The organism is Streptomyces sp. NPDC033178, assembly GCF_055577685.1.
On sequence record NZ_JBVIPT010000008.1, the window covers coordinates 338426 to 396096 of the forward strand.

Sequence of the window (57671 nt, forward strand, 5' to 3'; positions counted from 1 at the left end):
GTCCGGATCGTCCCGGGCTCCGGCAAGTGGAAGATCAACGGTCGCACCCTTGAGGACTACTTCCCCAACAAGGTGCACCAGCAGGAAGTCAACGAGCCCTTCAAGGTGCTCGAGCTCGACGACCGCTACGACGTTGTCGCCCGCATCTCGGGTGGCGGCGTCTCCGGTCAGGCCGGTGCCCTGCGCCTCGGCGTGGCCCGCGCGCTGAACGAGGCGGACGTGGACAACAACCGCGGCGCCCTGAAGAAGGCCGGATTCCTCAAGCGTGACGACCGTGCGGTCGAGCGCAAGAAGGCCGGTCTCAAGAAGGCCCGTAAGGCCCCGCAGTACAGCAAGCGCTAAATATCGCTCAGCTGTTTTGCACGAAACGCCCCGGCGGCACGTTCTGTGCCGCCGGGGCGTTCGTTTACCACAACCTTGGGACAGGTCCGGAAGTCTGCCTTGAGACAGGCCTGCAAGGCGGCAGCCTTGCGACGCACCTGGGAGATATACAGGTCCGGGGGATATACCTGACAGGGGTCGTAGCCGGACCCTGACAAGGGCCGCAGCCGGACCCCTGGCCTGAGCCGCACGTTTCTGAGTAAGCCTGAGCAAGTTCGGAGGACACCAGTGGGACGACTCTTCGGGACGGACGGCGTACGCGGTGTCGCCAACGCGGATCTGACGGCCGAGCTCACGCTCGGCCTCTCCGTGGCGGCGGCGCACGTACTGGCCGAAGCGGGAACCTTCGAAGGCCACCGGCCGACGGCGGTGGTCGGACGGGACCCGCGCGCGTCCGGGGAGTTCCTGGAGGCCGCCGTGGTCGCGGGCCTCGCCAGCGCGGGCGTGGACGTCCTGCGCGTCGGTGTCCTGCCGACCCCCGCGGTGGCGTATCTCACCGGTGCGCTCGGCGCCGACCTCGGTGTGATGCTCTCCGCCAGCCACAACGCCATGCCGGACAACGGCATCAAGTTCTTCGCCCGCGGCGGACACAAGCTCGCCGACGAGCTGGAGGACCGGATCGAGGCCGTCTACGAGGAGCACCGCACCGGCGCTCCCTGGGACCGGCCCACCGGCTCGGGCGTCGGCCGCGTCCGCTCGTACGAGGAGGGTTTCGACCAGTACGTCGCCCATCTCCTCACGGCCGTTCCGAACCGTCTGGACGGTCTGAAGGTCGTCCTGGACGAGGCGCACGGCGCGGCCGCCCGGGTCTCGCCCGAGGCCTTCACCCGCGCGGGCGCCGAGATCGTCACGATCGGTGCCGACCCGGACGGGCTGAACATCAACGACGGGTGCGGTTCCACGCACCTCGGTCTGCTGAAGGCCGCCGTCATCGAGCACGGGGCCGCTCTCGGCATCGCGCACGACGGTGACGCCGACCGGTGTCTCGCCGTGGACCACACCGGCGCCGAGGTCGACGGCGACCAGATCCTCGCCGTGCTCGCGCTCGCGATGCGGGAGCGTTCCGAGCTGCGGTCGGACACCGTGGTCGCCACGGTCATGTCGAACCTCGGGTTCAAGCTGGCCATGGAGCGGGAGGGGCTGTCCCTCGTGCAGACCGGGGTCGGGGACCGGTATGTGCTGGAGGAGATGAAGGAGCACGGGTTCGCGCTCGGCGGCGAGCAGTCCGGGCACGTGATCATCCTTGACCACGCGACCACGGGCGACGGGACGTTGACCGGGCTGTTGCTCGCGGCGCGGGTCGCTCAGACCGGTCGTACGCTTCGGGAACTCGCGTCCGTGATGGAACGGTTGCCGCAGGTTCTCATCAACGTGCCGGATGTCGACCGGTCCCGGGTGGGGACGTCCGCGGAACTGGCCTCGGCCGTTGCCGAGGCCGAGCGGGAACTTGGAGCCACCGGGCGGGTGTTGTTGCGGCCTTCCGGCACCGAGCCGTTGGTTCGGGTGATGGTCGAGGCGGCGGACATTGATCAGGCTCGGTCTGTGGCCGGGCGGCTTGCCGATGCGGTGAAGTCTGCGCTTGGGTGAGTTCGGGGCCGGGTCGGGGGCGGGGGCGGGGGCTGCTGAGGCTGGTTGCGCAGTTCCCCGCGCCCCTCAAGGGCGCCTTGACCACAGCCACTTCTGGGTCAACAGGGTCAGTGTTCCTGCGAGGACGATGCCCAGGAGGTTCAGCAGGAGCTGGTTCGTTGAGCCGAGGGTTTGGGTGGTGTCTCCGTAGCTGAGGGCCACGGCCGCGTTGGCGGCGGCCGGGACCGTGGTGACGGAGATGGCGACGCCGACCAGGAGGCCCGACTTGGCCGAGGTCAGGGAGAGGGTGCCGGCGATGCCCGCGAGGACCGCCACGACGAACGAGAACGCGTCGGGGGCGTAGACGAAGGCCGTGTTGGGGCGGTCGCCCTCCAACTGGGCCTCGCTGAACAGGCCGAGGCTGTCCATGAAGAGGCTGAAGCCGACCGTCACCGCCATCGCCACGGCGAAGCCCACCAGCAGCGCGATGAGTGAGCGCAGGGCCAGGCGCGGGTGACGCCGGACCAGGGCCGTGCTGAAGCCGGCCAGCGGGCCGAACTCCGGGCCCACCGCCATCGCGCCCACGATCAGGATCGCGTTGTCGAGGACCACACCGCACGCCGCGATCATCGTGGCGAGCGTGATGAAGGCGATGTACGTGACCGAGAGTGTCGACTCCTCGTGCGTCGCGTCCGCCAGGTGCTCCCACAGGACCGCGTCCGCACCCTCGCCGGGCGCGTCCTCCGCAGCCTTGTCGGCGCGCTCCGACAGCGACAGGTCGATGTTCTCGACGGCGATCGAGCCGTGCGTGTCGATCTCCAACTCGCGCAGCCCGCCGATGAGTTCGTCGCCCGCCTCGCGCGCCACGTCGACCATCACGACGTCGCCCGCGGGGTTGCGGGCGGCACCCGGCACGACACACAGGTGCGTGGTGCCGACCGTCTTCTCGATCAGGCGGACCACGGCGTCGGTCCTGTCGGCCGGGGTGATCAGGCGGAGATGCAGCATGCCCCGCAGAGTAGCCGCGGGGGGTGACGGACGGGTCACCGGCCTCGCAGCCCCGTCCAGCGCCCCTCAGCGCCCCTCAGCTCCTCTACAGCTTGCGCAGGCTCAGTTTCTGCACCTTGTGGTCCGGGCCCTTGCGGACGACGAGGGTGGCGCGGCCGCGGGTCGGGGCCACGTTCTCCAGGAGGTTTACCTTGTTGATGGTCCGCCAGGTCGTCCGGGCGTAGTCGAGGGCCTCGTCCTCGGAGACCTGCGTGTACTTGCGGAAGTACGAGGACGGGTTCTGGAAGGCGGTGGCGCGCAGCTTGCGGAAGCGGTTGAGGTACCAGGCCTCGATGTCCTCGGCCCGGGCGTCCACGTACACGCTGAAGTCGAAGTAGTCGGCGAGGCCGACGCGGGTGCGGCCGTCCTTGCCGGGCAGGGCGGGCTGCAGGACGTTCAGGCCCTCGACGATCAGGATGTCCGGGCGGCGGACGGTGAGCCGCCTGCCGGGGACGATGTCGTAGATGAGGTGCGAGTAGACGGGGGCCGTCACCTCGTCCTTGCCCGCCTTGATGTCCGCGACGAAACGGGTCAGCGCCCGGCGGTCGTACGACTCCGGGAAGCCCTTCCTCGACATCAGGCCGCGGGCCTGGAGCTCCTTGGTCGGCAGCAGGAAGCCGTCCGTGGTGACCAGCTCCACGCGCGGGTGCTCCGGCCAGCGGGACAACAGGGCCTGCAGGAGGCGCGCGACGGTGGACTTGCCGACGGCGACCGAGCCCGCGACGCCTATCACGAACGGCGTACCGGACTGGGAGCCCTTCTCGCCGAGGAACGTGTTCAGGGCGCCGCGCAGGCCGTCGGTCGCGCCCACGTAGAGGTTGAGGAGCCGGGAGAGCGGGAGGTAGATGTCCCGCACCTCGTCGAGGTCGATGACATCGCCCAGGCCGCGCAGCTTCTCCACCTCCTCGGCGGTCAGCGGCAGCGGCGTCTTCTCACGCAGCGCGCTCCACTCCGAGCGGGTGAGGTCGAGGTAGGGAGTCGCCTCCGGCCTGGGCCGGTGGGCGCTCCGCGGCAACGAGGAGACCGGTGAGATCACAGTTCATTGTTACGGGAGTTTGAACAGGGTGGCGGGTGGAGTCCGTCACGTCGGTGCGTTCTACACGCGTCCGGAGGCGTCCCGAAGTCTGGACCGCCGGGTCGTACGGGGATAGCGTCCGGCCATCCGGGAGCGAGCCGCCTTCCGGTGTTCTGGGGGGTTTGGGGTGGTCGTCATGGCCGTGCGTTTCCGTGTGCGTGGATTCGGCAGACGCAGACCGGGGCCGACGGCCGGGGTCCCGTCGCCGGAGCACGAGGGCCGGGTGTGCAGCGAGCTGGCCGTCGACCTGCCGGACGAGGACCTGGGGGAGTACCTCTACGACTGCATCGACCTGTACGAGATGGGCAGCAAGCCGCGCTGCGAGGAGGTCGAGTACCTGGGGATGGTCCAGGAGGCGATCGACCGGATCGAGCGCGGGGAGTAGGGAACAAGGGAGCAGGGACAGCGGAGGAGGGGCTCCGGGCGCCAATTTCCGATATCGGGCACGCGGTGCCGGGGCGGGGCGGGCGTCGGCATCTAGGCTGCCGCCATGTGCGGAATCGTGGGATACGTGGGGTCGCAGTCGGCGCTCGATGTGGTGGTGGCCGGACTGAAGCGGCTGGAGTACCGGGGTTACGACTCGGCGGGCGTCGCGGTGCTCGCGGACGGCGGGATGGCCGCCGCGAAGAAGGCCGGGAAGCTCGCCAACCTGGAGAAGGAGCTGGTCGAGCGGCCGTTGCCGACCGGGTCCACGGGCATCGGGCACACGCGGTGGGCCACCCATGGAGGGCCGACCGACGCGAACGCCCATCCTCATCTCGACAACGCGGGGCGGGTCGCCGTCGTCCACAACGGCATCATCGAGAACTTCGCCGCCCTGCGCGCCGAGCTGGCGGAGCGGGGGCACGAGCTGACCTCCGAGACCGACACCGAGGTCGTCGCGCATCTGCTCGCCGAGGAGTTCTCCGCGTGCGCCGATCTCGCCGAGGCCATGCGGCTGGTGTGCCGACGGCTGGAGGGCGCCTTCACGCTGGTCGCCGCGCACGCCGACGAGCCGGACGTGGTCGTCGGGGCGCGGCGCAACTCCCCTCTCGTCGTCGGGGTCGGGGAGGGCGAGGCCTTTCTCGCCTCCGATGTCGCGGCGTTCATCGCGCACACCCGGTCCGCCATCGAGCTCGGGCAGGACCAGGTGGTCGAGCTGCGGCGGGACGGGGTGAGCGTCACCGGGTTCGACGGGCGGCCCGCCGAGGTCCGGTCGTTCCACGTCGACTGGGACGCCTCCGCCGCCGAGAAGGGCGGCTACGACTACTTCATGCTCAAGGAGATCGCCGAGCAGCCGAAGGCCGTCGCCGACACGTTGCTCGGGCGCATCGACGCGAGCGGGTCGCTCTCCCTCGACGAGGTCCGGATCTCTCCGAGCGAGCTGCGGGAGGTCGACAAGGTCGTGGTGGTGGCGTGCGGGACCGCCTTCCACGCCGGGCTGATCGCCAAGTACGCCATCGAGCACTGGACGCGGATCCCGTGCGAGGTGGAACTCGCGAGCGAGTTCCGGTACCGGGATCCGATCCTGGACGCGCGGACGCTGGTGATCGCCATCTCACAGTCCGGGGAGACCATGGACACGCTGATGGCGCTGCGGCACGCGCGGGAGCAGGGGGCCAGGGTGCTGGCCGTCTGCAACACGAACGGGTCGACGATTCCGCGGGAGTCCGACGCGGTGCTCTACACGCACGCGGGTCCTGAGGTCGCGGTCGCCTCGACCAAGGCGTTCCTGACGCAGCTCGTGGCCTGCTATCTGGTGGCCCTGTACCTGGGGCAGGTGCGCGGGACCAAGTGGGGCGACGAGATCCAGGCCGTGGTGCGTGACCTGTCCCGGATCTCGTGCGAGGTCGAGCGGGTGCTGGAGACGATGGAGCCGGTGCGGGCGCTTGCGCGGTCGCTCGCCTCGAAGAACACCGTGCTGTTCCTGGGTCGGCATGTGGGGTATCCGGTCGCCCTGGAGGGCGCGCTCAAGCTCAAGGAACTCGCGTACATGCACGCCGAGGGCTTCGCGGCGGGGGAGCTGAAGCACGGGCCGATCGCTCTGATCGAGGAGGATCTCCCTGTGGTTGTTGTCGTGCCGTCGCCTCGGGGGCGGTCCGTCCTTCACGACAAGATCGTGTCGAACATCCAGGAGATCCGGGCTCGGGGGGCGCGGACGATTGTGATCGCGGAGGAGGGGGACGAGGCGGTGGTTCCTTACGCGGATCATCTGATTCGGATTCCTGCCACTCCCACGTTGCTCCAGCCGCTGGTGGCGACCGTGCCGTTGCAGGTCTTCGCCTGCGAGCTGGCCACGGCTCGGGGCAACGAGGTGGATCAGCCGCGGAACCTTGCGAAGTCCGTGACGGTGGAATGAGCGCGTGATCGGTGGAGTGAGTTCGTGATTATTGGGGTGGGGATCGATGTCGCCGAGATCGAGCGGTTTCGGGCGTCCTTGGAGAGGACGCCCGGGATGGCCGAACGGCTGTTTCTCGAACGGGAGTTGATGCTGCCGAGCGGGGAACGGCGGGGGGTCGCCTCGTTGGCGGCCCGGTTTGCGGCGAAGGAGGCCGTTGCCAAGGCGTTGGGGGCGCCGGGGGGGTTGCGGTGGACCGATGCGGAGGTCTTCGTCGAGGGGTCCGGACAGCCTCGGCTGCGGGTCACCGGGACGGTTGCCGCGCGGGCGGCCGAGCTGGGGGTTCGGTCGTGGCATGTGTCGTTGAGCCACGACGCGGGGGTGGCTTCGGCGGTGGTGGTGGCGGAGGGGTAGGGGCGGGTCCGTCCTTGTCTGCGGGTGCGTTGTGGCTGGTCGCGCAGTTCCCCGCGCCCCTGAAGGGGCGCGGGGAACTGCGCGGACAAGCCGCAGCAGGCCCGCACCATGTCACCGCCAACCCCCGGAGGGCCCCGTGGGGGAGACTTGGGGTATGCGGAGTGCGTACAGGGTTGAGACGGTCAGGGCGGCTGAGCGGGAGTTGATGGGGCGGCTCCCGGAGGGGGCCCTGATGCAGCGGGCGGCGGCCGGCCTGGCCGCGGCCTGTGCCGAGTTGCTGGGCCGCGTCTACGGCAGCCGGGTCGTGCTGCTCGTGGGGAGTGGCGACAACGGCGGCGATGCCCTGTACGCCGGGGCTCGGCTGAGCAGGCGCGGCGCGGGCGTCACGGCCGTGCTGCTTGCCCCCGAGCGCACCCACGCCGGCGGGCTCGACGCCCTGCGACGGGCGGGCGGCACGATCGTGCGAGGCGCGGACGCGGACGCGGCGGCCGAGCCGATCCGTCGCGCCGACCTCGTCGTCGACGGGATCGTGGGCATCGGCGGGAAGGGCGGCCTGCGGCCCGACGCCGCCCCCCTCGCGGACCTGGCCCGCGAGTCCCGCGCCGCCGTCGTGGCCGTCGATCTGCCCAGCGGCGTCGAGGCCGACACCGGGGAAGTACGGGGCACCGCCGTGCGGGCCGATCTGACCGTGACCTTCGGGACGCACAAGCCCGGGCTGCTCGTGGACCCCGCGAAGGAGTACGCCGGGTCCGTGCGGCTCGTCGACATCGGGCTCTCGTTGCCCGACGAGGCGGACATCGAGGCGTTGCAGCACGCCGACGTGGCCGCGCTGCTGCCCGTGCCGGGGGCCGAGAGCGACAAGTACCGGCGCGGGGTCGTGGGGATCGCCGCCGGTTCCGCCCGGTATCCCGGTGCGGCCGTGCTGGCCGTCGCCGGGGCCCTGCGGGGCGGGGCCGGGGCCGTACGGTACGTCGGGCCCGCGGGGGACGCGGTGATCGCGCGGTTCCCGGAGACGCTGGTGTCGGCCGGTTCGCCCGAGCGGGCCGGGCGGGTGCAGGCCTGGGTGGTCGGGCCCGGGGCCGGCGACGACGGCGACGCCGTGGCGGCCGTGCTGAAGAGCGATGTGCCGGTTCTTGTGGACGCCGACGGGCTGCGGCTCGCCGACCGGGACGTCGTACGGGCTCGCACCGCGCCCACGCTGCTGACGCCGCACGCCGGTGAGGCCGCCGCGCTGCTCGGTGTCTCGCGGGACGAGGTCGAGGGGGCCCGGCTGGCCTCCGTACGGGAACTCGCGGCGGCGTACGGGGCGACCGTGCTGCTCAAGGGGTCCACCACCCTCGTGGCCGACAGCGGGGGTGGGCCGGTGCGCGTGAATTCCACCGGCACCGCCTGGCTCGCCACCGCCGGGAGCGGGGACGTGCTGTCGGGGCTGACCGGGTCGCTGCTCGCCGCCGGGCTCGGGGCGCGGGACGCCGGCAGCGTGGGGGCGTATCTCCACGGGCTGGCGGGGCGCTTCGCGGCGGCCGGGGCGCCCGTGGGGGCGTACGACGTGGCCGACGCGGTACGGGAGGCCTGGCGGGATGTCATGGAGGGCTGAGCCGCTCCCGCGTGTCCGTCGCGGCTCGCCGGGTACGTGTTCCGCCCCGCCGGGTACGTGTTCCGCCCCGCCGGGTGCGTGGCCCACCTCGCCGCGTACCCCTTCCGCGTGCGCACAACGGGCGACCCTTCCGCGCGGCTGAACCCCGTACGCCGCCTCGGGGGTTTCGCTGGGGGCATGGTCCGTCAGAGAACCGTTGCCGTGTTGGTCGCCGTCATCACGGCGCTGTCCGTGCCGGGGGCCGTCGCGGAGCCTCCGCCCGCCCCCGGCGCTTCCGGGGTCCCCGCGCCGCTGAGCGAGCTGGTGCCCGGGGTGCCCCCCGGTCCGTCCCAGCCCTGGCAGTTGGACACCCCCGACCAGGCGCTGGCCCCGAAGGTCTACACACCGAGCGCCGACGAGGACGCCGTCGAACCGCCCGACGCCGCCGCGGAGAGCGACGAGCTGATCGAGTACGTACCGCTGAGTGACGCAGTGGAGCGGCAGTCGGGGGTCGTGGCGTGCAGCAAGCAGACCGGGCCGTACCAGCGGCAGGTCGAGGGGTGGCTGCGGCTCAGGGTGGACGGGAGGCAGTCGGCGAACGACTGCCGGGTCATCCGGGCCTTTCAGATCAGATACGGGATCCGGCCCGACAGCGGCTTCGCCGGGCCCGTGACCTGGGCGAAGATGCAGCTCCTGTCGGCCGCGAGGAACCCGAACGCCGCCGGGCGATGTCCCGTACGGGCCTACCGGGTCGCCTGTGTCGACCTCACCCGGCAGCTGACCTGGGTGCAGAAGGGCACGAAGGTCCTGTTCGGGCCGGTGCCGATCCGCAGCGGGAAGGCCGGGTACCGGACCAGGTCCGGCTGGCACCGCGTCTACTGGAAGCACAAGAACCACTGGTCGACGCTCTACAACACCCCCATGCCGTACAGCCAGTTCTTCAGCGGCGGCCAGGCCTTCCACGGCATCTACGGCAGCGTCTACAACCCGCCCGGCTCGATGGGCTGCGTGAACATGCGGATCGCCGACGCCCGCACGCTGTGGGGCGTGCTCTACAAGGGCGACAGCGTGTACGTGTGGGGCCGTAGGCCCGGTACCTGAGGGCTGTGTCCGACCCCTCTGAGACACTGGGCGCGATGACTGAAACTGCACCCGCGCGGGCCCGCGCCGAGATCGACCTGGCCGCACTGCAGGCCAACGTGCGGGCTCTGCGTGCCCAGGCGCCGACCGCCGCCCTCATGGCGGTGGTCAAGTCCGACGCGTACGGACACGGGGCGCTCCCGTGCGCCCGCGCGGCCCTGGACGCGGGCGCGACCTGGCTGGGCACGGCCACGCCCGAGGAGGCCCTGGCCCTGCGCGCGGCCGGACTGCCGGGCCGGATCATGTGCTGGCTGTGGACTCCGGGCGGGCCCTGGCGGGCGGCCGTCGAGGCCGATCTGGACCTGGGGATCAGCGGGTTGTGGTCGCTGCGGGAGGCCGTGGAGGCCGCGCGGGCGTCCGGTCGCGCGGCCCGCGTCCAGCTCAAGGCCGACACCGGGCTCGGGCGGAACGGCTGCCAGCCCGCCGACTGGCCCGAGCTCGTGGCCGAGGCCCTGCGCGCCGAGGCCGAGGGGCTCGTCCGGGTCACCGGTCTGTGGTCCCACTTCGCCTGCGCCGACGAGCCCGGTCATCCTTCCATCCAGGCCCAGCTCGGCAGCTTCCGCGAGATGCTGGCGTACGCGGAGGGGCAGGGCGTCCGCCCCGAGGTCCGGCACATCGCCAACTCGCCCGCCACGCTCACGCTCCCCGAGAGCCACTTCGACCTCGTGCGGACCGGGATCGCGGTGTACGGCGTCTCGCCCGGCCCTGAGCTGGGCACCCCGGCCGACCTGGGGCTGCGCCCGGTGATGACCCTGTCGGCGTCGCTGGCGCTGGTGAAGCACGTACCGGCTGGGCACGGCGTCAGTTACGGACACCACTACGTCACGGCGGGCGACACGACCCTCGGCCTGGTGCCCGTCGGGTACGCGGACGGCATCCCGCGCCATGCCTCCGGCACCGGGCCCGTCCTGGTCGCCGGCAAGTGGCGCACGGTCGCGGGACGGGTCGCGATGGACCAGTTCGCGGTCGACCTCGGCGGGGACGAGCCACCGGTCGGTGAGAGGGTCGTCCTCTTCGGACCCGGCGACCACGGCGAGCCGACCGCCGAGGACTGGGCCAAGGCCGCGGGCACGATCGCGTACGAAATCGTCACCCGGATCGGAACCCGGGTGCCGCGCGTTTACGTGAATACCGAACAAGCGGGGTAACCGCATAGATGCCGGGCACGGCATCGCGGGAACCGGCAGCCCGACCGGCACCGAGCACGACTGGTACCGAGCACGACTGGCACCAAGAGCGACACCCAAGAGCGACACCGACAACGGACGACATGGACAGCACCCCGGCGAAGAGGAGCGGTACGTGAGCGAGAGCAGTGCGGAGGCCGCCGTGGAAGCGGCCACGGCCGCAGCCTCGGCCGTCTCCGCAGCGGGGGGCGCGACCTGGCGCAGGGCCGGGATCGCCGGCGCCGCGATAGGCGTGGTCGCGGCGGGCGCCGCCGCCGGAGTCGCCATAGAGCGGCTCACGGTCGGCCGGGGCATGCGCAGGAAGGCCCGGCTCGCCCTCGACTCGGCCGGTCCGTACGGGGCGTTGCGCGGCATGCCCGGCAAGGCCGTCGCGGACGACGGCACGGAGCTGTACTACGAGGTCGACGAGGTGGAGCCCGACTCCACCCTCGCCCCGCGCCGCCGCCGGCTCTTCGGCCGCAAGGCCCCCGCCCCCGTCACCGTCGTCTTCAGCCACGGCTACTGCCTCAGCCAGGACTCCTGGCACTTCCAGCGGGCCGCGCTGCGCGGTGTCGTGCGGACCGTCCACTGGGACCAGCGCAGCCACGGACGCTCCGCGCGGGGCGTGGCCCAGGTCGAGGACGACATGCCGGTCACCATCGACCAGCTCGGCCGCGACCTGAAGGCCGTCATCGACGCGGCCGCGCCCGAGGGACCGATCGTCCTCGTCGGCCACTCGATGGGCGGCATGACGGTCATGGCCCTGGCCGACCAGTACCCCTCCCTGATCCGCGAACGGGTCGTCGGCGTCGCCTTCGTCGGTACGTCGTCGGGGAAGCTCGGCGAGGTCAACTTCGGGCTGCCCGTCGCGGGCGTCAACGCGGTGCGGCGGGTGCTGCCCGGAGTGCTGAAGGCCCTGGGGCAGCAGGCCGCGCTGGTGGAGCGCGGCCGGCGGGCCACGGCCGACCTGTTCGCCGGGATCATCAAGCGGTACTCGTTCGCGTCCAGGGACGTCGACCCGGCGGTCGCGCGGTTCGCGGAGCGGCTCATCGAGGGCACGCCCATCGACGTGGTCGCGGAGTTCTATCCGGCCTTCACCGACCACGACAAGACCGAGGCGCTCGCCCTCTTCGCCGAGATGCCCGTGCTCGTACTGGCCGGGGTCAAGGACCTGGTCACGCCGAGCGAGCACAGCGAGGCCATCGCCGACCTGCTGCCGGACGCCGAGCTGGTGCTCGTGCCGGACGCCGGGCACCTGGTGATGCTGGAGCATCCCGAGGTCGTCATAGACCGGCTCGCCGACCTCCTCACCCGCGCGGGAGCCGTCCCGGCAGGGGCTACCGTGGGTGGTTATGGAAGCACCAGCAGCACCGCGCAACCCGGCTGAGTCCTCGGGACCCTCGGAGCCTTCCGTGGCCGGCGTCACCACTGAGATCACCGTCAACTCACCCGAACAGATGCGGGAGTTGGGCCGTCGGCTCGCCAAGCTGTTGCGCGCCGGCGACCTCGTGATGCTCACCGGCGAACTCGGCGCGGGCAAGACGACAATGACCCGCGGGCTCGGTGAGGGCCTTGGAGTTCGGGGTGCGGTCACCTCGCCGACCTTCGTGATCGCACGCGTGCACCCGCCCCTCGGCGACGGTCCGCCGCTGGTCCACGTGGACGCGTACCGCCTGGGCGGCGGGCTCGACGAGATGGAGGACCTCGACCTCGATGTCTCGCTGTCCGACTCCGTGATCGTCGTGGAGTGGGGCGAGGGCAAGGTCGAGGAGCTGGCCGACGACCGGCTGCACGTCCTCATCCACCGGGCCGTCGGAGACACCACCGACGAGGTACGGCACGTCACGCTGACCGGGGTCGGGGAGCGGTGGGCGACGGTCGGGCTCGGCGTGCTCTCCGCCTGACCCGGCCTGGCCGCCTCTGATCTTGCCTGGTCCGGTCCGGTGCTCGTAGGTTCGCCCCAACATTCCGACATGGCGTCGGGAAGATGTTGCGTCGGGCGGCTTCGGCGTGTTCACATGGACGGAGGAGTTGGTTAGGTCTACCTAACCACGTCTGCTCCCGGAGACGCTTAGGAGGCCGCCATGGCGACGTCTGAACGTGACGTGTCGCGTCCGCGGGTTCCTGTGGAGCGGGAGCCCTCTGGGGTGGCCGGGGTGTCGATGCGGGAGTTGCTTGCGGCAGGGGTGTTTGCGCGGGCGGTTTCCACGCCGCCGACTCCACCGGCTTCGCCGGTGCGGGAGGAGCGGCGGCGTGCCGCGTAGGCCTGTTCGGACTCTGCGGGTGCGTCGTGGCTGGTCGCGCCGTTCCTCGCGCCCCTGAAAGATTGCGCAGTTCCCCGCGCCCCTGAGGAGCGCGCCGTTCCTCGCGCGCCTGAAAGACAAAAGATTGCGCCGTTCCCCGCGCCCCTGAAAAGACAAAAGACTGCGCCGTTCCCCGCGCCCCTGATGGGGCGTTGGTGTTGCGCTATTTGATCACTGTGACCCTTGTGCCGATGATGGCGAATTCCCACATGGCTGTGCCGTCCTCGCGGGATTCGCGGATGCCGCCTAGTTTTTTGGAGGGGGCGGGGGCGGAGGTCGAGCCGTCCACCGCGGCGCTGAAGCCGATGGCGATGCCGGAGACGTTGGTGAAGCGGACGACGTGTTCCACGGCGATGCCGTCCGAGCCGGTGATCTTGCCGGAGCGGGAGGTGACGACGTATGTGTCGGGCGTGGGATCCACCGTTCCGGGGGTCACCCTGAACGTCCGCTTGACCCGGTCACCCGCCCCGACGAGCCAGACGCGATCGTCGTCCACCGAGTAGACGACCCGTCGTCCCGTGCCCGACGCGGAGGGCAGTGCCGTCGGGTGCTGCTTGTCCCGGGGGGCCTTGGCGGCCGCGGTCTTCGAGGAGTCGGCGGGGCGGGAGGAGCCCAGGCCGCCCGGCACGTCCGCCGACGCCTGGTAGGCGAGGAAGCCGATCGCGGCGAGCGCCGCCGTGGTGAGCCCGGCCACGATTCCCGAGCTGCTCCGAACCACCTTGGGTGCCCACCTCTCGTACGGCATTTATGACTTCTGTGACGTTAGCAGCAGGTCTGCTATGGATTGGGGCGGCCGTGCTCCGAGCCCGGGCGCCGTAGGCTGTTCGCGTGCTCTTGCTCGCTCTGGATACCGCCACCCCCGCAGTCACCGTCGCGCTGCACGACGGGACGTCCGTCATCGCCGCCTCCAGTCAGGTGGACGCGCGCCGGCACGGGGAGTTGCTCCTGCCGGCCGTCGACCGGGTGCTCGCCGAGGCCGGGCTCCGGCTCGACGCCGTCACCGGCATCGTGGTCGGTGTGGGCCCCGGCCCGTACACCGGGCTGCGCGTCGGTCTGATGACCGCCGACACCTTCGGGCTCGCGCTCGGCATCCCCGTACACGGACTGTGCACGCTCGACGGTCTCGCGTACGCGGCCGACGGCACCATTGCCGACGGGCCTTTCGTCGTGGCTACCGACGCCCGGCGCAAAGAGGTCTACTGGGCGCGGTACGCCGACTCGCGCACCCGGGTCACCGAGCCCGCCGTCGACCGGCCGGGCGAGCTGGACATCGGCGGGCTGCCCGCCGTCGGCGCGGGTGCCCTGCTCTACCCCGACACCTTCCCGGACGCGCGCGAGCCCGAGCACGTCTCGGCTGCCGCGCTCGCGTCCCTGGCGGCGGAACGGCTGGCCGCGGGCGAGGAACTGGAGGCGCCTCGGCCCCTCTATCTGCGCCGGCCGGACGCCCAGGTGCCCAAGAACTACAAGGTGGTCACCCCCAAGTGACGACCGCGGTGCTGCGTGAGATGCGCTGGTGGGACATCGAGCCCGTGCTGGAGCTGGAGAAGGACCTCTTCCCCGAGGACGCCTGGTCGCGGGGCATGTTCTGGTCGGACCTGGCCCATGCGCGGGGGCCGGGGGCGACTCGGCGGTACGTCGTGGCCGAGATCCCCTCCGAGACCGGAGGCGGTGCGCGGATCGTGGGGTACGGCGGGCTCGCCGCGGCCGGGGACGTCGGTGACGTGCAGACCATCGCCGTCGCCCGGGAGCACTGGGGCACCGGCCTCGGCGCGCAGATCCTGACCGAACTGCTGCGGGCCGCGACCGCGTTCGAGTGCGCCGAGGTGATGCTCGAATGCCGCGTCGACAACGTCCGTGCCCAGAAGCTGTACGAGCGCTTCGGCTTCGAGGCCATCGGTTTCCGGCGCGGCTACTACCAGCCGGGGAACGTGGACGCGCTCGTCATGCGACTCAACGACCCTTCGACATCCGTATCCGCACAAGGAACCGAGATCAATGGCTGACGAACCGCTCGTCCTCGGCATCGAGACCTCCTGCGACGAGACCGGCGTCGGCATCGTCCGCGGCAGGACCCTGCTCGCGGACGCGATCGCGTCCAGCGTCGACGAGCACGCGCGCTTCGGCGGTGTGGTGCCCGAAGTCGCGTCCCGTGCGCACCTGGAGGCGATGGTCCCCACCATCGAGCGGGCGCTGAAGGAGGCGGGCGTCAGCGCGAAGGACCTGGACGGGATCGCCGTCACCGCCGGCCCCGGGCTCGCGGGCGCGCTGCTCGTCGGGGTGTCGGCGGCGAAGGCGTACGCGTACGCGCTGGGCAAGCCGCTGTACGGGGTCAACCACCTCGCCTCGCACATCTGCGTGGACCAGCTCGAACACGGGGCGCTGCCCGAGCCGACCATGGCGCTGCTCGTCTCCGGCGGGCACTCCTCGCTGCTGCTGTCCTCGGACATCACGAGTGACGTACGGCCGATGGGCGCGACCATCGACGACGCGGCCGGCGAGGCCTTCGACAAGATCGCGCGGGTGCTGAACCTCGGGTTCCCCGGCGGGCCGGTCATCGACCGGTACGCCAAGGAGGGGGACCCGGGTGCCATCGCCTTCCCGCGCGGGCTCACCGGGCCGCGCGACCCCGCGTACGACTTCTCGTTCTCCGGGCTGAAGACCGCCGTGGCGCGGTGGATCGAGGCCAAGCGGGCGGCCGGGGAGGATGTGCCGGTGCGGGATGTGGCCGCGTCCTTCCAGGAGGCCGTCGTCGACGTGCTGACGCGCAAGGCCGTACGGGCCTGTCGTGACGAGGGTGTCGACCACCTGATGATCGGTGGGGGAGTCGCCGCGAACTCGCGGCTGCGGGTGCTTGCGCAGGAGCGGTGCGAGGCCGCGGGGATTCGGCTGCGGGTGCCGCGGCCGAAGTTGTGCACGGACAACGGGGCGATGGTTGCCGCGCTGGGGGCGGAGATGGTTGCCCGGGGGCGGGCCGCCTCCGATTGGGATCTGTCTGCGGATTCGTCGTTGCCGGTGACTGACACGCATGTGCCCGGTCACTCACATGCACACGATCATGATCATGTGCATGAGGTCAGCAAGGGCAATCTGTACTCATGACTGTTGCGTTGATGTGGGAGGCGCGGGCCGCTGAGGGGCGCGGGGAGGAACTGCTTGCTTGGGTGAGGGGGCAGGACCTCCCGGCGCGGCCCCTGCGTCGGGAGGTCCTGCGGGCTCCGGGGGATCGGGTGCTCGTCATTACGTGGTGGGATGCCGCGTATGAGGATGAGCTGCCTGAATTGCCGGAGCCGGCTGGGGAGTTGGTTGCGCGGGCGGTTCATCGGTGGCGGTTCGAGTCCCTCGACGGATAGGGGGGCGGGCTGGTAACGCCGTTCCCCGTGCCCCTGAAAGACAAAAGATTGCGCCGTTCCCCGCGCCCCTAGGGCGCCTCCGTTTCCCTTGAAGCGCAGCGTAGGCGGCGGTTTGGGCCCAGAATTCGTTCCGGGCCCGTCAGGGTGATGTGTGTCGTGTGTCGTGTGTCTGCGCTGGACTTGGACAGGCGGAGTTCCAGAGCGCCCGGTTCCACTACCCGTTGGCCCTTGCCGTCCGTGAAGGCCGACAGGTCCGGGTGGAAGGTGAACGTGATGCGGCGGGCCCTGCCGGGGGGCAGGGTGAGGCGGTGGTAGCCGATCAGGCGGACGTCGGGACGGGTTACGCGGGCCACCGGGTCGTGGAGGTAGAGCTGGACCACCTCCGTGCCTTCTCGGGGGCCCGTGTTGCGGACCGTGACCGATACGTCGTACGAGTCGTCCGTGCCGATCTCCGTCGCCTCCCCGTCCTTCGCCCCGTCCTCGATGTCCTCCCAGGCGAAGTCCGTGTAGCCCAGGCCGTGGCCGAAGGGGTGGAGGGGGGTCGGGTCGAGGTTGCTCACCGTGCCGGCCAGGCCCAGTGGGGGCTGGAGGTAGGTCCACGGCTGGCCGCCGGGCTCTTGCGGGACGCTCACGGGGAGCCTGCCCGAGGGGTTCACGCGGCCCGACAGCACTCCTGCCACTGCCGGGCCGCCCTCCTCCCCCGGGAAGAACGCCTGGACGGAGGCGGCCAGTTGGCCGTGCCAGCGGCCGAGCGCGTACGGGCGGCCGGTGAGCAGGACCAGGACGACGGGGGTGCCGGTGGCGGTGAGTGTGTCCAGCAACCGGGCCTGTACGCCCGGGAGTTGGAGGTCGCCGACGTCGCAGCCCTCGCCCGATGTGCCCCTGCCGAAGAGGCCCGCCCGGTCGCCGAGTACCGCCACGCAGACGTCCGCCTCGGCGGAGCGTGCCACCGCCTCCGCGAAGCCCGAGGTGTCCGGGTCCGTGGTGTCGCAGCCCTCGGTGAACGTGACCTTGGCGTCGGGGAGTTCGGTGCGCAGGGACTCCAGGAGAGTGGGGATCTCGATGCCCATCGGCTGGTCGGGGTGGTTGATGCCCACATGCGAGGGGAACGAGTAGCAGCCCAGCATGGCCAGGGCGTCGGCCGCCCGCGGGCCGACCACGGCGATCCGGGTGTCGGGGGCGAGGGGGAGCAGGCCGTCCGGGTTGGAGAGCAGGACGACGGATTCCTCGGCGAGGCGGCGGGCCAGCATGCGGTTCGCGGTCGAGTCCAGGTCGATCGGGCCCGTCGGCTCGGGGGTCCAGTCCTCGTCCAGCAGGCCCAGTTCGCACTTCTGGCGCAGGACCCGGGCCGCCGCCCGGTCCACCAGGGACTCCGGGATCGTGCCCGCGCGTACCGCCTCGACCAGCGGGTCGCCGTAGCAGCGGAGGGTGGGGAGTTCGACGTCGATGCCGGCCGCCAGGGCCGCGTGGCCGGCCTCCGCCTTCGTGCCCGCGACCCGGTGCAGGGTCTCCAGGAAGCCGACGCCGTAGTAGTCGGACACGACCGTGCCCGTGAACTGCCATTGCTCCCGCAGGAGTTCGGTCAGCAGATGCGGGTCCGAGGACGCGGGCACGCCGTCCGTGTCGGTGTACGCGGCCATCACCGAGCGGGCCCCGCCCTCGCGCAGCGCGAACTCGAACGGCGGCAGGGTGATGTCGGCGAACTCGCGCACACCCGCGCGTACGGGGGCGAGGTTGCGGGCGCCCGCGGAGGACGCGTACCCGGCGAAGTGCTTGAGCGTGGCGACGATTCCGGCGGACTCCAGGCCGCGGACGTAGGCCGCGCCGATCGTGCCGACCAGGTAGGGGTCCTCGCCGATGGTCTCCTCGACGCGGCCCCAGCGCGGGTCCCGTACGACGTCCAGGACGGGGGCGAGGCCCTGGTGGACGCCGACGGAGGCGAGGTCCCGGCCGATGCGGTGGGCCATCTCCTCGACCAGGTCCGGGTCGAAGGTGGCGCCCCAGGCCAGGGGGACCGGGTACGCGGTGGCGCCCCAGGCGGTGAAGCCCGCCAGGCACTCCTCGTGGGCGACGGCCGGGATGCCGAAGCGGCCGGCCTCGGCGATGCGGCGCTGGGCGCGGGCCAGTGCCTGCGCGCCGAGCGCCGGGTCCACGGGGGACGTGCCGAAGGAGCGGGTCAGCTGGCCCAGGCCGTGGGGGATCAGCTCGTCCCAGTCGAAGTCCGAGGCCATCTCGTCCTGGTTCGGGGCGACTCCGTCGCCGTCCGTGGCGGCGCCCACCCACACGCCGTACAGCTGGGCGGTCTTCTCCTCCAGGGTCATCCGGGCGAGCAGGTCGTCGACCCGGGCCTCGGCGGGCAGGGCGGGATCACGCCAGGGGGCGGTGGTCATGAAACTCCTGTCGGGGTCTAGGGGGTTCATTTGCCGCCGACTCCCATCAGACCGCCGACCAGGGCGCGGCGGGCGACCAGGTACACGGCGAAGATGGGGATGCCGGAGAGGACTACCGAGGCGAGCAGGGCGGGGATGTTCACGCCGAACTGGCTGACGTAGTTGAAGAGTCCGAGGGTCAGGACGCGTGGGCCGTCGGACTGGGTGAAGATCAGCGGGAAGAGGAAGCCGTTCCAGGCCTGGAGCGCCGCGAAGATGACGACGGTGCTGATGCCGCCCTTGGCCAGCGGGACGGCGAGCTGGAACAGCATCCGCTGCGGGGAGGCGCCGTCCAGGGCCATCGCCTCGTACAGGTCCTCCGAGACGTCCCGCAGGGTGCCGACGAGGACGAGGACCGAGACCGGCATCGCGAAGGCCGCGGTCGGCAGGATGACCGCCAACAGGCTGTCGTACAGGTTGAGTTTGGCGATCAGGAGGTAGAGGGGGACCACGACCGCCTGGGCCGGGATCGCCACGCCGAGGAGGAACAGCCGGAAGGCGAGGCCCGACCAGCGGTTGCGGGTGCGGACGGCGACGTACGCGATCGGCACGGACAGGCCGAGGACGATGGCCACGACCGAGACGGCCACGATCGCGGTGTTGCTGAGCAGATGGCCGAAGCCGCTGTTCAGCACGGTGTTGTAGTTGTCGAGCGTCGGACTCGTGGGCGGGTTCAGCGGGTTGCCGGTGAGTGCCTTGTCCTGGCTGGTGAGCGAGGCCGACAGCATCGCGTAGATCGGGACGAGGACGATCGCGAGCCAGATGACCGAGCCGAGGCCCGAGACGGGGTTGCCGCGCCTGGTCCAGTGCTTGCGGCGGCGTTGCGGGGGCGGTGGCGTGGGACGCTCCTCGGTCTTCGCGGGACGCGGACGGGGCAACGTATCGTGTGACACTCCGTCACATCCCTTCGCGGGTGCTGCGCATGCTGCCGAAGCCGGTCAGCCGCACGAGGATCAGGGACAGCCCCGTGGCGGCCACCACCAGGAAGGACGCGATGGCGCTCGCGTAGCCGAAGTCGTAGCTCTTGAAGCCCGCCTCGTACATCAGGTACGGCAGGATCGCCGTGTCCGTGCCCGGGCCGCCCTTGGTGAGGATCAGCACGGTCTCGAAGTACGTGAGCGAGCCGACGACCAGCAGCACGGTGGACGTCGTGACGGTGTGCCGCAGCTGCGGGAGCGTGATCGAGAAGAACTGGCGGTAGCGGCCCGCCCCGTCGATCGCCGCCGCCTGGTAGAGCACCTCGGGTATCTGGCGGGCCCCGCCCTGGTAGATCAGGGTGTGGAAGGGGATGAACTGCCAGCCGCCGACGAAGACGATCGCGAGGAACGCGCCGTTGGAGGAGCCCAGGATGTTCTTCTGGATGATGCCGAAGTTCGGGTCGAGCAGGGCGTAGAAGAGCAGCGCGATCGCCGTCGAGGAGAGCAGGAACGGCACGAAGAAGATCGCGGAGAGGATCGCCCGGTTGCGCTGGCGGCCCGCCGCCCAGACACCGAGCAGGAGGGCGATCACCGTCTGGAAGACCCAGCTCGCCGCCGTCAGCAGGACGGTGAGCCACAGGGACTGGACCATCCGGTCGTCGTTGATCAGCTTCTGCCAGTTGTCCAGGCCGACGGGTTGCGGGTCGCCCAGGCCGTCCCAGCTGGTGAAGGAGAGGTAGAAGGCCAGGCCCATCGGGACCACGGCGAAGAACGCGAAGAACAGGACGCCGGGCAGGGCCCAGGCGGCGTGCGGGCGGCCGACCGTGGAGGACTTGGACGACCTGGCGGGCGGGGCGGACGTGGTGGCTGTCGGTTCGGTGGGGCGGGCCTTCGTCGGGCTCGTCGGGCTCGGTGCGCTCACTTCAGCTCCTTGAGCGCGGACACGAACTGGCTCGGCGAGGACTTCCCGACGAACAGCTTGTTGATCTCGGTGAGCATCGGGGTCGCGATGTCCGCGCCCAGCGCCTGGTCCCAGGAGAGCGTGAAGGCGGGCGCCTTCTCGACCATCTCGTACTGGAACGTGGCGAACTCCGGGTTGGGTGAGGCCTCCAGCAGCTTGGCCGCGTTGGCGGTCGTCGGGATGTCGCCGTTGGCCACCAGAGCCTTCGCGTACGCCTCCGAGGCGCAGTCCTTCAGGAAGGCGATCGCGGCGTCCTTGTTCTGCGTACGGGCGTTGACGGACCAGTAGTTGGTGGGGTTGCCGACGACGTTGCGGATGTCGCCCGTGCCGCCCTCGACCGTGGGGAACGCGCACCAGCCCAGGTTGTTCTTCGCGAAGGACGGGAACTTGCCGAGCTGCGTCGAGTACTCCCACGAGCCCATCAGGTGCATCGCCGCCTTGCCCTTGGCGAAGACGGCCGGGGCGCCGCCGTTGACGTACGACACCGAGCTGAACTTCGAGCCGAACGCGCCGTCGTCGATGAGTTCCTTGACGGTCTCGGCGGCCTTGAGGACGGCCGGGTCGCCCCAGGCGGACGCGTCGCCGCCCTGGATCTTCGCGAAGACCTCGGGGCCGCCGATGCGGTCGACGAGGTACTCCAGCCACATCAGCTCGGTCCAGGTGTCGGCGCCGCCGAGCGCGAACGGGGTGATCCTCGCGGCCTTCAGCTTGGCGTTGATGTCCTGCAACTCGGCCCAGGTGGTGGGCGGTTGGAGCTTGTGCTCGGCGAAGACGGACTTGTTGTAGAAGAGGATGACCGGCTGCATGCCGCGCATCGGTATGCCGTAGTTGCGGCCGCCGAGTCCGCCGGCCGCGAGCACGGAGGGCAGGAAACCGCCCTTCAGGACGGGGTCGCCCTCGATGGTCTCGGTCAGATCGATGAGCTGGTTGGCCTCCTGGTACGCCTTGATGGAGCCGCCGCCCCAGTTGAAGAAGACGTCGGGGGCGCTCGGGGAGCCCATCGCCGTGCGCAGCTTGGCCGAGTAGTCCGAGCCCGGGACCTTCTCCAGTTTCACCTTGCCCTTGGCCGATTTGCTCGCGGCGGACTTGTTGAAACGGTCGACGGCCGCCGTCTGGACCTTCACCGCGTCGTCCCCGTACACCATGGCGGTGATCGTGTTGCTGCCCCCGCCGGAACCGTCGCCGGAGCCGCAGGCGGTCAGACCAGTGGTGAGCAGGGTGGTGGCACCGGCGCCGAGGACCCAGCGCCTGCTGAACGTCCTGCTGTCGAACGTCCCGCCGCCCAGGCTCCCGGGGCTCTCGCCCGTGGGCTGCCCGCCCGTGGGCCGTCCGCCGTTGGACCGCCCGCTGATCGACTCCATGACAGCACCTCTTTTTGTACTCGTTTTGGACTCGCGAGACGAATGTTTCGGAAGACACTTCGAATGTTCCGGGAACGTATGGCTGCCGAAGGGCTTCGTCAAGAGGTTGCGCAGGGATACGATCCGGTCCATGACTCGCCCGAATCCCGCTGTAGCCCAGTCGGCGACACTCGCCGAGATCGCCCGCGAGGCGGGAGTCTCCGCTCCGACTGTTTCGAAGGTGCTCAACGGCCGTGCCGATGTGGCCCCCTCGACCCGCACCAGGGTCGAGGAGCTGCTGCGCAACCACGGCTACCGGCGCCGCCGGGCCGAGGCGTCCCGGTCGCCGCTGATCGACCTGGTCTTCCACGAACTGGAGAGCGCGTGGGCGATGGAGGTCATCCGGGGCGTGGAGAACGTGGCGCGGGACGAGGGGCTGAGCGTGGTCCTCTCCGAGAGCGCGGGCCGCCTCACGCCAGGGCGCACCTGGGCCGACCAGGTCGCCGCCCGCCGCCCGCACGGCGTCGTCCTCGTCCTGAACGGGCTGGACGAGTCCCAGCGGGCGCTGCTCACCAGCCGCTCGATCCCGTTCGTGATGGTCGACCCGGCGGGCGACCCGGGCGACGACGTGCCGTCCGTGGGCGCCACCAACTGGCAGGGCGGCCTCGCGGCCACCCGCCATCTCGCCGACCTCGGCCACCGGCGCATCGGCGTGATCAGCGGACCCTCGCGGATGATGTGCAGCCGGGCCCGGCTCGACGGCTACCGCGCGGCGCTCGACACGGCCGGGCTGCCGGCCAACCCCGCGCTCGTCCGTACCGGCGACTTCCACCACGAGAGCGGCTACCGGGAGGGTCTTGAGCTGCTGAAGCTCCCCGACCGTCCGACGGCCGTCTTCGCGGGCAACGACCTCCAGGCCCTCGGCCTGTACGAGGCCGCCCGCGAGCTGGGTCTGCGCGTACCGGAGGACCTCAGCATCGTCGGTTTCGACGATCTGCCGGTGGCCCGCTGGGTCGGCCCGCCGCTGACCACGGTCCGTCAGCCGCTCACGGAGATGGCCGAGGCCGCGGCCCGGCTCGTCCTCGACCTGGGCCGCGGCGAGCGCCCGTCGGCGGCGACCCGGGTGGAGCTGGCCACGAGCCTGGTGGTGCGCAGTAGCACGGCGGCGCCGGCAGGGGAGGGGCGGGCGGCGTACTTCGGGGCGCGGTGATCGAGTCGGCCCGTGAGCTGCGCCGGCCGGCCCTTCGAAACTTTCGAAGGGCTCTCGGCGGGCTGCGGTGCAGGCTGCCGGGCGGGGTGCCGGTGCGGGCTGCGATGTGAGCTGCGATGTGGGCTGTGTGCGGGGTGCGGTGCGGGCTGCTGTGCGGGGTGCCATCCGCCCCTGGTGGCAACTGAGAAGACTCAACGAAATATGAGAGTTTGACTAGGAAAACCGGGAAGTGGTTTCTCGTTGTAATAATTCGGACTTACGTTCCTCTCTGTGAGCGGAGAAGACGAGCACGGGGGCGGGGGCGCCGCGACACCCGGCGCGGGGCGGCAACGATCCAGACGGGCACGGCTGTTGAGGGCCGCGGGAATCGCGCTCGGCTGCGCCCTGGTCGTCTCGCTGGCCGGTGCGGCATGGGCGTACTGGCATCTGAACCAGAACATCAAGAGCGTCGACATCGACAGCGCGCTGGGCGACGACCGCCCGGCGAGGGCGATGACGACGCCGAGCCCCTACGGCGCGGCCTCCCCCTCCCCGCTCCCGAGCGGCGCGCTCAACATCCTGGTCCTCGGCTCCGACTCGCGGGACGGCAAGCGGAACAAGGAACTCGGCGGCGGCAGCAGCGGCGGGGCCCGTTCCGACACCGCGATGGTCATCCACCTCGACGAGGGCCGGACGAAGGCGACCGTCGTGAGCATCCCGCGCGACACCCTCGTCACGCGCCCCGCCTGCCCGCGGGAGTCCGGCGGTTCGACATCGGTGTCGTACGGCGCGATGTTCAACACCGCGTACTCGGTCGGCGGGCCCGTCTGTGCCGTCAAGACCGTGGAGTCCATGACGAACGTCCGCATGGACCACTACATCGAGATCGACTTCGCGGGTTTCGCCGATCTGGTGGACGCGCTGGGCGGGGTCACGGTGACGACGGACGAGGACATCTCCGACGAGGACAGCCACCTCGAACTGGAGGCGGGCACCCACCACCTCGACGGTACGAAGGCCCTGGCCCTCGCGCGCACCCGGCACGGCATAGGCGACCAGAGCGACCTCGGCCGCATAGGCCTTCAGCAGCAACTGGTGAAGGCCCTCCTCGACCAGGTCGACTCCACGAACCTCCTCACCAACCCCACCCGCCTCTACCGCGTCGCCGACGCCCTCACCGACAGCCTCACCACGGACACCGGCCTCAACTCCCTCACCGAACTGATGAGCCTCGGCCAGAGCCTGAACTCCCTCTCCTCCTCCACGACGGAGACGGTGATGATGCCGGTGCTCCCGGCCCCGTCCGACCCCAACCGGGTGGTCGCGAACGAGCCGGAGGCGAGCGAGCTTTGGGAGTCGTTGCGGTGAGGCGCATTTAGCAGGTGGGGAGGGGGCGTCGGGCAACACCGGTTGCTCTTCACCCCGTCGAGGGGCGGCGGCCGGATGTGGCAACCGCCGAGGCTCCCTCGGACCCATCATGCTGAAGTGCTCCGGGGACCCTCACGACGTTCGCGTCACCGACTTGTCCGAGACTCCGTCTTTGCTGCCGTGGGCCTGACCTTCGTCGGGCTCGCCACGACGATGCTGGTGAGCGGCAGTAGCAACGACGACAACCAACTGGCCACAGTGGCCAGTCTGTTCGTGGGAATCGCCTCCCTGCTCGTGGCACTCATGGACTTCTTCCGCCAGGAGCCGGCCCCCGCCGACCCGGCCGCGTACGCCGACGACCTCGCCCGCACGCTCAGAGCGCAGTGGCTGGAGGAGGCGGAGGCACGAAGACTGCGCGATCCGCGAGTGCTGCCGCTCGCATGGACGAGCACACCTCGGCCGGTTGCTGACGAACTCCGTGGGTCGGCCTCCGGGACGCGCATCCTGCGTGTGCACCTGGACGGCCGCCTTGACGGGCGCTTCGATGCGGTCGCCGGGCAACTCGCGGAAGGCTATACGCAGCTGCCGCAGGGCCGACTGGTCGTCATCGGTGAGCCCGGGGCGGGCAAGACGGTCCTGGCGATGCTACTGACATTGGGGCTGTTGAACGTCCGACAGCAGGGCGGACGTGTCCCGGTCCTGCTTCCCGTCTCGACCTGGGATCCGGTGTGTGAGCCCCTTGATGAGTGGATGGTCCGCACGCTTGCGGTCCCTTACTACAGTGGACGCCAGGAGATTCCGCGCGCCCTACTGGCTCACGGGCTGCTGCTGCCTGTCCTGGACGGTCTCGATGAGATCTCCGAGCCGGCCCGCCGCGGAGCCATCCGGGGCATCAATCACGCAATCGGCGGCGAACGACCGGTCGTCGTGACGTGCCGTGCCGTGGAGTACGAGGAGTTGATCCGAGGCGGGGCCCCGACGCTGCGGCGGGCCCCTGTCGTGGAGGTGTCCCCGGTACCGCCCCGTGACGTCATCGGATACCTGCGGGACGTGGACTGGCCGGACAACGAGGCCGGGTGGGACGGAGTCTTCGCCCGCCTGCGCGCCGAGCCGAGTGGTCCGCTGGCTGAGGCCCTGTCCACACCGTTGATAGTGACCACGGCACGGCTCGTTTACCAGCGCGGAGGGGGTGACCCGGCCGAACTCCTCGACCGGCAGCGGTTCGACTGCCGGTACGCGGTGGAGGATCACCTCACGCGCAGGGTGGTCGAGGCGGCGTACCAGCCGGATCCACACGTGCCGGACGGGGGCGATGGCCGGGGAGGGTGGGACTCTGAGAAGGCCCGGCGATGGCTGACGTTTCTAGCCCGCTATCTGCACGATCACCGGGAGCGGGATCTGGCTTGGTGGCTGGTGAGCGGCCGGGTATTGCCGGTGTGGGCGGGGCCGGTTCTGGCCTTCGGGCTGGGATTGCTGCTCGCCATCGGGGCCGTGGTGTGGACCACTGCGGCCAGGGGGTTCGGACAGGGGCTGTCGAGCAATGATGTCCTTGTCCCCATGTACATCGGCGGCGCCTTCGCAGTGATCAGCTGCCTCGTCTGGTATGCGGCAGGGACCCGTCCGCCGGGCCGGCTCTCCTTCTCGCTGCGGGGGTCCGCCGGGCGGTTGCGGCGTGGATTCCGGCTCGGTGTCGTGCTGGGAGCGACAGCCGTGGTGCCGGTGACCGCCGGGACGTGCGTCTTCCGAGTTCTTGCACAGACGCCTGGGCCGGGCTCGTTGTCGGCCGCGGCGGACGTGTCCGAGTCGCTGATGGTCTGCGTCACTCTGAGCCTGGTGGTCGGTGGGGCTCTGGCCGCGCACAACTGGCTCAACGCGCCTCCATCCAGGGCAACCCAGGCAAGTCCCATGAAGTCCTATGCACAGGACCGGTGGTCGGCACTGGCCGGAGCGCTGGTGGGAGGACTCGTCGTCGGAGTCACCGGACTGCTGGGACTGCACGTTGGTCAGTTGGCGGGAGACCTGGCTTTTCGCGCACTCACAGACTGGCCGGGCTTTCCCGGCACGGGTGATGTGTCGGATTCCGCGGCGCTCAAGTGGCGCCAGGACTATGAGTCGTTGGGCCTGGACTCCCACGGCTGGGGAATCCCCTTTGTTCTGCCCGGGGTGGCGTTCGCACTCTGCATCCTCCTGACGCGAGCGTGGCCTCGATTCCTGTTGGCGAACGTCTGGCTTGCGGCGAGTGGCCGACTGCCCTGGCGCTTGTTCGCCTTTCTCGGGGATGCGCGGCGACGAGAGATCGTCAAGCAGTCCAACAGCACCTATCAGTTCCGTCACATCCGCCTTCAGGAGGCCCTGGCTGGGGAGCCGACGTACGACGGAGGTCCGGCATCTGCCCGACCGGGTGTGACGGAGGGCGTGCGGCGCCGTCTGGTCCTCGGCGCGGGGGTGGCTGCGGTGCTGGGCAGTGGGGTGGCATTGGTCGGGCGGCATGACGATCGGGGGGAGATTGTGTACTCGGATCCCGATGAGGTGCCGATGACTGCGGTGGTGTTTCGGCCCGATAGCGATGAAGTGGTCTGGGGTGCGGAGGACGGGCGGTTGTGGCGGGGCCACCAGGGGTGGAATGAGCTGCTTCTGGGACGCGTGCGTCTCACCGGGCGGGAAAGAGGGGCCGGGGTCATTCGAGATGTCAAGGGCTTGGCGTTTCGCCCAGACGGCAGAGTGCTTGCTGTCGGCCGGAGAGAGCAGCTCAAGATCTGGAATGCGCAGGGGAAGCCGGAGTGGCGCACGTTAAGGAAGGAAGGTATACCGACCCGTGACCTTGCCTTCGGCGGCAACTATTTGTCGGGAAGTGCTGGCTATGGCAACTTCCATACTCTGCTGTGGGTCGATGAGGAAGGCCAGCCGAAGGAAATAGACATCGCAGGTGGATATCTGTACGTGGCGGCCACGGGCTGGCTGCATGGAAACAGTCTGGCACTGTTCAGGAAAGATGGGCAGATGCGGTTGCATGTGGCGCCGGAATTCACCGAGGGCCCTGGAGCGCCGTTGGTGGGGGCGCCACAGGGTGACGAATTACTGAATTCCGAGTTGGTCGTCAGTCCGCACGGCGAATGTCTGTACCTGAACTCCGGATCGGACCTGCCTGGGCGGAGCGGACTGTGGCGCCCCGATCCCCGTGACGGTAAATGGCGCCGGATCGGGCATGTGCCCCTCCCGTCCTCGATCGTCTTCCATCCACGAAAACCGTTTCTTGCGCTCAGTCGAACGTTCCCGGACGAGGAATGGTATGGCGACGGGAACATCGAGCTGTGGCGCACTGACGGCACCCCGTTTTGTTGGAAGACCTTCTATGGGCACATGGGCGAGGTCTACTCCATGAGTTTCAACTCGAAAGGAACCCAACTCGCCAGCGCCAGCATGGATGGCACCGTACGCCTGTGGAATGTCGGGCACCTGGCGTAGCCTCAAAGTGGCCATTGATGCCGGCAATGGTCGTGGCGTGGTTGCCCGCGTGGGTGGGCCGAGCCGGACGGTGTCCTGATGACCGTCGAGTCACCTCCCGTGTTCGGGACGCGAACAGCGTCACCGTGTACGCCGATCCGGAGAAGGGGGAGTACCGCTCGGTCACCAGCCGGGCCTTCGGTGTCGCGATCGACCTGCCGGACCCCGTCGGCTTCACCCTGGAGACCGACGAGCTCAAGGAGTTCGCTGACTGAGTCGAACCGATGTGCGTGCCTGGCCTCATGACCTGCGAGAACAACCTCGGCAGATAGTTTCTCCAAGAATTTCGGCGCGCGTGTCGATCCGGGTGTGGCCCGTTCGACGCACAGATGAAAGGGAAGGTGGGACGAGCCCCGCCCCCGTACCGAGAGACTCAGGAGTCACCATGCCCCGCTACCTGTCGATGATCCGTATCGATGAGCAGAACGCGCCCGCCGAGGGGCCGAGCGACGAGCTCATGGCGCGGATGGGGGAGCTGATCGAGGAGATGACGAAGGCCGGGGTGCTGCTGGACACCTCCGGGCTGAAGCCGACCGCGGAGGGGACGCGGGTGCGGTGGGAGGGCGGGGAACTGTCCGTCACCGACGGGCCGTTCACCGAGGCCAAGGAGGTCATCGGCGGGTACGCGATGCTGCAGGCCAAGGACAAGGCCGAGGCGGTCGAGTGGACCAAGAGGTTCCTCCAGATCCACGAGGCCCACTGGACGGTGACCTGCGAGGTACGGGAAATCGTCGAAGGCTGAGCCTTGGCCGTACGGCTCCGGGGGTGTCTGATGGTGGAGCGTGACACCAGAACCATCAGCGGACGCCCCCGCCCACGCCATCGAAACCGTCTTCCGTATCGAGTCGCCCCGCATCATCGCCGGGGTCGCGCGCATCGTGCGGGACGTCGGGATCGCGGAGGAGCTGGCGCAGGACGCGCTGGTCGCCGCGTTGGAGCAGTGGCCCCGGGAGGGGGTGCCCGGCAATCCCGGGGCCTGGCTCATGGCCACGGCCAAGCACCGGGCCATCGATCTCGTACGGCGGCGCGAGCGGTACGCGCGCAAGCTCGTGGAGATGGGGCGGGACCTGGAGGCGTCCGCGCCGCACGGGCACGTCGACGAGCCGGCCGATCCCGACGACATCGACGACGACCTGCTGCGACTCGTCTTCACCGCGTGTCATCCCGTGCTGTCCGCCGAGGCCCGGATCGCCCTCACCCTGCGGCTGCTCGGCGGGCTGACCACCGTCGAGATCGCCCGCGCCTACCTCGTCCCGGAGGCGACCGTCGCCCAGCGCATCGTGCGCGCCAAGCGGACGCTCGCCGCGAAGGCCGTCGCCTTCGAGGTGCCGTACGGGCCCGAGCGCGAGGCCCGGCTCGGGTCCGTACTCGAAGTCATCTACCTGATCTTCAACGAGGGGTACGCGGCCACCGCGGGCGACGACCTGCTGCGCCCCGCGCTCTGCGAGGACGCCCTGCGACTCGCTCGCGTGCTCGCCGAGTTGATGCCCAAGGAGCCCGAAGTACACGGGCTGGCCGCCCTGTTGGAGATCCAGGCGTCGCGGTCGGCCGCGCGCACCGGGCCCTCGGGCGAGCCCGTGCTACTCAAGGACCAGCAGCGTTCCCGGTGGAACCGGCTCCTCATCCGCCGCGGGTTCGCCGCCCTCGCCCGTGCGGAGGCCGTGTCCACGGGTGGTGGTCCTGGGCCGTATGTGCTGCAGGCCGCCATCGCCGCGTGCCATGCCCACGCCTATTCGTACGAGGGGACCGACTGGGCGCGGATCGCCACGCTGTACGGGCTGCTGGTCGGCCGGACCCCGTCTCCCGTCGTCGAGCTGAACCGGGCCGTTGCCGTGTCCATGGCCGAGGGGCCCGAGGCCGGGCTCACCATCGTGGATGCGCTCGTCGACGAACCGGCCTTGCGGGGCTATCACCTGCTGCCCAGTGTGCGGGGGGATCTGCTGGTGCGGCTCGGGCGGGTGGGGGAGGCGCGGAGGGAGTTCGAGAGGGCGGCTTCGTTGACGCGGAACGAGCGGGAGCGGGGGCTTCTGCTGGGGCGGGCGGAGGAGTGCGGGTAGCTCCGTCGGCTAGCTCCCCGGGTTCGCTGCGCTGGCTGGCTGCGTCGGCAGGCTGCGCCGGTTCGCTGCGCCGCTGGCTCCGCAGGTTCGCTTCGCCGGGCGGGCGGTTCGGAGTCTGCGGGTTTGTGTGTGTGGGGGGCTGGTCGCGCCCACGCGGCGGAGCCGCAGAGTGCCACAGCCCCGCGCCCCCTACGGGGCGGTGGTCGCCGCACCCAGTCAGGGGATTCAGGGTGCCGTGCCCCGTAAGGGGGCGCCCGGTGCCGTCGCCCGAACGGCCCATCCACCGAGAGCCTCTCCCGCTGCCGTGTCACGGTGGTGATACCTGTCGCCACCACCGGACCCGGGAGCGTCGTCATGGCAGATCTGCAGGACGAACTGCACGCAACCGCCGAGGTCGGCGAGCTGGATCGCCCCGATGTCGAGGGGGAGTTCGAGCCGGATGTTCTTGAGGACGAGCGGGGTCTCGCAGTCGATGCCGGACCCGAGGGGGACGAGGGGGACGCGGCCGACGACCCCCTCGTCCGCGCGCACGCCCTTCTCGCCGCCCACCCCGTCGCCGACGGCTACAGCGGTCTGCCGTGGGCGCTGCGGCACCTGCCCTGGTACGACCTGGAGCTCGGCGAGAGCACGATAGACACGGACGTGCCCAGGCTGAGGGAAGGGCACGTGGCGGCGTTGTTCTGGTCGCTGCATCTGTCCGAGGGCCTCGTCGGCGAGCGGGCGGTCGGGGCCACGCTGGAGCAGCTCGACCTGGTGAGGACCGTGGTGGAGGCCCATCCGGAGGGCCTGCGGATGGCCCACAGCGCGGCCCAGGTCACGGACGCCAGGAACTGCGGGCGGGTCGCCGTGCTGCTCGGTCCCGCGGCCGCCGCCGCACTGGACGACTCGCTGGGCATCCTGCGCGCGCTGCACGCCCTCGGCCTGCGCGTCCTCACCCTCTCCGGCGCGTCCTGGGCCGGCGAGAAAGGGCTGACCAGGTTCGGCGAGGAGGTCGTACGCGAGACGAACCGCATCGGCGTGCTCGTCGACCTGTCCGGCGCCTCCGACGCGACCGTCCGCCGCGCCCTCACCATCTCCAAGTCCCCGGTCGTCTTCACCCGCTCCGCCGCCCGCGCCCTGCGCCTCCACCCGGCGAACCTCCCCGACGACGTGCTCGTCGAACTCGGCATCACCAAGGGCCTGTGCCTCGTGCCGCTGACCGCCGAACAGACGGGCCCGTCGGTACGGGACGTCGCGGACCACCTCGACCACGTACGCGCGCTTGCGGGCCCGGAGTGCGTCGGCCTCTCGGGGACGTACGACTCCGGGGCCGCACACCCCCAGGACCTGTCCGACGCCTCGGGGTATCCGCGCCTCGTCGCCGAACTCCTCGGCCGCGGCTGGTCCGAGTCCGACCTCGCCCTGCTCACCTGGGGCAACGTCCAACGCGTCCTGCGCAGCGCGGACTTCATTGCTCGCGCGGCCCGCAGCCGCCGGGAGCCGTCGACGGCGAAGATCGCCGAGATGGACGGGTAGCCCCCGGCGGTCGTTCGTCGGCTGCGGGCGGGTGGGGACAAAAGACAGGGCGCAGCCGCGTCTTTCAGGGGCGCGGGGAACTGCGCGACCAGCCCCCACTCACCCGCACATCACACGATTCCGCGGCCCGAGGCCCCGTTGTGCCTCAGCAGGCGCAGAGGCAGAACGGGTGCCCGGCCGGATCCGCGTACACCCGCCACCCCCGCCCCCGATCCGCCGCTTCGAGCACGGTCGCGCCCAGCGCCAGGACTTCCTTCTCCGCCGAGTCCAGGTTCTCGACCGTCAGGTCCAGATGGAACTGCTGGGAGCCGTCGGGCGCGGGCCACTTCGGCGGTACGTGGCCGGGGGCGGCCTGGAACGCCAGCGCCCGTCCGCCGGGCAGCCGCAGGTCGACCCAGTCGGCCTCCCCCTCGGTCTCGACGGTGCCGCCCAGCACTCCGGCGTAGAACGAAGCAAGCGCGCGGGGGTCGGGACAGTCCAGAACGACGGTGCCCAGTTCGGCGACAGCCATGACTTCCTCCTCTGATGTCCATGCGTGATGTCCATACCTCGATCGTTACCTGCAAAGCGGCTCAGTAGGTAACGGTTACTGCATACTCCCCCATAAGAGGTAACGTCGCAACCATGAATGACCGCGCGCCCGCACCCGGCGGGCTGGCCCTGCTCCAGTCCCTGGTGAACACCCTGGACATCGAGTCGGGTGCCGACTCCCTGGACACGGTGGAGGGTCGCGCCGGGCTGGGCCTGGCGGAGGCCGACGTGGAGGCCGCGCGGGAACTGCGTGAGTCGCTGCGGGCCGTCTGTCTCGCGCACGCGGGCCATCCGGCACACCGGGAGGTACGCCCCCTCGACGAGCTGCTCGCCGCGGCCCCGCTCGTCGTCACGGTCTCCGCGGCGGACGGCTCGGCGGCCCTCAGGCCGGCGGACCCGGCCGCCCTCACCTCCCGGGTCGCCGCGGCCGTCGCCGAGTCCCTCGCCGCCGGCACCTGGCTCCGCCTCAAGGCCTGCGAGGCGCCGGACTGCCACTGGGCGTACTACGACCGCAGTCCGGCGGGGCGTGGCCGCTGGTGCTCGATGTCCGTCTGCGGGGCTCGGGCGAAGATGCGCCGCTATCGCGCGAAGTAGCCGGAGCCCGGGGCCCCGGGCCGCCCCTCCACTACGGCTACGGGGTGTCCTGTTTCTCCCTCGCAGCCGAGCGCGAACCCACCAGCAGCAGACACAGCACGGCCACTCCCGCCACCACTCCCGCCAGGACGAGCAGGCCGTCGAGGGGGCGGGAGGAGGCGGTCGGTTCGATGGCCTGTGGGGTCGTCGCCGGACCTGCCGCCGAAGGTGCCGCCGCGGCCGCCGGGGCCGAAGTGGGCGGTGCGGACGGGGACTTGGTGGCAGTCGGCGACTTGGAACGCCCCGCCGGAGAGGCCGCCGAAGCCGTCGGAGCCGTGTGGTGCCCGGTCCCGGTCCCGGTCCCGGTCCCGGACCCGGTGCCCGTTCCGGCCCCAACCCCAGCTCCCGTTCCGGACCCGTGATCGTCCGACCCCGAATGCGTATGAGCCGGTGCCGCGGGAGTCGGTGCCGCCCGGACGACGATCCGGGCCGTCATGTCCGGGTGCACGGTGCAGTAGTACCCGTACGACCCGGCCGTCGTGAACGTGAAGCTCCAGCTCTGCCCCTTCTGCAGCATCGGCGAGTGGATGGAGGCCGGGCCGGAGGTGGTCTTCACGTCGTGCGGGGCCGTGTCCTGGTTGGTCCAGGTCACCGTGGAGCCCACCGGGACGGTGAGGGCGGCGGGGCTGAACGCGTACCCCTTCATCGCCACCCGGTAGGTGGCCGCCGACGCGGGCCCGGGCGCCGCCCACAGCAGCAACACCGGTACCAGCAGGACGAGTACGGAGAGTGCCGAGAGCAGTGGGGAGAGTGCGGAGCGTACGGCGAACGCGGCGGGTCCCGGCGGCACGCGCCGCCCCCGCCGTCCCGCGCTCACGCGAACTCCGCGGCGATCAGCAGCCGCAGCCGGGTCGCCGGGCGGGGCCACGGCAGCCGGAAGCCGGTCGCGCGCCGGAGCAGGCGGTACGAGAGCCGGGTCGAACCCACCACCAGTAGCCGCCCCTCGGCGCACCTCACCACGCGCAGGCGCATCAGCACCGGGAACGCGACACCCCGTACGTCGAGGTCGGCGAGCAGTTGCAGGTGCCGTCCGTCGGCCAGGGGTTCCACGTGCTCGGAGACCAGGGAGGCCTTCATCGTGCCGGCGAGGTCGAAGCGGAACACGGGCCGCGCGCCCTCGGATTCGGACGCGGCCTCGGCCGCCGATACCGCCTCGGACACGGACACAGCCTCGGAATCGGGGACCGTGAGCGACGCCCCGGTCAGGGTGACGCGGCGTCGCAGGGTCGCCAACGGGCCGTAGTAGGCGGTGAGTTCGGCGAAGGAGCGGCCGGGTGCGACGGCGTACCGGCCGGGCGGTGGGGAGACGGTGGGCAGGGTGACGGTCGTCATCCTGGTTCTCCTTCCGAGGAGAAACAGAGCGGGGGAGAATGAACGCCGGACGCCGGGCCGGCCGACTGAGCCTCGGCCGGCCCGGCGTCCTCCTGTGGCGGCGGTACCGCATGGATCAGCGGTCCGCCCGGATCGGCGGTGCCGCCGGTGTCAGCAGCTGCTGGTCAGATAGCCCGTCGTGGGGGCGAGCATGTGCTCGGCCCAGACCGTGTGCATCTTCACGTAGCTGTCGACGTCGAGCAGATCGGTGATCTGCTGGCCGAGCGACTCCTCCAGATGTGCCGAGTTGATGTGCTGGAGCAGCACACCGAGGGTGTCGTCGACGACCGCGCCCCCGCCTTCCGTGGCGGGCGTGAGGATGCTCTCGACCCACACGGTGTGCATCTTGATGTACGAGTCGAGGGCCAGCGCGTCCTGCACCTGCTCACCCGGAGAACGCTCCAGGTGCGCGGCGTTGAGGTGCTGCAGGATCGGCAGCAGTACGTCCTGGACGCTGGCGCACTGCTCGTCGCCGCCGTCCCCGCCGCCTGTGCTGCCTCCCGTACCGCCACCGGTGCTGCCGCCCGTGCTGCCACCGCTGGTTCCGCCGGAGCTGCCTCCGGACGTGCCGCCGGTGTCACCTCCGCTCGTGCCGCCCGAGCCGGAGCCCCCGGTCGAGCCCCCCGACGTACCGCCGGTGGAGCCGCCCGTGGAGCCGCCCGTGGAGCCGCCGGTGGACCCGCCCGTGGAACCGCTGTCGTCCGCGACGACCTTCACGGACGCCACCATGTCCGGGTGCACCGCGCAGTAGTACTCGTACGTCCCCGCCGTGGTGAAGGTGTATGACCAGGAGTCGCCCTTCTCAAGGGTGCCCGAGTCGAACTTCTTCGGGCCCTTGGTGGTGGTGACGGTGTGCGGGGCCGTGTCGTGGTTGGTCCACTGGACGGTCTCGCCGACCTTGACGACCAGCTGCTTCCCGTCGCCGAACTTGTTGCCCATGATGTCGACCTGGTGGTCGGCAGCGGCGGCTGCCGCGGGCTTGGCCTCGGCCGCCGCGGCTGCGGGCGCCTGAGCCGCGCCCGCCGCCGTGTCGGTCGTCGACGCCGAGCCGGCCGTCGCCTGAAGCAGCCCCAGGCTGAGCACCGCCGCGAAGGCGGCGCCGAGCCCGGCGACGAGCAGGGCCCGGTTCCCGGCGGGCGCGCGGCGGCGCCGTTCACCGGTGTCTTTACTGCGCATCAACGTAACTCCCTTGTCTGTGAGGGGATTTCGGGGTTTTCAGGGGAGGTCAGCGGCCGGGATCGGCCGTGACCAGGAGACTCGTCACGGCGAGCACGACGAGGACGAGCCCCGTCTCCGCCGCGACCGAGTAACCGAAGGGCCGCACGGTGGCGGCCTCGCCGCGCAGCAGCACGGCGAGTTCCAGACGCGTACGCACCCACTGACGGCTGCGCCACGCGGCGAACAGAACGAGGGCCAGCACACCGGTCTTGACCAGCAGCAACTGCCCGTACGAGGTGTGCAGCAGGGCGTCGTACGAGCCCACGACCTGCCAGGCAAGCACCAGCCCGGCCACGGCGATCGCGGCCACCGACGCGCCCGCCAGCTTCGAGTAGCCGGGCACGACCAGCGCCAGCTCGGCGGGGTCCCGGCGCGGCAGCACGGCCACCGCGAGCATGGCCAGACCGCCGATCCACAGACTCGCCCCGAGCAGATGCACCAGGTCGGCCAGCGCGCCCCAAGTCGGCTCCGTGCCCTCGGAGTTGTGGCCCGTCATCCCGGTCGCCCGCAGCAGCCCGAGCGACACGGCGAGGGCACCCACGCGCCAGCCGGGCGAGCGGGCCGTACGGCCGCCGCCCTGGAGCAGCGCGCTCAGCACCACGGCGGCGAGCACCCAGAGCAGCCCGCGGGCGGCGAGTGCGAGGCCGGGCCCGGTGCTGAGCACGTTCGCGTACGCCGACGCCGAGAGCGCGTCGCGAAGGCCGCCCAACTCGGCGTACGCGCCCTGCAGTCCGAGCGCCACGACCGTCGAGAGCAGCCCGACCGTCCAGGCGAGGGTGAGCATCGCCCGGGCCCGCGGCTCAGTCGCCCCGCGTGGCCAGAGCAGCGCGACGAACGCGATGCCGCCGATGAACAGGGCCAGCGAGAGATAGCCGGCCCAGCGAGCGGCGACGAGGCCGTGCCGCACCGAGGGGGAGGGCGCGGGGGCGGCCTCGTCGCCGCGGTCCTGGGCGGCGGCGGGCGCCGCCGTCGTACCGATGCCGAACGTCAGCCGGCCGGAGGACGCGTGCCCGTCCTCCTCGTCGATGACGGACCAGGTGAGGGCGAGTTCACCGCTCTTCGGAGCCACCTCGGGGAGCGCGGCCCGCACGGTGTCGCCGCCCCCGCGCGGGGCTCGGGAGACGGGGAGCCGGTCGCCGTCGAGCGTCATCACGCGTACGTCGGACAGCTCGACGGGCTCGTCGAAGGTGAGGGTGAGATGGGCGGGCGCCCTGCCGAGTTCCGTGCCGTCCTTGGGAGTCGAGCGGACCAACTCGGTGTGGGCGGAGGCGGGCACCGCGCCGACGAGGACGTACAGGAGGGCGGCCGCGAGGAGGACGAGGAGGGCGGCCGGGCGGCGGGTGAGGGGGCGGGGGCGCGTTGTCACGGGGTAGCCTCCGCGTCGTCCGGGGCGGAGAGAAGGTCCGGCGTGGCGACTCCGACGCAGAGGGAGGGTGTCGGTTCGGGGGTGGGTTCCGTGCCGCCGACGAGACCGAGGGCCTGGCCCGTGAGCCCGGCGATCCCGGTGAGCAGGGGCTGTACGAGGTGTACGTCGCCGTCGTCGCAGGAGTCGTCGCCCGGGGGATTCGTGGGGGAGGGGGTGGGAGTGGGCGTGGGGGAGGGCGTGGTTTCCTGCCCGCCGTGACCGTCATGGCCGCCGGCGCCGGACTCCCCGCTCCCGCTGCCGGTGCCGCTTCCCGTTCCGGCCCCGTGCCCGGCGTGGCCGCCGTCCCCGATCGGCACGACGCCGGTGCCGATCGGCAACTCACCCGCGCCGACCGGGACTTGGGGCACGGGCGCGGCCCCCTCCGGCGCGTCCTCGCCCGGCGCCGGAGTCGTACTGGGCGGTGCCGTCGCCGCGGGCGGTGACGCGGGTGGCACGGCGGCCTGCGCCGACCCCGACGACGGCGGGGCGCCGATCCCCGAGGCGTAACCGAGCACGATCAGCACGGCGCCGACGAGCGCGCCCGCGACCACCTCGTCGCGGTGATCCCTCGGCCAGTCCGCCCTGTTGAACAGGGGCATGATCACTCCTGGCATGGTCCGGTCATTCAGATCGGTGAATGCGGACCAGTGGAGTGGGAGCCGAATTCCGCGCGGCTACGCGTTGGTTAATCGCCTGTTGCCTGCCTCTCCTTCAGGGGTGCCCCTGCTGTGAGAACGGGCTACAACGACGTCATTCCGTGCATTGCGACTGTGAAGATGTGGCGCGCAGGGCACGGCAATTCCACCACATTGCTCGAATGTGATTCGAACCAATTGGAAAGATGAAGTGCAGGGCATATGCCGCTCAGGCGGCCGGCCGCCCCATCGCCCGGTACGTCCAGCCCGCCGCCCGCCACACGGCGGGGTCGAGCGCGTTGCGGCCGTCCAGTACGACGCGGTCCGTCACGGCCTCGCCGAGCGCCGCCGGGTCCAGCTCGCGGAACTCGCGCCACTCGGTGAGGTGCAGGACGACATGGGCGCCGCGTACGGCCTCCGCGGCGGTGTCCGCGTACCCGAGCGTCGGGAAGAGTCGTCGCGCGTTGTCGAGGCCCTTGGGGTCGTAGACCGTGACCTGACCGCCCTGCAGATGAATCTGCCCGGCGACATTCAGCGCGGGGGAATCCCGGACGTCGTCCGAATCCGGCTTGAACGTCGCGCCGAGCACCGCGATCCGCTTCCCGAGGAACGATCCGCCGCCCAGGGCCTCACGCGTCATTTCCACCATCTGACCGCGGCGCCGCATATTGATGGAGTCGATCTCGCGCAGGAAGGTGAGCGCCTGGTCGGCGCCCAGTTCACCGGCGCGTGCCATGAAGGCGCGAATGTCCTTGGGGAGGCATCCGCCACCGAAACCGATGCCCGCGCGCAGGAACTTCTTGCCGATCCGGTCGTCGTGGCCGATCGCCTCGGCGAGCTTCACGACGTCGCCGTCGGCGGCCTCGCACACCTCGGCCATCGCGTTGATGAAGGAGATCTTGGTGGCGAGGAAGGAGTTCGCGGCGGTCTTCACCAGCTCGGCGGTCGGGAAGTCGGTCACCACGAAGGGCGAGCCCTCGGCGATCGGCGTCGCGTACACCTCGCGCAGCAGCTTCTCGGCGCGCTCACTGCGGACACCGGCCACGATGCGGTCGGGGTGCAGGGTGTCCTGGACGGCGAGGCCCTCGCGCAGGAACTCGGGGTTCCAGGCCAGCTCCACGTCCTCGCCGGCGGGGGCGAGCCCGACCAGCGTGCGGCCCAGCCGCTCGGCCGACCCCACGGGCACGGTGGACTTGCCGACGACGAGGGCGGGGCCCGTCAGATGGGGTGCGAGCGAGGCGAAGGCGGCGTCGACGTACGACATGTCGCACGCGTACTCACCGTGCTTCTGCGGGGTGTTCACACAGACGAAGTGGATGTCGCCGAACTCCGCGACCTCGGCCCAGTCCATGGTGAACCGCAGCCGCCCGCTGGACCCCTCGATCCCGGCGACGTGCTTGGCCAGCAGCTCTTCGAGCCCCGGCTCGTACATCGGGACCTCGCCCCGCTGGAGCATCTCGATCTTCTCGGGTACGACGTCGAGTCCCAGCACCTCGAACCCGAGCTCGGCCATGGCCGCGGCGTGCGTGGCGCCGAGGTAGCCGGTGCCGATCACGGTGATCTTGAGGGCCATGGATGCTCCAGTAGGTGTCCGTCAGGTATCCGTCAGGGGTGCGCCTGCAGTGCGCCTTGAGTGCGCTGACCGAGCATAGTCGGGGCTTGTTCGAGTGCTTCACCGGGCAGTTTTCCTCTTGTCGCCAAGCTCACGTATCACTCCCGTGGGCAGGCCCCTAAAATTTGAGTTACTTAACGGTAATTAGCGTCAGCATCACAGCGTCTTTGGAGCGTGAGAGACCTTGGCCGGATCGGCTGATTTCGACCTGTACCGCCCGTCCGAGGAGCACGACATGCTCCGCGACGCGATCCGCTCACTGGCCGAGGCGAAGATCGCGCCGTACGCCGCGGCGGTGGACGAGGAAGCCCGTTTCCCCCGGGAGGCCCTGGACGCCCTGGTCTCCTCCGACCTGCACGCCGTGCACGTACCGGAGACGTACGGCGGTGCCGGCGCCGACGCGCTGGCCACGGTCATCGTGATCGAGGAGGTGGCGCGCGTCTGTGCCAGCTCCTCCCTGATCCCCGCGGTGAACAAGCTGGGCTCGCTCCCGGTGATCCTCTCCGGCTCCGAGGACCTGAAGAAGAAGTACCTGGGCCCGCTGGCCAAGGGCGACGCGATGTTCTCGTACGCCCTCTCCGAGCCGGACGCGGGCTCGGACGCGGCGGGCATGAAGACGAAGGCGGTCCGCGACGGCGACTTCTACGTCCTGAACGGCGTGAAGCGCTGGATCACCAACGCGGGCGAGTCGGAGTACTACACGGTGATGGCCGTGACCGACCCCACGAAGCGCTCCAAGGGCATCTCGGCCTTCGTCGTCGAGAAGTCGGACGAGGGTGTCTCCTTCGGCGCCCCGGAGAAGAAGCTCGGCATCAAGGGCAGCCCGACCCGCGAGGTCTACCTCGACAACGTTCGCATCCCGGCCGACCGCATGATCGGCGAGGAGGGCACGGGCTTCGCCACCGCGATGAAGACCCTGGACCACACCCGCATCACGATCGCGGCCCAGGCCCTCGGCATCGCGCAGGGCGCCCTCGACTACGCCAAGGGCTACGTCCGGGAGCGCAAGCAGTTCGGCAAGGCGATCGCCGACTTCCAGGGCATCCAGTTCATGCTCGCCGACATGGCCATGAAGATCGAGGCCGCCCGCGCCCTGACGTACCAGGCCGCGGCGAAGTCCGAGCGCGGCGACAGCGACCTCACCTTCCAGGGAGCGGCGGCCAAGTGCTTCGCCTCCGACGTCGCCATGGAGGTCACCACGGACGCGGTCCAGCTCCTCGGCGGCTACGGCTACACCCGCGACTACCCGGTCGAGCGCATGATGCGCGACGCCAAGATCACGCAGATTTATGAGGGCACGAACCAGGTCCAGCGCATCGTGATGGCCCGGAACCTGCCGTAGGGCCGCCGCCGTACAGTGAAGAGGAGCCCCCGGCACTATGCCGGGGGCTCCTCTTCTCGCTGCGCTGCGCTACGTGCCCGGGGTCGGCTCAGTTCCCCGACACCGTCACCTTCTCGTCGTTCTTCAGCTCGTTCACCAGGGTCTTGACCTTGGCGGTGTCCCACTGGAGGTTGCCGTTGGCCGAGTTGCCGGAGATCGGCATGTTCATCGACTTGCCGTCGCCGCCGGTGATGCCCTTCATGGCCCAGAACATCGAGGCGAGGTCCCAGAGGGACATGTCCTTGTCGACGGTGAGGGTGTCGAGGCCGGCGCCCATGGTCGGGTAGAGCTTGAAGGGGTTGAGGACCGTGGACGGCGTCGCCGTCTGGCTCGCCAGGGCCGCGAGGAACTTCTGCTGGTTCTTCGTACGGTCCAGGTCGCTGTTGGCGAACGCGTACCGCGTACGGACGAAGGCGAGCGCCTCCTCGCCGTTCAGGGTCTGCTTGCCCGCCTGGAAGTCGGCGCCGGACTTCTCGTCCTTGAACGCCTTGGGGATGTCCAGCTCGACACCGCCCACCGCGTCGACGATCTTGGCGAAGCCGGCGAAGCCGATCTCCGCGTAGTGGTCGATCCGCAGTCCGGTGTTGGCCTCGACGGTCCGCACGAGCAGCTCGGGCCCGTCCTCCGCGTACGCCGCGTTCAACTTCACCTGACGGCCGGTGCCCGGGAAGGTCTTGCCGGACTCGGAGCCCACGAACGTGGGGATCGTCACGTTCGAGTCGCGCGGCAGCGAGATCATCGTGTTCCCGTTGTCGCCGACGTGCAGGATCATCATCGAGTCCGTGCGCTTGCCCTCGGCGGAGCCCGTGCGGAGCTTCTTCTTCTCCTCGGCGGACAGACCCTCGCGGCTGTCGGAGCCGACGATCAGGTAGTTCGTGCCCTCGCCCGCGTCGGGCCGGTCGATCACCTTCGACAGGTCGACCTCGCGCTTGAGCTTCGAGTCGGCCCAGAAGTACGTGCCCACGGAGACCACGACCAGCACGGTGACCACCGTGATCGCGGTCCACTTGATCCGCTTGCGCCAGTTCGGCGCGGGCCGCGGACCCCGTCCATGGCCGCCGGGAGGCTCCTGCGGACCGCCTCCGCCCGGCGAGCCGTACACCTGTCCGGTGTTGTAGCCGCTGTCGTAGGCGTCCTCGCCGTAGCCGTCCGTGTACGTCGGCTGGGGCGGGACTCCGCGCGTCGGCGCCGAGGGGCGTGGACCGGCCCCCGAGCCGCGCTGCACCTGCCGCATCACACGGGCGCCCTCGGGCTCGGCGCCTGTGCTGCCGCGGCCCTGCCGGTCGCCGCCGTTGTATCCCTGGGGCCAATCGCTCATGGGCCCCAGTGTGCAGGGTCCCACTGTGTGCCATACAAGAGTCTTCGGAAAATCGCACCAGGGCTGTTGCAGAGCTGATGCAAAGCAACCCTTGCGAGTGCCCGGCATAAGGTGGGCGGCATGACAGACCAGGCCCGTGCCCCGGAATCCGATATTCCGGGCAAGCCGACTTCGGCGTCCCGAACCACCCTGAGCCACATCATGAGCCACAACGACACCAACCTTCTGGGTACGGTGCACGGTGGCGTGATCATGAAACTGGTCGACGACGCGGCCGGCGCGGTGGCCGGGCGGCACTCCGGCGGGCCCGCCGTGACCGCCTCCATGGACGAGATGGCGTTCCTGGAACCCGTACGCGTAGGCGACCTCGTGCATGTGAAGGCACAGGTGAACTGGACGGGTCGTACGTCGATGGAGGTCGGCGTCCGCGTTCTCGCCGAGCGTTGGAACGAGTCGACGCCGCCTCAGCAGGTCGGCTCGGCCTACCTGGTGTTCGCCGCGGTGGACGCCGACGGGAAGCCTCGGAGGGTACCTCCGGTGGTTCCGGAGACCGAGCGTGATCGGCGCCGCAATCAGGAGGCGCAGATTCGTCGTACGCATCGGCTTGCGCGGCGGCGGGCGATTGTGGAGTTGCGGGAGAAGCGGGCTTCTGAGGGGCTCGACGACTAGGCGGTTTGGCGGCTGCGGGTTCGCTGTGGCTGGTCGCGCAGTTCCCCGCGCCCCTAAAACGGGGCGCCCTCCTGGGCCGGGGGATGAAGGCCCAGCGGTGATCTGGACGGCCACCAGGTATTCGTAGGCGAGCCCCCGCCGGATTGGTTCGTTACGGGCAGACCACCTGGTCGCCCGTGACCGTTTCGAACTTGCCCTGGGGCGGGTCCTCCGCCCGGACCCTGTGGACCTCCCTGAAGTCCGCGCCGGCGATCACCTTCATGAGGGGGCCCTGGCCGTTCACCGGGCGTAGCTCGCTGCCGGGCAGGGCGGTGGCGAGGGACTTCGCGGAGCGGTCCCAGCGGGGGTCGTACTGGACGATCGTGCGCGGGACCGAGCGGTCGGGGGCGTTCACGGGGGCCCGGGTCGTGCGGAAACCGGTGGCCGCCAGGCCGCTGTCGACGCGGCGGCCGAGGCCGGCGGTCATGGTGCCGTTCTCGACCTGGACCCGGATCTGCTGCGGGGCGACATCGACGCGCAGGGCCTTGGAGCGGACCCGGTGCGGGGCGAGCGGCTTGTCGTCGCGCAGGGTGCGGAAGAGCCGGTCCGCCTTCTGCTCGTCCCACTTCAGGGTCGAGCCGATGCCCTTCACGGCGTACCCCATCTTCCCGATCGGGACCGTCGTGAACTCCGAGGAGGACGGTGAGAAGGTCCGCATCGCCCGCCCCAGGTCGATGAGTTCGTCCGAGCCGAGGCCCTTGTCGGCGCGCACCGAGCCGAGCACGGCCCCGGTCACCTCCCGGAACTTGATCGGGTTGAGCAGCACCCCCGACGAGGTGGCCCGCTCGATCAGCGCGGCCAGGAAGCGCTGCTGGCGCTGCATCCGGCCGAGGTCCGAGGCCCCGTCGATGTGCCGCGAGCGCACGTACTGCAGTGCCTGCCCGCCGTTCAGATCGTGCACACCGGTCGGCAGGTCGAGCCCGGTGTAGGTGTCCTTGAGCGGCTTCACCGTGCAGATCCGGACCCCGCCGAGCACGTCCACGGTCTTGATGAAGCTGGTGAAGTCGACCTCCAGATAGTGGTCGATCTTCACATGGGTCATGTTCTCCACGGTCCGCACGGTCAGCTGCGGACCACCCTCCGCGTACGCCGCGTTCAGCTTGACCGGGTGCGGCTGGTGCCGTCGGCCGGTGGTGCGGTCGATGTGGGCGGGCGTCTCGGCGTACGAGTCGCGCGGCAGGCTCACGATGCTGGCCCGCTTCCGGTCCTCGGAGAGGTGCACGATCATGATCGTGTCGGTGCAGTGGCAGGGGGCGCCGCCGAGCCGGTACTTCTCCTTCTCCTCCGGGGTGATCCGGTCGCGGCCGTCGGTGCCGACGAGCAGGACGTTCATGCCGTGGCCGTGCGCGGGCCGGTTCTTCATGTCCTTGAAGGGGTCGATCCGGTCGATGTCGGAGCCGAGACCGGTGAGCAGCGCGTGCCCGATGCCGGCCGCCGCGAGCACCGTCACGGACACCGAGGTCGTCACCCGCATGGCCCAGCGCGGCCGCCTGCGCCGTACGGGCGGCCGCGCTGGGCGCTGCCGCTGCGGGCGGGCGGGGGAGCGGGGCGGCGTGGGCAAGGCGGACACCTCCGCGTCGGCCGGGTGTGGGGGTCCGTGAGCACCGTAGGCCCATACGATCTGCGGCCCGGCGCAGGGACCGGGCGGCGCGCGTCCGTGTCCCCCGTTCGCGGTAACGTAATCCGCGATGAACGACAAGCCCGACGTGCAGCTCCCCGCCGTCTCCGTGATCATGCCCGTCCTCAACGAGGAACGGCATCTGCGCGGAGCCGTCCAAGCGATCCTCGCCCAGGAGTACGGGGGCGAGATGGAGGTCGTGATCGCCATCGGTCCCTCGACGGACCGTACGGACGAGATCGCCGCCGAGCTCGTACGAGAAGACTCCCGTGTGCACACGGTGCCGAATCCGACCGGTCGCACCCCCGCCGCGCTGAACGCCGCGATCAAGGCGTCCCGCCACCCGATCGTGGTACGGGTCGACGGGCACGGCATGCTCTCGCCGAACTACATCGCGACCGCCGTCCGCCTCCTGGAGGAGACCGGCGCGCAGAACGTCGGCGGCATCATGCACGCCGAGGGCGAGAACGACTGGGAGCACGCGGTCGCCGCGGCGATGACGTCGAAGATCGGCGTGGGCAACGCGGCCTTCCACACGGGCGGCGAGGCCGCACCGGCCGAGACCGTGTACCTCGGGGTCTTCCGCCGGGAGGCCCTGGAGCAACAGGGCGGCTACAACGAGGAGTTCATCCGCGCCCAGGACTGGGAGCTGAACTTCCGGATCCGTGAGGCGGGCGGCCTGATCTGGTTCTCGCCCGAGCTGCGGGTCTCGTACCGCCCGCGCCCCTCGATGCAGGCCCTGGCCAAGCAGTACAAGGACTACGGGCGTTGGCGTCATGTCGTCGCCCGTTACCACTCGGGTTCGATCAACCTGCGCTATCTGGCCCCGCCGACCGCGGTCTGCGCGATCGTCCTCGGGCTCGTGGTGGGCGCGGCGGTGACGCCCTGGGGCTTCGTGGTCCCCGGCGCCTACCTCGCGGCGATCGCCCTCGGCTCCCTCCCCGCGGGCAGGGGGCTGCCGCCGAAGGCACGGCTGTGGATTCCCGTCGCCCTCGCCACCATGCACATGTCGTGGGGCATCGGCTTTCTGACCAGCCCGAAGGCTCTGGCGAAGAAGGTCATCGCGTCACGCCGGCCGGCGGTGCTCAGCGAGAACTGACCGCCTCTGCGGCAGACATGACGAAGGCCCCTTCCGGACAGGGAAAGGGGCCTTCGTCGTCCGCGGGATCAGCCGCAGTGGACCTTGTAGTTGACCTGGATGTAGCTCGCGTTGCCCGCGGTGCCGCCGTAGTCGATGCAGGTGTCCACGGCCTTCAGGTAGACGGGACCCGCGTAGTAGCTGAAGTTGCCCGAGTCCACCTCGCTGGCCTTCCACACGGTGTCGGTCCGGTGGATCCGCAGCCGGGCGTCCAGATACATCGGCGAGCCCGGGGTGTCGCTGACGGTGACGACGCAGTTGTAGCCGTTGGAGCTGTTGTACGTGATGTAGGCGTTGCCGTCGCCGACGTCCCTGGAGCCGATCACGCTGTAGCCGGACCCGCAGCCGCCGTTGTAGGAGGCGGCCGAGGCGGTGCCGGTGGCGGCGACCGTTCCGGCGACGGTCAGCCCGAGGACGGCTGCCACCGAACCAAGTCGCTTGGTGTTGAGCATGCTTGAGTTCCCATCAGGTCAATTTCAGAACCGAAGTTGATCATTCCGAGGGGGTTGCGTGTACGCAACCGATAAAGGCGTGACCCGTGTCACCGCCTCGGTCCGCGCGCGTGTTCGCGGGCGGCGGGAGTCAGCCGCAGTGGAAGTAGCCGCTCGGCGGAACGTGGTCCTGGATGATGTTGTTGCCGCTGAAGTTCCACATGTCGGTCTCGACCGCGATACAGCGGTCCTTCCCGTAGAACTTGAAGCTCGCGTAGTAGAGGTACTGGCCGTCGTCCCCCGGCGAGACGTAGCCGTCCTTGTTCGTCCAGGCGTCCACGGCGATACGGGACTTGACGCCGTAGTACGAACCGCGCTTCACGGCCGCGACGCAGTTGTAGGTGCCGTCCCAGAACAGATAGGTCGTGGCGTACGTGGTGCCGTTGTACGTGTTGTTCCAGCTGTCGATCTGGGAGCCGTTGCAGCCGTACGTGGCGGCGCTGGCGGCAGGGGCGGTGACGAGCGAGTAGCCGGCGATGCCCGACAGCATGAGCGCCATCGAGGTGGCGTAGCGGGCGACTTTGCTCCTGGACTTCACGTTGCTCTCCTGAGAGGTTCGACGGGGAAGGAAGATCGTCGAGGGCGATCTCATCATCGAACTGCTCTTCGACAGCTTAGGTGATGTGTACATGTCCATTAACGGACATGGAATGACTGATTCCGGGCGCTTGGAGTCCGGTCGGGCGGCCGCTCGGGACCGCCCCACCGGGACGGCTACCAGCGGTAGGGCTTGTACACGTCCATGCACTGGCTCTTGTCCGACCCGTTGATGGCGTCGGCGTTGTCGGGGACGTCCCCGGCCTTCGGTGCCGACTTCTTCGGATAGGCCGTGCCCGTACGCCAGTCGGCGCCCACGACGAGGGTGACCCCGGAGACGTCGGTGCTCCGCTTCACCGAAGTCAGCGGAATCCCCAGCGACTTGGCGACCCGCTGGGCGTCGCCCTCCAGGTCCGCACTCGGGTAGCGGACGACCGTCGTGTCCTCGCTGAGCGCCGCCGAGCGGTCCGCCACCGCCTGGGTGAAGCCCTTGCCGACGAGCTGATCCGTGATCGCGCTCGCCCGCAGGGGCGCCGCCCCCTCCGTGCCGGTCCGCGTGCCGTTCTGCACCTGTACGGCGATCTGGCCGTCGGCCGCGGCCGGGTCCTTGGAGGTCTTCTCCTCGGTCTTCTTCTTCGCGTCCGAGTCCTTGCCGTTGCTGTCGAACGGCACGTCGTCGCGGAGCATCGACCACAGCTTCTCGGCGTCGGCACCGGCCGGCACCACATGGTTGGCGTCCAGCGGGTCCGGGACGTTCGGCATCGTCGTCATGGTGATGCGGTTCGTCGGCACCGTCTTGAGCTGCATGCCCAGGTCGTACAGCTTCTTGACCGTGCCGATCTCCTCGGAGACCTTCAGCGACTTCGTGGCGGATTCGGCCAGACCCATCAGCCGGCCCGTGTCGGTGAAGACGTTCTGCTCCTTCAGGCCGCGGATCATCGAGTTCATGTACATGTGCTGAGCCCTGGCCCGCATGAGGTCACTGCCCCAGGCGTGGCGCGTGCGCAGCCACTGGAGCGCCTGCTTGCCCTTGACCTTCTTCGTACCGGCCTTCAGCTTCAGGCCGGAGCCGCCGGGCACACCGGGCAGCGGGCCGTCCTTCACGTTCTGTCTCACACAGACCTCGACCCCGCCGATCGCGTCCGCCATGCTCACGACGCCCGCGAAGTCGATCGTCATCCAGTGGTCGATGTAGACGCCGGTGAGGTTCTCCCAGGTGGCCAGGGTGCAGCCGGCTCCGCCGCGGGACAGCGAGGTGTTGATGATGGTGTTGGTCGCCGGATAGGTCTTGCCGTCCTCCGGGTCCGTGCACTTGGGGATGTCGACCCGGGTGTCGCGCGGGATGGTCACCACCGCGGCGCTCTTGCGGTCCGCGGACAGGTGGATGAGCATCTGCACGTCGCCCAGGGGTGGGTTGCCGCGGTTGTCCCGGCTGCCGCCCAGCGCCACGTTCGCGTCGGAGGCGCGGCTGTCGGAGCCGACCAGCAGGATGTTCAGCGGAGTCTGCCCGGCAGCGTTGGGCGCCGTCTTCGGCGCCTTCGAGTCGCCGCTGCTGCGCTCGCCCTTCTCGATGTTGCCGTTCAGGTGCCGGTAGTACAGGTATCCCGTACCGGCGGTCCCGAGTATCGCCACCGCCAGGACCGTCGCCGACCAGCGGAGCGCCCGCCGTCTGCGGCGGGACCGGTCGGTCCCCTGGCCTCCTGGGCGCCGCTTGTTCCCGCCGTGCCTGCCCGGTCCGGCCGCCGTGCCCTTGCCCTGCGGTGCGAGGGACATCGTGTCCTCGACCGCGGGCACCTCCCCCTGCACACTGCTCTGACTCAACTCCCTGCCCCTTCCCCACCCCTGTTGCCCGACACAAGGCCGCGCCCGCGTGCGGCCCTCCCTGGCCGGTGCGGAGCGAACCCTGTCAGGCCACCCTGTCCGACACTGGTCCGCCACCTGTCAGACCCCCGTGGGCCCGAACCGGGTTGGCTACGCATCGGCAAAATCAGCGACTGGCACGGCCGCGTGCTGTCGGCCCGGCATGCGGCCGACGTCGGACGGACGTGCAGTCGACACAGCGGTGCCCCACGTCAGACCAACGTGGGCCCCGCACGGTTGTGTTCCAAGCCGGACAACTCCGAGCCGAATACCGGCCGACCGCACCTGACACGGCCAACTCGGCACCTGGCACCGGTCAACTCCGCACCCGGCACCGGCCGATCCTGTACCTGGCACGGGCCGATCCAGCACCCGGCACGGGTCAATCCCGCATCCGGCACCGGGCGAACCCGCACCCGGCACCGGCCGAACCGGCCCCTCCGGGAGCTGGCTCCGTATCCGGCAAAGGCCTGTCGCTCGCCCCGTAAGACGTGCGACAGGCCCGTCAGGTCACCCGCGTCAGCGAATCAGCTGGCGCACTGGACCTTGTCCGCCGTGGACTTCTCCACATCCGGAGTGGCGGCCGAAGCGGAGTTCAGCTTCACCCCGGCGCCCTTGAAGTCCTCTCCCAGCGTGAGTGTCATCGTCGGCAGTCCCTGGGAGTTGGTGACGCTCTTGCCCGGCTTCATCGCCGAGCCGCTGAGCCCCATGATGTCGGCCAGCCTGCGGGCCTGGTCCGCCTGATCTGGCGCGTACTCCAGCGTCGTCTTGGCCTGTGTGGCACCCGAGTTGCCCGCGTTCTCGGACTTGGACACGCCCGCTTCGAGCTGCAGCCAGTTGAGCTGGGCCTGCGCGCTGCCGGCCGGGGCGCCGCCGTTGAGGATCTGGACGCGAACCTCCGAGGCGTCGGCCTTCGTGCCCTTGAGACGGGCGGCGACCGCCGCCTTCTCCTTCGCCTCCTTCTGCTTCACCGCGGTGAAGGAGGTGTCACTCTTGATCATCTGGAAGACCTGGGGCGCGCGCGACTCGTCGACGACGACTGTCGCCTTGATCTTCTCGGCCGGGTTGTCCTTCACCGGCACCGTGGTGAAGGTGATGTTCTTCGGCGGCACCTTCTTCAACTCCAGCGCCACGTCCTTGAGCGTGCTGACCTTTCCGATGCCGGTGTCCACCGTCAGTGCCTTGGTGGCGGCCTCGGCGAGCTTCAGCAGCTTGCTGGGGTTGGTGAGGGTGTCGCTGGACGCCATCTTGCGCATCAGCGAGCCCAGGAACTGCTGCTGCACCTTGATGCGGTCGAGATCGCCCTGGTTGCCGAAGCTGTGCCGGGTCCGAACGAAGGCCAGCGCCTGCTCGCCCTCGACCTTGGACGTACCGGCCGGCAGCTTGAGCTTCGACTCCTTGTCGTTGACGGCCTTCTCCACGCAGACCTCGACGCCGTCCACCGCAGTGGTCAGGGTCTTGACGGCGTTGAAGTCGGCCATCATGAAGTGGTCCGGCTTGATGCCGGTGACCGCCTCGACCGTACGCATGGTGCAGCCCGCGTTCCGGCCGCCCTGTCCCAGGCTCGTGTTGAAGCGCTGGTTGAGCGTCCCCGCAACGATCTTTTCCGAGCCGTCCTCCTGCTTGGTCGGACAATCCGGAATGTCGACCATCAGGTCACGCGGAATGCTCATCGCGGTCGCGTTCGTACGGTCCTTGGAGACGTGCAGCAGGATGTTCGTGTCGGCGTGCCCGACGCTGCCCTTGTCGCCGTAGCCCTCGTTGCCCGCACCGGTGCGCTTGTCCGTACCGATGATCAGGATGTTGAAGGCCTCGTCCTTGCTGAAGCCGCTCGAACCCGCGCTGCCGACGTCCGTCGTGGCGACGTTGCCCTCAAGGTGCTTGATGTAGGCGTACGCCGCCGCCGAGACACCGACCAGCACGAAGGCCATGCCGCCGCCGGTCCACAGCAGTATTTTCTTCGCCCGCGACTTCTTGGGTTTCGTCCGGCGGCGGCCCGGAGGCGGCTCGTCCGGCGCGCCACGGCGCCTGCGCGGTCCCGGCAGATCGGTGCCCGGAATCCCACGCTCACGGCCCGGCGCGGTACGCGGGCGTGTTGCCGCCCCTCCGGCGCGGGTGGCGGTTCTCCGGGGACCGGGAACCGCCGACTGCGGTGCGGAACTCTGCAGTCGCAGTTCGTAGTCGCCGGTGTTCGGGTTGAGTACCCACTGGTCTGCGGGATCGATATCGTCCGCCCGCCCACGGCCTTGCGCGTCCACGGTTGCTTGAGTCCTCCGTCGGGGCCACGCGGCGTCTTTCCCCCTCAAAAGACGCTCGGTCAGTCGGTCCAACCAGTGCGCGACCTCAGGACAGACCTCAGGACCGGGTGCACCGGATCGCTCACACTATCCGCCCAGTTCGGCGTCGAGCGACGACGGTGAGAAATTCCACTTCCCTACAACCGGGCAATCCACCCAATTCTTTGAACGTACGTTCCCCGTCTTGGTGTGCTCTTTACTCGGAGGCCTGTTCGGCCGTTAACCGCAGGCGTCCTCGGCGGCCGTGTTCCCGCGGAAAGTCGGCGCGGGACTCGGCGTCAGTGAGGGGTCTTCGGGCCGCTTTGCGCCCGATTTGCCATCTTCCTGGCCGAATCCCTGATCGGGGCCCCGCTCCCGTTCCTCGACGCGCCCGTCATAACTGCCGTCATAGGACTCGTAGTTGTGCGAATCGCCATACGCGTCCCTGTCGCCGACCGACTCCGCGCTGCTCCTCTTTGTGCCGGAATCCTCCGGAAGTTCCTTCGAGACCTCCAACGGAGCGTCCATGCGTAGCCGTTCGAAGAGTTTCTCCGCCTCGGGTTCCACGAGCTGGTCGCGATTGGCGTTGTATGCGTACGACTCCCGCGGCACCGTAAGGAATTGCACACGTTCGGTGGGGATGTTGCGCATGCCCCGGACCAGGTCGTACAGGCCCCGCAGGCTCGCGAGCCCCGGGTCGGTGGTGAGCGAGGAGGTCGCCGCGTCCAGCACCGGATAGAGCTTCACCGGATTCAGCAGTACGTCATTGCTGCGCACCTTGTTGACGAGGGCGCCCAGGAAGCGCTGCTGGCGGTCCATCCGGTCGGTGTCGCTGCCGTCGCCGATGGTCTTGCGGGCGCGTACGTACCCGAGGGCCTGCTCGCCGTTGAGCTTCACCTTGCCCGCGGGCAGCCGGAGCTTGGCGGCGGGATCGTCGATCGGCTCCTTCAGGCACACCACGACCCCGTCGACGGCGTCGACCATGTCCTTGAAGCCGTGGAAGTCCACGACCATGTGGTGGTCGATCCGGATGTCGGTCAGCTTCTCGACGGTACGGATCGTGCACGCCGAACCGCCGCTCTGGAAGGCGTAGTTGAACATCGCGAACACCGGTGCGGTGCGGCTGCCGTCGGGCCGGCGGCAGCTCGGTACGTCCACCATCAGATCGCGGGGGAGGGAGACCGCGGTCGCGCTGCGCCGGTTCGCCGTGAGGTGGAGCAGGATCGTGGTGTCGGACCGCTCGGTGCCGGAGTCCCGTCCGTACTTCTGGTTCCCGTCCCCCGACCGTGAGTCCGACCCGATCAGCAGGATGTTCTGCGCGTCGTGCACCAGCGAGGTGGGCCGCTCCTTCTCGTACCGTGCGAGTTCGGCGGCGGTGTCGTCGTCCGACGTGATGTTGCCGTTCAGCTTCTCGTACAGCACCCAGCCGGCTCCCGCGGCGCCCACCACGACCACGACGACGCCGATCGCCGTGTACCGCAGCCACCGCCGCCGACGCCTCCTGGCCCCGGCCCCGGTGGGAGACGCACCGACCCCGGGCCCGACCGGCCCCGGCGCCGCGCCCCGCGTCCCTCCGGTCTCGCTCACGTGAGAATCCACCCCTCATGCCGCACGAACCTGCTCCTACGACCATGGCCCGGGTGGAGGCGGAGGGCTTCGGGGGCTGGGCTGAACGGGGGAAGGGTTTGTCGGGTGCGGGTTGGCTGCGGCTGGTACCGCAGTTCCCCGCGCCCCTAAAGACCTAGGGGCGCGGGGAACTGCGCAGTCTTTCGGGGGTTCGGGGGCGAAGCCCCTGAAAAGGGACGGGAATGGGTAGGGGAGGCGGGGGCGAAAAAAGGTCCCCTACCCGGGAGGCCCGCTCAACGAGCCGTAGCCGAAACCCGCTCGCTCTCGATCCGCTTCGCCAACGCATCCTCCCCGACCTGCTCAAGGTTCCGGCACAACACCACGGACCCACCGACAGCCAGCGGAGCGAAGAGGCCGGCACTCAGCCCCTCCCACGTGTCGTACGAAAGAGCGGACAACAGCCGAGCCCCTGGCCCCGTCAGACCCAGCGCGGGCGCATCCGCCCGAGCCCGCTCGACAACCTCCGCCCCCGTCAGCTCCGCCCCGGCGACAACAACCGCGGGCGCCTCCGGATCCACAGGCCCGTACGCCTGGAAGACGTCCCCCTGCCCGGGCACCTCGACGGCGTAGTCGGCGTACCCGGCGGGCACCTGGGCGAACCGCCGCCCGAGCGGCGCGAGCGACAACGCCACCCGCTCCCCGGAACACGCGAGCCCGGCCTCGAACTGCCCGGGCCCGGCCACCACATGGTCGGCCGCACCCGCATCGCCCCCGACATCCGCCACGACCCCCACGGAGGAACAGGCGAGCAGCCACACCGCCGTCTGCCAGTGCGCGGGCAGCAGCAACGCGACCCGCTCCCCGGGCTCGGCGGCCAGCTCGCCCTGGAGCAGGTTCGCGGTCTTGGCCACCCAATTGGCGAAGGTGGCCACGGACAGTTCGACACGTTCACCCGTGGCGTCGTCGTAGAAGGTCACCAGGGGGCGCGCGGGATCCGTGGCGAGCGCGGATCGCAGCAGGTCGGCAGGGGTGCGGTCGGTGGCGTTCACGGGACGCAAGGGTACGCGGACACCCGCCCGGGCGGGGGAGCGAGGGCCACCGGTTCGGCGGAGTCCGGCCGACGGTCCGTCAAATCCCAGATGGACAGATAAGTATGACTATGTCCAGGATCAGGGGCATGCGCGGATATCTTGCTTCCTCGATTGCCGTCACGTGTGCGGCCGCCCTGGCCTTCCCCCTGGCCGTGTCCACCGACGCCGCGGCCGCACCCCCGGCGGCCGAGAGCCCGACCACCGACCGGGCGACACCGGACAGACCGGCATCCGAACGAACGGCCAGGGCTCGACCGGAATCGCCGAGCACCTCGACGACATCGGCCGAAGCGGCCACATCTGCCGAGGCGGCAGCCGGAGCCGCCGTCTCCGCCCCCGCGGCCCCCGCCGGCTCCGGCCCCGCGACCGACCGCTCGATCCCCGGCAGCACCCAGTCCCTCCCCCTCGCACCCCTCGCCCCTCCCTCCGGCGACCGCACCCTGCCCCCCACGTCCGCCCCCTCTTCCCCCTCCGCCGCCACGCAAGGCCTCCCGCGACGCGACGTACGCCACTTCTCCCTGGTGGGCGTCGTCTGGGACAACCCGGACACGGAACTCCAGGGCCGGGTCCAGGTCCGTACCCGCGCGAGCGGCACCGCGAAGTGGTCGCTCTGGCAGGACGTGGACACGCACAACCACGAGCACGCGGCGGACCCGGACACGGCGGAGCGCGCCTCCGGGCGCGTACGGGGATCCACGGCCCCCCTGTGGGTCGGCGACTCGGACGGTGTGGAGGTCCGCGTCCAGGCGGAGGCGGACGGCAGGCCGGGAACGGACGGCCGGGCCGTCGCCGGCGATGCCCTCCCCACGGGCCTGCACATCGAACTGATCGACCCCGGCGTCGATCCGGCCGCCGAGCCCCCGCCGCAGACCTCCGGGGTGGACGCCCCGCGGGGCAGCGTCCTGTCCCCCGAGGCGGCGGCCTCCTCCGCCGTCAACGCCGACCTGGCCCCCCTCGGCGCCACCGTGATCCCCGCCCTGAGCCAGAAGCAGACGGAGGCCGACCTGCTGGCGACCCGAGGCGAGACGGCGGAAGTGGCGAGCCCGAAGGACAAGCCGGGGCCGAAGGACAAGCCGGGTACGACAGGCAAGACCGGCACGATCGGCAACGCCGACGCGGCGGACCCGGCGACGGGCCAACGCCTGAAGCCGTACATCGGTGCACGTCCGCGCATCGTCACCCGCCGGGGCTGGGGTGCCGACGAGACGCTCCGTGAGCGGAACTTCAGCTACACGAAGACCGTGAAGGCCGCCTTCGTCCACCACACCGCGTCGGGCAACAACTACCGCTGCGCGCAGGCACCTTCAGTCATCCGCAGTATCTACCGCTACCACGTGAAGAGCAGCGGCTGGCGGGACATCGGCTACAACTTCCTCATCGACAAGTGCGGAAACATCTACGAGGGGCGGGCCGGAGGCGTGGCCAAGCCCGTCATGGGCGCACACACTCTCGGTTTCAACACCAACAGCATGGGGATCGCGGTCCTCGGGAGCTTCGGTACCACGAACCCGCCCGCCGCCTCCGTGAAGGCGATCGCGAAGCTCACGGCGTGGAAGCTCGGCCTCTTCGGGGCGAACCCGAAGGGCAAGACCTACCTCAAGTCCGGGGGCGGAAATCTCTACCGAAAAGGAAAGAACGTACGACTCAATGTAATCTCCGGTCACCGGGATGGTTTCGCCACCGAATGCCCGGGCGGCCGACTCTACGCGAAGCTCGGCAAGGCCCGTGCGACTTCGGCCCGCTACCAGGGACGATGAGGTCCGGTCGGCGGGAACGGTGAGCCCGGCAAGCCGGGGCCCCAGCCCCGGCGGCTCCCCACAGCCAAACCTCCCCCAGAGGCGCCCCACAGCCATCGAAACGGTCTGCATACACTGGCCGGTCGAAAGACAGTTCGACCGGCCCCATCAGGAAGCAGAGACGACAGGTGACAGAAGCGATCCTCCTGGTCGGCGGCAAGGGCACACGGCTGCGCCCTCTCACGGTGCACACGCCGAAGCCGATGGTTCCGGCGGCCGGGGTACCGTTCCTCACGCACCAGCTGGCACGGGCGAGAGCGGCGGGGGTCGAGCACATCGTGCTCGCCACGTCCTATCTGGCCGAGGTCTTCGAGCCCCACTTCGGCGACGGTTCGTCGCTGGGGCTCCACATCGAGTACGTCACCGAGGAGGAGCCCCTCGGCACCGGCGGTGCCATCCGGAACGTGGCCTCCCGGCTGAGATCGGGCCCCGACGACCCGGTCCTGATCTTCAACGGGGACATCCTGACGGGCCTGGACATCCCGGCCCTGATCAGTACGCACCGCTCCTCGGGCGCGGACGTCTCCCTGCACCTGACGAGGGTGACGGACCCGAGGGCGTATGGCCTGGTCCCCACGGACTCGTCGGGCCGGGTGCAGGCGTTCCTGGAGAAACCCCAGACCCCCGAGGAGATCGTCACCGACCAGATCAACGCGGGAGCGTACGTCTTCCGCCGGTCGGTGATCGACGCGATCCCGGTGGGCCGCCCGGTCTCGGTCGAACGGGAGACGTTCCCGGAGCTCCTCGCCTCCGGCGCCCACCTCCAGGGAATGGTCGACTCGACCTACTGGCTGGACCTGGGCACTCCGGGCGCCTTCGTACGCGGCTCGGCCGACCTGGTACTCGGCCGCGCTCCGTCCCCGGCCGTCCCGGGCCGCTGCGGGGACCGCCTGGTCCTCCCGTCGGCCACGGTCGCCTCCGACGCCAAACTGACGGGCGGCACCGTCGTCGGCCACGGCGCCACGGTCGGCGAGGGCGCCCGTATCTCCGGCAGTGCCATTCTCGACGGCGCGGTCATCGCCCCGGGCGCGGTCATCACCGACTCCCTGATCGGCGCCCGCGCCCACGTCGGCGCCCGCTCGATCCTCACCGGAGTGGTGGTGGGCGACGGCGCCTCGGTAGGCCCGGACAACGAACTCCGCGAGGGCGTACGCATCTGGTGCGACGCCCAGATCCCAGCCGCAGCACTCCGCTTCTCATCGGACCAGTAGCACCAAGATCACCAAGGGGGGAGCAGAGCCTGCGCACACAACCGGCGCAGGCTCACTTCTTGAGCCGGCCGTACTCTTCAGTCCGGCTGGCTCATTCCAGCCCGTCCGGCGTTTGAGGACGAGCGTTCAGCGCGATACGGGGGTTCGGGGGCGGAGCCCCTGAAAAGGGACGGGAATGGGTAGGGGCGGCGGGGGCGAAAAAACTCAAAGCCGCCCAATATCCCCCCGAGGCATCCGCGGCTGACGCCGCCCCGGCGTACGCCCACTCAACAGAATGAGCCGAGCAGCCCGATGCCGCTGCCCCGCATAAGGCTCCAGCAACGACAACATCACGGCATCATCCGCATCCCGGTCCCCGGCCAGCGCATACCCCACGATCCCGGGAAGGTGCAGATCCCCGACGGTCACCGCATCCGCCGCCCCATGACTCCGCTGCACAACCTCCGCCGAGGTCCACGGCCCCACCCCCGCCACCACCTCAAGCCGCTCCTGGGCCCGCCCCACCTCGAACCCCACCGCCTCCTCCATCCGCCGAGCCACCCGCACGACCCGCAGAATCGTCGACGCCCGCTTGTTGTCGACCCCGGCCCGATGCCACTCCCACGAGGGAATCAACGCCCAGACCCGGGGCTCGGGCATCACGAACATCCCCCCACCGCGACCCACCAGAGGCCCGGGCCCGGGCGCCGGCACCCCGTACTTCCGCACGAGCAACCGCCAGGCCCGATACGCCTCGTCCGTCGTGACCTTCTGCTCGAGAATCGACGGAATCAACGACTCCAGCACCAGCCCGGTACGCGTCAGCCGCAACCCGGGCCGCCGGTGCCGGGCCACCGCCACCAGCCGATGCCGCGGCTCGAAGGCATCGGGATCGTCCGACTCCCCGAGCATCCGAGGCAGCTGCTCCAGCAACCACTCGGCCCCGGGCCCCCACGCCTTCCCTTGGACGACACCCGCGCGCACGGACACCCGCAGGGTCCCGGGCCCGACCGGCGTGAGACTGGCCCGCCACACGGCCCCGTCCGGCGTCGTACGGAAGGTCGGATCCGCGGGCCCCCGCCGCAACGGCCCGAGCACGAGCCCGAGATCCAGCGGCCACGGCGGCACCCAGCTGCGCGTACGCCCGCCGAGTCCGGCCGACCGGTCCGCCCGAGCCTGCCCGGGCACGACGACATGCCCGCCGCGCACGGTCGTACGCGTCGGCCGAGGATCAAAACGTCCGGCCACGGTTGAGGTCCTAGGGCTGCTCGCGGTGCTCAGGATGTCCGAGGCGCTCAGGGCGCTCGGGAGTGCCGTACGAGAATGCCGTACGAACCAGGGCTGATGTGAACGTCGGCGCTCAGCGCACCTCGATGAACGCCCCCGCATCCCGCTCGGGCCGAGCCTTCGGCTCCTCCGCCGCGTGCCCGACGGCGACGGCCCCCATCGGATCCCATCCCTCCGGCAGCCCGAGCACGTCCCGCACGACCTCGCGGCAGAACATCGTCGACGACACCCACGCGGACCCGAGCCGCTCACCGGCGAGCGCGACGAGGAAGTTCTGCACCCCGGCGCCCGCGGCGACCACGAACATCTCCCGCTCGGCGCCGTCACGCCGCTCGTCCCCGTAGCTGTGGGACCCGTCCATGACGAGGCACGGCACGACCAGATACGGCGCGCC

At 70.3% G+C, this 57671-nt stretch carries 51 protein-coding genes (2 of these 51 running past the window's edge); 27 read left to right on the forward strand and 24 right to left on the reverse strand.

What is annotated here, in order from left to right; genetic code table 11:
- Both rpsI and glmM read left to right on the forward strand, forming a co-directional pair.
- Window positions 1-342, forward strand: partial view of a 30S ribosomal protein S9 gene (gene rpsI, locus ACZ5VQ_RS22220; RefSeq protein ID WP_362073396.1) — the 3' portion only. It extends 201 nt beyond the left edge of the window; only the last 342 of its 543 coding nucleotides appear in the window; its start codon lies off the left edge, out of view; its stop codon occupies window positions 340-342.
- A gap of 267 nt (window positions 343-609) precedes the next feature.
- Entirely contained in the window at window positions 610-1968 is a 1359-nt protein-coding gene (gene glmM, locus ACZ5VQ_RS22225; RefSeq protein WP_469106372.1) for a phosphoglucosamine mutase, read from the forward strand.
- A gap of 66 nt (window positions 1969-2034) precedes the next feature.
- Here the strand turns inward: glmM and ACZ5VQ_RS22230 are convergent, their stop codons facing one another.
- Window positions 2035-2955 (reverse strand): DUF389 domain-containing protein, encoded by a 921-nt coding sequence (locus tag ACZ5VQ_RS22230; protein WP_469106373.1) that lies wholly within the window; start codon window positions 2953-2955, stop codon window positions 2035-2037.
- A gap of 85 nt (window positions 2956-3040) precedes the next feature.
- Window positions 3041-4030 (reverse strand): type I pantothenate kinase, encoded by a 990-nt coding sequence (gene coaA / locus ACZ5VQ_RS22235; protein WP_055614902.1) that lies wholly within the window; start codon window positions 4028-4030, stop codon window positions 3041-3043.
- 175 nt (window positions 4031-4205) lie between these two features.
- On the opposite strand from coaA, the gene ACZ5VQ_RS22240 reads away from it, so the two are divergent.
- The 8 genes from ACZ5VQ_RS22240 (at window position 4206) to tsaE (ending at window position 12586) form a co-directional block, all read left to right on the forward strand.
- The gene (locus tag ACZ5VQ_RS22240) at window positions 4206-4454 is read left to right on the forward strand and encodes a hypothetical protein (protein ID WP_469106374.1); all 249 of its coding nucleotides are present in this window, start codon (window positions 4206-4208) and stop codon (window positions 4452-4454) included.
- 105 nt (window positions 4455-4559) lie between these two features.
- Entirely contained in the window at window positions 4560-6407 is a 1848-nt protein-coding gene (gene glmS / locus ACZ5VQ_RS22245; RefSeq protein ID WP_362073385.1) for a glutamine--fructose-6-phosphate transaminase (isomerizing), read from the forward strand.
- Window positions 6408-6431: 24 nt separating this feature from the next.
- Complete coding sequence (locus ACZ5VQ_RS22250; protein WP_469106375.1) at window positions 6432-6800, forward strand: holo-ACP synthase; 369 nt, start codon at window positions 6432-6434, stop codon at window positions 6798-6800.
- Between the two features lie 154 nt (window positions 6801-6954).
- Complete coding sequence (locus ACZ5VQ_RS22255) at window positions 6955-8397, forward strand: NAD(P)H-hydrate dehydratase (RefSeq protein WP_469106376.1); 1443 nt, start codon at window positions 6955-6957, stop codon at window positions 8395-8397.
- 177 nt (window positions 8398-8574) lie between these two features.
- A complete protein-coding gene (locus ACZ5VQ_RS22260; RefSeq protein WP_469106377.1) occupies window positions 8575-9477 on the forward strand; it encodes a L,D-transpeptidase family protein in 903 nt (300 codons plus the stop codon).
- Window positions 9478-9512: 35 nt separating this feature from the next.
- Complete coding sequence (gene alr, locus ACZ5VQ_RS22265) at window positions 9513-10664, forward strand: alanine racemase (protein ID WP_469106378.1); 1152 nt, start codon at window positions 9513-9515, stop codon at window positions 10662-10664.
- A gap of 154 nt (window positions 10665-10818) precedes the next feature.
- A complete protein-coding gene (locus ACZ5VQ_RS22270; protein WP_469106379.1) occupies window positions 10819-12069 on the forward strand; it encodes an alpha/beta fold hydrolase in 1251 nt (416 codons plus the stop codon).
- A complete protein-coding gene (gene tsaE, locus ACZ5VQ_RS22275) occupies window positions 12035-12586 on the forward strand; it encodes a tRNA (adenosine(37)-N6)-threonylcarbamoyltransferase complex ATPase subunit type 1 TsaE (RefSeq protein ID WP_189845053.1) in 552 nt (183 codons plus the stop codon). Before ACZ5VQ_RS22270 ends, tsaE begins: the two co-directional genes overlap by 35 nt.
- A 562-nt stretch (window positions 12587-13148) precedes the next feature.
- On the opposite strand, the gene ACZ5VQ_RS22280 is transcribed toward tsaE, so the two are convergent.
- On the reverse strand, window positions 13149-13703 hold the full coding sequence (locus tag ACZ5VQ_RS22280) for a hypothetical protein (RefSeq protein ID WP_469106436.1): 555 nt from the start codon (window positions 13701-13703) through the stop codon (window positions 13149-13151).
- 110 nt (window positions 13704-13813) lie between these two features.
- On the opposite strand from ACZ5VQ_RS22280, the gene tsaB reads away from it, so the two are divergent.
- From tsaB to ACZ5VQ_RS22300, 4 genes are read left to right on the forward strand one after another with little or no spacing between them, the layout of a single operon-like run.
- Window positions 13814-14470 carry a tRNA (adenosine(37)-N6)-threonylcarbamoyltransferase complex dimerization subunit type 1 TsaB gene (tsaB, locus tag ACZ5VQ_RS22285; protein ID WP_469106380.1) on the forward strand — a complete coding sequence of 219 codons (657 nt, stop codon included), beginning with the start codon at window positions 13814-13816 and terminating at the stop codon, window positions 14468-14470.
- Window positions 14471-14490: 20 nt separating this feature from the next.
- Window positions 14491-14988 (forward strand): ribosomal protein S18-alanine N-acetyltransferase, encoded by a 498-nt coding sequence (rimI, locus tag ACZ5VQ_RS22290; RefSeq protein WP_469106437.1) that lies wholly within the window; start codon window positions 14491-14493, stop codon window positions 14986-14988.
- Window positions 14981-16084, forward strand: coding sequence for a tRNA (adenosine(37)-N6)-threonylcarbamoyltransferase complex transferase subunit TsaD (gene tsaD / locus ACZ5VQ_RS22295; RefSeq protein ID WP_469106381.1), 1104 nt, complete (start codon window positions 14981-14983; stop codon window positions 16082-16084). Before rimI ends, tsaD begins: the two co-directional genes overlap by 8 nt.
- The gene (locus tag ACZ5VQ_RS22300; RefSeq protein WP_469106382.1) at window positions 16081-16335 is read left to right on the forward strand and encodes a hypothetical protein; all 255 of its coding nucleotides are present in this window, start codon (window positions 16081-16083) and stop codon (window positions 16333-16335) included. Before tsaD ends, ACZ5VQ_RS22300 begins: the two co-directional genes overlap by 4 nt.
- A gap of 68 nt (window positions 16336-16403) precedes the next feature.
- Here the strand turns inward: ACZ5VQ_RS22300 and ACZ5VQ_RS22305 are convergent, their stop codons facing one another.
- Genes ACZ5VQ_RS22305 through ACZ5VQ_RS22320 form a run of 4 tightly spaced genes read right to left on the reverse strand, consistent with a single transcriptional unit; the run spans window position 16404 to window position 22003 of the window.
- Window positions 16404-18725, reverse strand: coding sequence for a beta-xylosidase/alpha-l-arabinosidase (locus tag ACZ5VQ_RS22305; protein WP_469106383.1), 2322 nt, complete (start codon window positions 18723-18725; stop codon window positions 16404-16406).
- Window positions 18726-18751: 26 nt separating this feature from the next.
- On the reverse strand, window positions 18752-19657 hold the full coding sequence (locus ACZ5VQ_RS22310) for a carbohydrate ABC transporter permease (protein WP_469106384.1): 906 nt from the start codon (window positions 19655-19657) through the stop codon (window positions 18752-18754).
- Window positions 19658-19661: 4 nt separating this feature from the next.
- Window positions 19662-20603, reverse strand: coding sequence for a carbohydrate ABC transporter permease (locus tag ACZ5VQ_RS22315; protein ID WP_469106385.1), 942 nt, complete (start codon window positions 20601-20603; stop codon window positions 19662-19664).
- Complete coding sequence (locus tag ACZ5VQ_RS22320; RefSeq protein ID WP_469106386.1) at window positions 20600-22003, reverse strand: ABC transporter substrate-binding protein; 1404 nt, start codon at window positions 22001-22003, stop codon at window positions 20600-20602. Before ACZ5VQ_RS22320 ends, ACZ5VQ_RS22315 begins: the two co-directional genes overlap by 4 nt.
- A 130-nt stretch (window positions 22004-22133) precedes the next feature.
- On the opposite strand from ACZ5VQ_RS22320, the gene ACZ5VQ_RS22325 reads away from it, so the two are divergent.
- From ACZ5VQ_RS22325 to ACZ5VQ_RS22355, 7 genes are all read left to right on the forward strand, one after another.
- Window positions 22134-23192: a LacI family DNA-binding transcriptional regulator gene (locus tag ACZ5VQ_RS22325; protein WP_469106387.1), complete on the forward strand. Its 1059-nt coding sequence runs from the start codon at window positions 22134-22136 to the stop codon at window positions 23190-23192.
- A 270-nt stretch (window positions 23193-23462) separates the two neighbouring features.
- Window positions 23463-24539, forward strand: a complete 1077-nt coding sequence (locus ACZ5VQ_RS22330) for an LCP family protein (protein WP_469106388.1) — start codon at window positions 23463-23465, stop codon at window positions 24537-24539.
- 180 nt (window positions 24540-24719) lie between these two features.
- Window positions 24720-28004, forward strand: a complete 3285-nt coding sequence (locus tag ACZ5VQ_RS22335; RefSeq protein ID WP_469106389.1) for a hypothetical protein — start codon at window positions 24720-24722, stop codon at window positions 28002-28004.
- A 125-nt stretch (window positions 28005-28129) separates the two neighbouring features.
- Complete coding sequence (locus tag ACZ5VQ_RS22340) at window positions 28130-28258, forward strand: hypothetical protein (RefSeq protein WP_469106390.1); 129 nt, start codon at window positions 28130-28132, stop codon at window positions 28256-28258.
- Window positions 28259-28428: 170 nt separating this feature from the next.
- Window positions 28429-28785: a YciI family protein gene (locus tag ACZ5VQ_RS22345; protein ID WP_469106391.1), complete on the forward strand. Its 357-nt coding sequence runs from the start codon at window positions 28429-28431 to the stop codon at window positions 28783-28785.
- Window positions 28786-28825: 40 nt separating this feature from the next.
- Window positions 28826-30100, forward strand: coding sequence for an RNA polymerase sigma factor (locus tag ACZ5VQ_RS22350; RefSeq protein WP_469106392.1), 1275 nt, complete (start codon window positions 28826-28828; stop codon window positions 30098-30100).
- 354 nt (window positions 30101-30454) lie between these two features.
- Window positions 30455-31615 (forward strand): dipeptidase, encoded by a 1161-nt coding sequence (locus tag ACZ5VQ_RS22355; protein ID WP_469106393.1) that lies wholly within the window; start codon window positions 30455-30457, stop codon window positions 31613-31615.
- Window positions 31616-31760: 145 nt separating this feature from the next.
- Here the strand turns inward: ACZ5VQ_RS22355 and ACZ5VQ_RS22360 are convergent, their stop codons facing one another.
- Window positions 31761-32126, reverse strand: coding sequence for a VOC family protein (locus ACZ5VQ_RS22360; protein WP_469106394.1), 366 nt, complete (start codon window positions 32124-32126; stop codon window positions 31761-31763).
- Between the two features lie 113 nt (window positions 32127-32239).
- Between ACZ5VQ_RS22360 and ACZ5VQ_RS22365 the strand changes: the two genes are divergently transcribed.
- On the forward strand, window positions 32240-32740 hold the full coding sequence (locus tag ACZ5VQ_RS22365) for a CGNR zinc finger domain-containing protein (protein ID WP_469106395.1): 501 nt from the start codon (window positions 32240-32242) through the stop codon (window positions 32738-32740).
- A gap of 37 nt (window positions 32741-32777) precedes the next feature.
- On the opposite strand, the gene ACZ5VQ_RS22370 is transcribed toward ACZ5VQ_RS22365, so the two are convergent.
- The 6 genes from ACZ5VQ_RS22370 to ACZ5VQ_RS22395 form a co-directional block, all read right to left on the reverse strand.
- A complete protein-coding gene (locus tag ACZ5VQ_RS22370; protein ID WP_469106396.1) occupies window positions 32778-33596 on the reverse strand; it encodes a cupredoxin domain-containing protein in 819 nt (272 codons plus the stop codon).
- Window positions 33593-34111 carry a hypothetical protein gene (locus ACZ5VQ_RS22375; protein WP_469106397.1) on the reverse strand — a complete coding sequence of 173 codons (519 nt, stop codon included), beginning with the start codon at window positions 34109-34111 and terminating at the stop codon, window positions 33593-33595. Before ACZ5VQ_RS22375 ends, ACZ5VQ_RS22370 begins: the two co-directional genes overlap by 4 nt.
- Before the next feature lie 150 nt (window positions 34112-34261).
- Complete coding sequence (locus tag ACZ5VQ_RS22380) at window positions 34262-35326, reverse strand: cupredoxin domain-containing protein (RefSeq protein ID WP_469106398.1); 1065 nt, start codon at window positions 35324-35326, stop codon at window positions 34262-34264.
- Between the two features lie 49 nt (window positions 35327-35375).
- Window positions 35376-36734 (reverse strand): copper resistance CopC/CopD family protein, encoded by a 1359-nt coding sequence (locus tag ACZ5VQ_RS22385; RefSeq protein ID WP_469106399.1) that lies wholly within the window; start codon window positions 36732-36734, stop codon window positions 35376-35378.
- Entirely contained in the window at window positions 36731-37372 is a 642-nt protein-coding gene (locus tag ACZ5VQ_RS22390) for a hypothetical protein (RefSeq protein WP_469106400.1), read from the reverse strand. Before ACZ5VQ_RS22390 ends, ACZ5VQ_RS22385 begins: the two co-directional genes overlap by 4 nt.
- A 265-nt stretch (window positions 37373-37637) precedes the next feature.
- Complete coding sequence (locus ACZ5VQ_RS22395) at window positions 37638-38981, reverse strand: UDP-glucose dehydrogenase family protein (RefSeq protein WP_469106401.1); 1344 nt, start codon at window positions 38979-38981, stop codon at window positions 37638-37640.
- Between the two features lie 223 nt (window positions 38982-39204).
- On the opposite strand from ACZ5VQ_RS22395, the gene ACZ5VQ_RS22400 reads away from it, so the two are divergent.
- Window positions 39205-40362 carry an acyl-CoA dehydrogenase gene (locus ACZ5VQ_RS22400; RefSeq protein ID WP_469106402.1) on the forward strand — a complete coding sequence of 386 codons (1158 nt, stop codon included), beginning with the start codon at window positions 39205-39207 and terminating at the stop codon, window positions 40360-40362.
- 88 nt (window positions 40363-40450) lie between these two features.
- Here the strand turns inward: ACZ5VQ_RS22400 and ACZ5VQ_RS22405 are convergent, their stop codons facing one another.
- Window positions 40451-41719 (reverse strand): LCP family protein, encoded by a 1269-nt coding sequence (locus ACZ5VQ_RS22405; protein WP_469106403.1) that lies wholly within the window; start codon window positions 41717-41719, stop codon window positions 40451-40453.
- A gap of 120 nt (window positions 41720-41839) precedes the next feature.
- On the opposite strand from ACZ5VQ_RS22405, the gene ACZ5VQ_RS22410 reads away from it, so the two are divergent.
- A complete protein-coding gene (locus tag ACZ5VQ_RS22410; RefSeq protein ID WP_469106404.1) occupies window positions 41840-42388 on the forward strand; it encodes an acyl-CoA thioesterase in 549 nt (182 codons plus the stop codon).
- Window positions 42389-42539: 151 nt separating this feature from the next.
- On the opposite strand, the gene ACZ5VQ_RS22415 is transcribed toward ACZ5VQ_RS22410, so the two are convergent.
- Entirely contained in the window at window positions 42540-43988 is a 1449-nt protein-coding gene (locus ACZ5VQ_RS22415; protein WP_469106405.1) for an LCP family protein, read from the reverse strand.
- 127 nt (window positions 43989-44115) lie between these two features.
- Here ACZ5VQ_RS22415 and ACZ5VQ_RS22420 point away from each other — a divergent pair, with 127 nt between their 5' ends.
- Window positions 44116-45144, forward strand: a complete 1029-nt coding sequence (locus tag ACZ5VQ_RS22420; RefSeq protein ID WP_362073281.1) for a glycosyltransferase family 2 protein — start codon at window positions 44116-44118, stop codon at window positions 45142-45144.
- Between the two features lie 68 nt (window positions 45145-45212).
- Here ACZ5VQ_RS22420 and ACZ5VQ_RS22425 read toward each other — a convergent pair whose 3' ends face one another.
- The 6 genes from ACZ5VQ_RS22425 to ACZ5VQ_RS22450 form a co-directional block, all read right to left on the reverse strand.
- Window positions 45213-45635: a spore-associated protein A gene (locus ACZ5VQ_RS22425; protein ID WP_469106406.1), complete on the reverse strand. Its 423-nt coding sequence runs from the start codon at window positions 45633-45635 to the stop codon at window positions 45213-45215.
- 130 nt (window positions 45636-45765) lie between these two features.
- Entirely contained in the window at window positions 45766-46212 is a 447-nt protein-coding gene (locus ACZ5VQ_RS22430; RefSeq protein ID WP_362073275.1) for a hypothetical protein, read from the reverse strand.
- Between the two features lie 176 nt (window positions 46213-46388).
- Window positions 46389-47984 carry an LCP family protein gene (locus tag ACZ5VQ_RS22435; RefSeq protein ID WP_469106438.1) on the reverse strand — a complete coding sequence of 532 codons (1596 nt, stop codon included), beginning with the start codon at window positions 47982-47984 and terminating at the stop codon, window positions 46389-46391.
- 614 nt (window positions 47985-48598) lie between these two features.
- Window positions 48599-50329 carry an LCP family protein gene (locus ACZ5VQ_RS22440; RefSeq protein WP_469106407.1) on the reverse strand — a complete coding sequence of 577 codons (1731 nt, stop codon included), beginning with the start codon at window positions 50327-50329 and terminating at the stop codon, window positions 48599-48601.
- A 258-nt stretch (window positions 50330-50587) separates the two neighbouring features.
- Window positions 50588-51934 (reverse strand): LCP family protein, encoded by a 1347-nt coding sequence (locus tag ACZ5VQ_RS22445; RefSeq protein WP_469106408.1) that lies wholly within the window; start codon window positions 51932-51934, stop codon window positions 50588-50590.
- Window positions 51935-52206: 272 nt separating this feature from the next.
- Window positions 52207-52962 (reverse strand): TIGR03089 family protein, encoded by a 756-nt coding sequence (locus ACZ5VQ_RS22450; protein ID WP_469106409.1) that lies wholly within the window; start codon window positions 52960-52962, stop codon window positions 52207-52209.
- A gap of 110 nt (window positions 52963-53072) precedes the next feature.
- On the opposite strand from ACZ5VQ_RS22450, the gene ACZ5VQ_RS22455 reads away from it, so the two are divergent.
- Both ACZ5VQ_RS22455 and manB read left to right on the forward strand, forming a co-directional pair.
- Window positions 53073-54761 (forward strand): peptidoglycan recognition protein family protein, encoded by a 1689-nt coding sequence (locus ACZ5VQ_RS22455; RefSeq protein ID WP_469106410.1) that lies wholly within the window; start codon window positions 53073-53075, stop codon window positions 54759-54761.
- A 167-nt stretch (window positions 54762-54928) separates the two neighbouring features.
- Complete coding sequence (manB, locus tag ACZ5VQ_RS22460) at window positions 54929-56011, forward strand: mannose-1-phosphate guanylyltransferase (RefSeq protein ID WP_469106411.1); 1083 nt, start codon at window positions 54929-54931, stop codon at window positions 56009-56011.
- Between the two features lie 204 nt (window positions 56012-56215).
- Here manB and ACZ5VQ_RS22465 read toward each other — a convergent pair whose 3' ends face one another.
- Entirely contained in the window at window positions 56216-57238 is a 1023-nt protein-coding gene (locus tag ACZ5VQ_RS22465; RefSeq protein WP_469106412.1) for a DNA-3-methyladenine glycosylase family protein, read from the reverse strand.
- A 112-nt stretch (window positions 57239-57350) separates the two neighbouring features.
- Window positions 57351-57671 carry the 3' portion of a coenzyme F420-0:L-glutamate ligase gene (locus ACZ5VQ_RS22470; RefSeq protein WP_469106439.1) on the reverse strand. The gene runs 1047 nt beyond the window's last position, so 321 of the gene's 1368 nt are visible here — the last part of the coding sequence; its start codon lies off the right edge, out of view; its stop codon occupies window positions 57351-57353.

Bases quoted from the DNA above. Each gene is read 5' to 3' on its own strand.
- ACZ5VQ_RS22230 (WP_469106373.1), bottom strand. From the start codon at position 2,955: ATGCTGCATCTCCGCCTGATCACCCCGGCCGACAGGACCGACGCCGTG.
- ACZ5VQ_RS22240 (WP_469106374.1), top strand. From the start codon at position 4,206: ATGGCCGTGCGTTTCCGTGTGCGTGGATTCGGCAGACGCAGACCGGGG.
- glmS (WP_362073385.1), top strand. From the start codon at position 4,560: ATGTGCGGAATCGTGGGATACGTGGGGTCGCAGTCGGCGCTCGATGTG.
- ACZ5VQ_RS22255 (WP_469106376.1), top strand. From the start codon at position 6,955: ATGCGGAGTGCGTACAGGGTTGAGACGGTCAGGGCGGCTGAGCGGGAG.
- ACZ5VQ_RS22260 (WP_469106377.1), top strand. From the start codon at position 8,575: ATGGTCCGTCAGAGAACCGTTGCCGTGTTGGTCGCCGTCATCACGGCG.
- alr (WP_469106378.1), top strand. From the start codon at position 9,513: ATGACTGAAACTGCACCCGCGCGGGCCCGCGCCGAGATCGACCTGGCC.
- tsaE (WP_189845053.1), top strand. From the start codon at position 12,035: ATGGAAGCACCAGCAGCACCGCGCAACCCGGCTGAGTCCTCGGGACCC.
- rimI (WP_469106437.1), top strand. From the start codon at position 14,491: ATGCGCTGGTGGGACATCGAGCCCGTGCTGGAGCTGGAGAAGGACCTC.
- tsaD (WP_469106381.1), top strand. From the start codon at position 14,981: ATGGCTGACGAACCGCTCGTCCTCGGCATCGAGACCTCCTGCGACGAG.
- ACZ5VQ_RS22300 (WP_469106382.1), top strand. From the start codon at position 16,081: ATGACTGTTGCGTTGATGTGGGAGGCGCGGGCCGCTGAGGGGCGCGGG.
- ACZ5VQ_RS22305 (WP_469106383.1), bottom strand. From the start codon at position 18,725: ATGACCACCGCCCCCTGGCGTGATCCCGCCCTGCCCGCCGAGGCCCGG.
- ACZ5VQ_RS22320 (WP_469106386.1), bottom strand. From the start codon at position 22,003: ATGGAGTCGATCAGCGGGCGGTCCAACGGCGGACGGCCCACGGGCGGG.
- ACZ5VQ_RS22325 (WP_469106387.1), top strand. From the start codon at position 22,134: ATGACTCGCCCGAATCCCGCTGTAGCCCAGTCGGCGACACTCGCCGAG.
- ACZ5VQ_RS22345 (WP_469106391.1), top strand. From the start codon at position 28,429: ATGCCCCGCTACCTGTCGATGATCCGTATCGATGAGCAGAACGCGCCC.
- ACZ5VQ_RS22355 (WP_469106393.1), top strand. From the start codon at position 30,455: ATGGCAGATCTGCAGGACGAACTGCACGCAACCGCCGAGGTCGGCGAG.
- ACZ5VQ_RS22360 (WP_469106394.1), bottom strand. From the start codon at position 32,126: ATGGCTGTCGCCGAACTGGGCACCGTCGTTCTGGACTGTCCCGACCCC.
- ACZ5VQ_RS22365 (WP_469106395.1), top strand. From the start codon at position 32,240: ATGAATGACCGCGCGCCCGCACCCGGCGGGCTGGCCCTGCTCCAGTCC.
- ACZ5VQ_RS22375 (WP_469106397.1), bottom strand. From the start codon at position 34,111: ATGACGACCGTCACCCTGCCCACCGTCTCCCCACCGCCCGGCCGGTAC.
- ACZ5VQ_RS22380 (WP_469106398.1), bottom strand. From the start codon at position 35,326: ATGCGCAGTAAAGACACCGGTGAACGGCGCCGCCGCGCGCCCGCCGGG.
- ACZ5VQ_RS22390 (WP_469106400.1), bottom strand. From the start codon at position 37,372: ATGCCCCTGTTCAACAGGGCGGACTGGCCGAGGGATCACCGCGACGAG.
- ACZ5VQ_RS22395 (WP_469106401.1), bottom strand. From the start codon at position 38,981: ATGGCCCTCAAGATCACCGTGATCGGCACCGGCTACCTCGGCGCCACG.
- ACZ5VQ_RS22405 (WP_469106403.1), bottom strand. From the start codon at position 41,719: ATGAGCGATTGGCCCCAGGGATACAACGGCGGCGACCGGCAGGGCCGC.
- ACZ5VQ_RS22410 (WP_469106404.1), top strand. From the start codon at position 41,840: ATGACAGACCAGGCCCGTGCCCCGGAATCCGATATTCCGGGCAAGCCG.
- ACZ5VQ_RS22420 (WP_362073281.1), top strand. From the start codon at position 44,116: ATGAACGACAAGCCCGACGTGCAGCTCCCCGCCGTCTCCGTGATCATG.
- ACZ5VQ_RS22425 (WP_469106406.1), bottom strand. From the start codon at position 45,635: ATGCTCAACACCAAGCGACTTGGTTCGGTGGCAGCCGTCCTCGGGCTG.
- ACZ5VQ_RS22435 (WP_469106438.1), bottom strand. From the start codon at position 47,984: ATGTCCCTCGCACCGCAGGGCAAGGGCACGGCGGCCGGACCGGGCAGG.
- ACZ5VQ_RS22455 (WP_469106410.1), top strand. From the start codon at position 53,073: ATGTCCAGGATCAGGGGCATGCGCGGATATCTTGCTTCCTCGATTGCC.